This window comes from Staphylococcus sp. HMSC36A10, assembly GCF_001838845.1.
In the GTDB taxonomy this organism is placed as follows: Bacteria; Bacillota; Bacilli; order Staphylococcales; family Staphylococcaceae; genus Staphylococcus; species Staphylococcus aureus.
In genome coordinates this window covers 1-51,972 of the sequence record NZ_KV839127.1, presented here as the reverse complement: position 1 = coordinate 51,972, position 51,972 = coordinate 1, and the positions used below count along the sequence as shown (strand labels likewise).

Annotated in this window: 45 protein-coding genes and 1 other annotated feature; of the genes, 40 read left to right on the top strand and 5 right to left on the bottom strand. The window is 33.7% G+C overall.

The genetic code is table 11. The annotated features are described in order from the left end of the window. Positions 1-524 precede the first annotated feature (524 nt). On the bottom strand, positions 525-1,907 hold the full coding sequence (locus tag HMPREF3247_RS11990) for a MocR-like pyridoxine biosynthesis transcription factor PdxR (RefSeq protein ID WP_000799248.1): 1,383 nt from the start codon (positions 1,905-1,907) through the stop codon (positions 525-527). Between the two features lie 103 nt (positions 1,908-2,010). On the opposite strand from HMPREF3247_RS11990, the gene pdxS reads away from it, so the two are divergent. Continuing rightward, positions 2,011-2,898 carry a pyridoxal 5'-phosphate synthase lyase subunit PdxS gene (gene pdxS / locus HMPREF3247_RS11985; protein WP_000034728.1) on the top strand — a complete coding sequence of 296 codons (888 nt, stop codon included), beginning with the start codon at positions 2,011-2,013 and terminating at the stop codon, positions 2,896-2,898. A gap of 3 nt (positions 2,899-2,901) precedes the next feature. Further along, complete coding sequence (gene pdxT, locus HMPREF3247_RS11980) at positions 2,902-3,462, top strand: pyridoxal 5'-phosphate synthase glutaminase subunit PdxT (RefSeq protein ID WP_000690439.1); 561 nt, start codon at positions 2,902-2,904, stop codon at positions 3,460-3,462. A 205-nt stretch (positions 3,463-3,667) separates the two neighbouring features. Here the strand turns inward: pdxT and HMPREF3247_RS11975 are convergent, their stop codons facing one another. After that, positions 3,668-4,882, bottom strand: a complete 1,215-nt coding sequence (locus HMPREF3247_RS11975) for a NupC/NupG family nucleoside CNT transporter (RefSeq protein ID WP_000547794.1) — start codon at positions 4,880-4,882, stop codon at positions 3,668-3,670. A gap of 157 nt (positions 4,883-5,039) precedes the next feature. Between HMPREF3247_RS11975 and HMPREF3247_RS11970 the strand changes: the two genes are divergently transcribed. From HMPREF3247_RS11970 to tuf, 28 genes are all read left to right on the top strand, one after another. Then, entirely contained in the window at positions 5,040-5,501 is a 462-nt protein-coding gene (locus HMPREF3247_RS11970; RefSeq protein ID WP_000551762.1) for a CtsR family transcriptional regulator, read from the top strand. An 18-nt stretch (positions 5,502-5,519) separates the two neighbouring features. Then, positions 5,520-6,086, top strand: coding sequence for a UvrB/UvrC motif-containing protein (locus HMPREF3247_RS11965; RefSeq protein WP_000882069.1), 567 nt, complete (start codon positions 5,520-5,522; stop codon positions 6,084-6,086). Further along, positions 6,076-7,083, top strand: coding sequence for a protein arginine kinase (locus HMPREF3247_RS11960; RefSeq protein WP_000149503.1), 1,008 nt, complete (start codon positions 6,076-6,078; stop codon positions 7,081-7,083). Before HMPREF3247_RS11965 ends, HMPREF3247_RS11960 begins: the two co-directional genes overlap by 11 nt. Positions 7,084-7,096: 13 nt before the next feature. After that, the gene (locus HMPREF3247_RS11955; protein WP_000897132.1) at positions 7,097-9,553 is read left to right on the top strand and encodes an ATP-dependent Clp protease ATP-binding subunit; all 2,457 of its coding nucleotides are present in this window, start codon (positions 7,097-7,099) and stop codon (positions 9,551-9,553) included. A 483-nt stretch (positions 9,554-10,036) separates the two neighbouring features. Beyond that, the gene (gene radA, locus HMPREF3247_RS11945; RefSeq protein ID WP_001085219.1) at positions 10,037-11,401 is read left to right on the top strand and encodes a DNA repair protein RadA; all 1,365 of its coding nucleotides are present in this window, start codon (positions 10,037-10,039) and stop codon (positions 11,399-11,401) included. 24 nt (positions 11,402-11,425) lie between these two features. After that, positions 11,426-12,499, top strand: coding sequence for a PIN/TRAM domain-containing protein (locus tag HMPREF3247_RS11940; RefSeq protein ID WP_070866246.1), 1,074 nt, complete (start codon positions 11,426-11,428; stop codon positions 12,497-12,499). Positions 12,500-13,055: 556 nt separating this feature from the next. After that, positions 13,056-14,510, top strand: a complete 1,455-nt coding sequence (gene gltX / locus HMPREF3247_RS11935) for a glutamate--tRNA ligase (protein WP_001283792.1) — start codon at positions 13,056-13,058, stop codon at positions 14,508-14,510. A gap of 422 nt (positions 14,511-14,932) precedes the next feature. Continuing rightward, positions 14,933-15,580: a serine O-acetyltransferase gene (gene cysE / locus HMPREF3247_RS11930; RefSeq protein ID WP_001805237.1), complete on the top strand. Its 648-nt coding sequence runs from the start codon at positions 14,933-14,935 to the stop codon at positions 15,578-15,580. Beyond that, entirely contained in the window at positions 15,564-16,964 is a 1,401-nt protein-coding gene (gene cysS, locus HMPREF3247_RS11925; RefSeq protein ID WP_000631973.1) for a cysteine--tRNA ligase, read from the top strand. Before cysE ends, cysS begins: the two co-directional genes overlap by 17 nt. Continuing rightward, positions 16,957-17,361 (top strand): Mini-ribonuclease 3, encoded by a 405-nt coding sequence (locus HMPREF3247_RS11920; protein ID WP_000370182.1) that lies wholly within the window; start codon positions 16,957-16,959, stop codon positions 17,359-17,361. The genes cysS and HMPREF3247_RS11920 overlap by 8 nt, the downstream gene beginning before the upstream one ends. Before the next feature lie 7 nt (positions 17,362-17,368). Next, on the top strand, positions 17,369-18,115 hold the full coding sequence (gene rlmB, locus HMPREF3247_RS11915; protein WP_000390332.1) for a 23S rRNA (guanosine(2251)-2'-O)-methyltransferase RlmB: 747 nt from the start codon (positions 17,369-17,371) through the stop codon (positions 18,113-18,115). Next, positions 18,115-18,639, top strand: coding sequence for an NYN domain-containing protein (locus HMPREF3247_RS11910; protein ID WP_000664738.1), 525 nt, complete (start codon positions 18,115-18,117; stop codon positions 18,637-18,639). Before rlmB ends, HMPREF3247_RS11910 begins: the two co-directional genes overlap by 1 nt. 80 nt (positions 18,640-18,719) lie before the next feature. After that, a complete protein-coding gene (locus HMPREF3247_RS11905; RefSeq protein ID WP_000872876.1) occupies positions 18,720-19,289 on the top strand; it encodes a sigma-70 family RNA polymerase sigma factor in 570 nt (189 codons plus the stop codon). 114 nt (positions 19,290-19,403) lie between these two features. Next, complete coding sequence (gene rpmG / locus HMPREF3247_RS14580) at positions 19,404-19,547, top strand: 50S ribosomal protein L33 (protein WP_001788193.1); 144 nt, start codon at positions 19,404-19,406, stop codon at positions 19,545-19,547. Positions 19,548-19,602: 55 nt separating this feature from the next. Continuing rightward, positions 19,603-19,785, top strand: a complete 183-nt coding sequence (gene secE / locus HMPREF3247_RS11900) for a preprotein translocase subunit SecE (RefSeq protein ID WP_001074473.1) — start codon at positions 19,603-19,605, stop codon at positions 19,783-19,785. A 12-nt stretch (positions 19,786-19,797) separates the two neighbouring features. Next, positions 19,798-20,346 (top strand): transcription termination/antitermination protein NusG, encoded by a 549-nt coding sequence (gene nusG / locus HMPREF3247_RS11895; protein ID WP_001288302.1) that lies wholly within the window; start codon positions 19,798-19,800, stop codon positions 20,344-20,346. A gap of 180 nt (positions 20,347-20,526) precedes the next feature. Beyond that, positions 20,527-20,949: a 50S ribosomal protein L11 gene (rplK, locus tag HMPREF3247_RS11890; RefSeq protein WP_001085792.1), complete on the top strand. Its 423-nt coding sequence runs from the start codon at positions 20,527-20,529 to the stop codon at positions 20,947-20,949. Between the two features lie 207 nt (positions 20,950-21,156). Continuing rightward, positions 21,157-21,849, top strand: coding sequence for a 50S ribosomal protein L1 (gene rplA, locus HMPREF3247_RS11885; protein WP_001074619.1), 693 nt, complete (start codon positions 21,157-21,159; stop codon positions 21,847-21,849). Between the two features lie 87 nt (positions 21,850-21,936). Beyond that, positions 21,937-22,083: a sequence feature (ribosomal protein L10 leader region), on the top strand. Positions 22,084-22,120: 37 nt separating this feature from the next. Then, entirely contained in the window at positions 22,121-22,621 is a 501-nt protein-coding gene (gene rplJ / locus HMPREF3247_RS11880; RefSeq protein ID WP_001273087.1) for a 50S ribosomal protein L10, read from the top strand. 42 nt (positions 22,622-22,663) lie between these two features. After that, positions 22,664-23,032 (top strand): 50S ribosomal protein L7/L12, encoded by a 369-nt coding sequence (gene rplL / locus HMPREF3247_RS11875; protein WP_001273586.1) that lies wholly within the window; start codon positions 22,664-22,666, stop codon positions 23,030-23,032. Positions 23,033-23,206: 174 nt separating this feature from the next. Continuing rightward, complete coding sequence (locus HMPREF3247_RS11870) at positions 23,207-23,815, top strand: class I SAM-dependent methyltransferase (protein ID WP_000020302.1); 609 nt, start codon at positions 23,207-23,209, stop codon at positions 23,813-23,815. Positions 23,816-24,029: 214 nt separating this feature from the next. Beyond that, a complete protein-coding gene (rpoB, locus tag HMPREF3247_RS11865) occupies positions 24,030-27,581 on the top strand; it encodes a DNA-directed RNA polymerase subunit beta (RefSeq protein WP_000918667.1) in 3,552 nt (1,183 codons plus the stop codon). Positions 27,582-27,744: 163 nt separating this feature from the next. Then, positions 27,745-31,341: a DNA-directed RNA polymerase subunit beta' gene (gene rpoC / locus HMPREF3247_RS11860; RefSeq protein WP_001788197.1), complete on the top strand. Its 3,597-nt coding sequence runs from the start codon at positions 27,745-27,747 to the stop codon at positions 31,339-31,341. A gap of 136 nt (positions 31,342-31,477) precedes the next feature. Next, complete coding sequence (locus HMPREF3247_RS11855; protein WP_000031892.1) at positions 31,478-31,732, top strand: ribosomal L7Ae/L30e/S12e/Gadd45 family protein; 255 nt, start codon at positions 31,478-31,480, stop codon at positions 31,730-31,732. Positions 31,733-31,829: 97 nt separating this feature from the next. After that, positions 31,830-32,243: a 30S ribosomal protein S12 gene (gene rpsL, locus HMPREF3247_RS11850; RefSeq protein ID WP_001142337.1), complete on the top strand. Its 414-nt coding sequence runs from the start codon at positions 31,830-31,832 to the stop codon at positions 32,241-32,243. A 65-nt stretch (positions 32,244-32,308) separates the two neighbouring features. After that, positions 32,309-32,779 carry a 30S ribosomal protein S7 gene (gene rpsG / locus HMPREF3247_RS11845; protein WP_001137495.1) on the top strand — a complete coding sequence of 157 codons (471 nt, stop codon included), beginning with the start codon at positions 32,309-32,311 and terminating at the stop codon, positions 32,777-32,779. A gap of 122 nt (positions 32,780-32,901) precedes the next feature. Further along, entirely contained in the window at positions 32,902-34,983 is a 2,082-nt protein-coding gene (gene fusA / locus HMPREF3247_RS11840) for an elongation factor G (protein ID WP_000090315.1), read from the top strand. 216 nt (positions 34,984-35,199) lie between these two features. Then, positions 35,200-36,384 carry an elongation factor Tu gene (tuf, locus tag HMPREF3247_RS11835; protein ID WP_001040568.1) on the top strand — a complete coding sequence of 395 codons (1,185 nt, stop codon included), beginning with the start codon at positions 35,200-35,202 and terminating at the stop codon, positions 36,382-36,384. Between the two features lie 281 nt (positions 36,385-36,665). Here tuf and HMPREF3247_RS11830 read toward each other — a convergent pair whose 3' ends face one another. Continuing rightward, positions 36,666-37,841, bottom strand: a complete 1,176-nt coding sequence (locus HMPREF3247_RS11830; RefSeq protein WP_000887920.1) for a M20 family metallopeptidase — start codon at positions 37,839-37,841, stop codon at positions 36,666-36,668. Between the two features lie 170 nt (positions 37,842-38,011). Here HMPREF3247_RS11830 and HMPREF3247_RS11825 point away from each other — a divergent pair, with 170 nt between their 5' ends. From HMPREF3247_RS11825 to HMPREF3247_RS11800, 6 genes are all read left to right on the top strand, one after another. Beyond that, the gene (locus HMPREF3247_RS11825) at positions 38,012-39,199 is read left to right on the top strand and encodes a glycine C-acetyltransferase (protein WP_000250823.1); all 1,188 of its coding nucleotides are present in this window, start codon (positions 38,012-38,014) and stop codon (positions 39,197-39,199) included. A 265-nt stretch (positions 39,200-39,464) separates the two neighbouring features. Further along, positions 39,465-40,343 carry a glyoxalase III HchA gene (hchA, locus tag HMPREF3247_RS11820; RefSeq protein ID WP_000076397.1) on the top strand — a complete coding sequence of 293 codons (879 nt, stop codon included), beginning with the start codon at positions 39,465-39,467 and terminating at the stop codon, positions 40,341-40,343. Between the two features lie 158 nt (positions 40,344-40,501). Next, complete coding sequence (locus HMPREF3247_RS11815) at positions 40,502-42,139, top strand: ribulokinase (protein ID WP_000122342.1); 1,638 nt, start codon at positions 40,502-40,504, stop codon at positions 42,137-42,139. Between the two features lie 213 nt (positions 42,140-42,352). Next, positions 42,353-43,318 (top strand): NAD-dependent epimerase/dehydratase family protein, encoded by a 966-nt coding sequence (locus tag HMPREF3247_RS11810; protein WP_000723297.1) that lies wholly within the window; start codon positions 42,353-42,355, stop codon positions 43,316-43,318. Between the two features lie 335 nt (positions 43,319-43,653). Continuing rightward, positions 43,654-44,730 (top strand): branched-chain amino acid aminotransferase, encoded by a 1,077-nt coding sequence (locus HMPREF3247_RS11805; RefSeq protein ID WP_064129968.1) that lies wholly within the window; start codon positions 43,654-43,656, stop codon positions 44,728-44,730. 249 nt (positions 44,731-44,979) lie between these two features. Then, entirely contained in the window at positions 44,980-45,663 is a 684-nt protein-coding gene (locus HMPREF3247_RS11800; RefSeq protein WP_000454780.1) for an HAD family hydrolase, read from the top strand. Positions 45,664-45,778: 115 nt separating this feature from the next. Here HMPREF3247_RS11800 and HMPREF3247_RS11795 read toward each other — a convergent pair whose 3' ends face one another. Beyond that, on the bottom strand, positions 45,779-46,441 hold the full coding sequence (locus tag HMPREF3247_RS11795) for a deoxynucleoside kinase (RefSeq protein WP_001067261.1): 663 nt from the start codon (positions 46,439-46,441) through the stop codon (positions 45,779-45,781). Then, positions 46,434-47,051 (bottom strand): deoxynucleoside kinase, encoded by a 618-nt coding sequence (locus tag HMPREF3247_RS11790; RefSeq protein WP_001039519.1) that lies wholly within the window; start codon positions 47,049-47,051, stop codon positions 46,434-46,436. Before HMPREF3247_RS11790 ends, HMPREF3247_RS11795 begins: the two co-directional genes overlap by 8 nt. A gap of 66 nt (positions 47,052-47,117) precedes the next feature. On the opposite strand from HMPREF3247_RS11790, the gene tadA reads away from it, so the two are divergent. The 4 genes from tadA to sdrC form a co-directional block, all read left to right on the top strand. Beyond that, complete coding sequence (tadA, locus tag HMPREF3247_RS11785) at positions 47,118-47,588, top strand: tRNA adenosine(34) deaminase TadA (protein ID WP_000180281.1); 471 nt, start codon at positions 47,118-47,120, stop codon at positions 47,586-47,588. Positions 47,589-47,734: 146 nt separating this feature from the next. After that, positions 47,735-48,604 (top strand): Cof-type HAD-IIB family hydrolase, encoded by an 870-nt coding sequence (locus tag HMPREF3247_RS11780; protein WP_000593366.1) that lies wholly within the window; start codon positions 47,735-47,737, stop codon positions 48,602-48,604. Between the two features lie 20 nt (positions 48,605-48,624). Next, the gene (locus tag HMPREF3247_RS11775) at positions 48,625-49,191 is read left to right on the top strand and encodes an NADPH-dependent FMN reductase (RefSeq protein WP_000677260.1); all 567 of its coding nucleotides are present in this window, start codon (positions 48,625-48,627) and stop codon (positions 49,189-49,191) included. 431 nt (positions 49,192-49,622) lie between these two features. After that, positions 49,623-51,972: MSCRAMM family adhesin SdrC (gene sdrC, locus HMPREF3247_RS11770; protein ID WP_070866245.1), on the top strand; the 2,350-nt coding region annotated here is incomplete at its 3' end.

Sequence of the window (51,972 nt, the reverse complement as noted above, 5' to 3'; positions counted from 1 at the left end):
CTCTTTTTTTATGTCTAAAACGTCAAAATAAAAGTTAACACAAAGAAAATGGCTTGACGAAGTGAAAACGTTTGAATCTGACGAAACGAGAAAAGAGCGCAACGAGTTTAGTAGAGCTAAATGAGTAAGCGAGAGCCGAAGGAGAGGAAAGAAGCAAGCGATTGTCACAAGTCAAGAAAGGTTCTTAGCGACGATGGTAGCCAACTTACGTTCCGCTAGAGTAGAACGTTGCCAGGCAAAAAATGGATGCGATGAGCCGCATTGAATTTTAGAAATGATAATTTAATAATGTACACTTTCGATTGTCTAAGTATGTATAACTTTAATTTTGTGTTTATATAAATTTAAAATGATATCATCGAAAACAAAATATTGTATAAATAGAGAAGAGCAGTAAGACGGTATCTAATTGAAAATGATCTTACTGCTCTTTTATATACTTTATTGAAATACAAAATGGAAATTAATTATTATACAATAGACAAGCTATTGCATAAGTAACACTAACTTTTATCAAAGAAGTGTTACTTTATAATTAATGATTTTATTAGAGCGTCTACATGCGGTTTTAAAGCATCATCGTCTATACCGCCAAAGCCTAATATAAATTTAGGGGTTTTCTTATAGTCTTGATCATCATCAAAATTATAAACTTGTAATTTTAACTTTACTTTGTTTGCTCTATCAAGACACTCTTGTAATGTTAATCCATTTTTTACTGTAATTGTAAAATGCATACCCGTTTCAGCACCTTGAATATCAAGCTGCTCTTTGTAAGGTTTCAATCTTTTTAAAATATAGGTTAGTTTTCTACGATAAATTCGTCTCATTTTATTTAAATGCCTTTCAAAACCACCGGAAGATATAAACGTTGCAATAAGGTTTTGCATATGAACAGGTACAGTGTTGCCTTCAATGTGATTTTGAGAATGATATTTTTTCATTATAGAATAGGGTAACACCATATATGCAACTCGACAGCTAGGAAAAATAGACTTTGAAAATGTACTGATATAAATCACTTTTTCTCCTCTTGAATATAGACCTTGAATTGCTGGAATGGGTTTGCCGAAATATCTAAACTCGGAATCATAATCATCTTCTATAATAAATCGTTCTTCTTTTTCTTGAGCCCATTGTATTAATTGAGTTCGCTTTTTTAAGTCCATCACATATCCAGTTGGAAATTGATGGGAAGGCGTTATATATACTATATTTTTTTGTGATTTAATAACTTCATCTACGTTTATTCCATTATCTTCAACTTCAATTTGTTCATATTCAACTTGTTTTTTATCTAAAATATTTTTGATTGGTGGATAACTAGGTTTTTCGATAATAAATGTTGAAGTATAAAGTAAATCGACTAATTGATTTACTAATTGTTCGGTAGATGAGCCAATTATAATTTGATTAGGATCACAAATTACACCACGATTAGTAAATAAATAAAATGCCAGTTGAAATCTTAAATGTAATTCTCCTTGAAAATGTCCTCTACGTAATTGATTTAAATGATTTGTATCATAAAGATCTTTGGAATACTTTCTGAAAAGTTCTATAGGGAAATGTTTCGTATCTATTTCATCCAAATTAAAAGCATAATCATAAGCTTCATCACTCGCTTTTGGTTTATATGAATCATCATCAAAAAGAGAGGGGATAGGTTGATTGTTTAAAATTGTTAAAGATTCAATTTCGGACACAAAATATCCAGAGCGAGGTCTTGAATAAATGTAACCTTCGTCTAATAGAAGTTGATATGCATGCTCTACGGTTGTTTGGCTGATAGATAAATGTTTGCTTAATTGTCTTTTAGAATAAAATTTATCGCCTTCTTTAAATTGACCTTCAATTATTTGTTTTTTTAATTTTTCATAAAGTTGATGGTATAAAGTGTTTTTCAATTTTATAACTGACCTCCTAAATTTATCTTATTTTGTACCTTTTTAAATATCAGTTTATACATTACAATGTATTTAATCAACTTGAAAAGGGGTTTTATGTATAATGAGTAAAATTATTGGATCAGACAGAGTCAAAAGAGGTATGGCTGAAATGCAAAAAGGCGGCGTTATTATGGATGTCGTTAATGCTGAGCAAGCAAGAATTGCAGAAGAAGCAGGCGCGGTAGCAGTTATGGCATTAGAACGAGTACCTTCTGATATTAGAGCTGCTGGTGGCGTTGCACGTATGGCAAACCCTAAAATTGTAGAAGAAGTAATGAATGCTGTTTCTATTCCAGTCATGGCTAAAGCACGTATTGGTCATATCACTGAAGCAAGAGTATTAGAGGCGATGGGTGTTGACTATATTGATGAATCAGAAGTGTTAACACCAGCAGATGAGGAATATCACTTAAGAAAAGATCAATTTACAGTACCATTTGTATGTGGATGTCGTAATTTAGGTGAAGCTGCGCGTAGAATTGGTGAAGGTGCTGCTATGTTACGTACTAAAGGTGAACCAGGTACAGGTAATATTGTTGAAGCTGTAAGACATATGAGACAAGTTAATTCAGAAGTTAGTCGATTGACTGTAATGAATGATGATGAGATTATGACTTTTGCGAAAGATATCGGTGCGCCTTATGAAATTTTAAAACAAATTAAAGACAATGGTCGTTTACCGGTAGTTAACTTTGCAGCTGGTGGCGTTGCGACTCCTCAAGATGCTGCTTTAATGATGGAATTAGGTGCCGACGGTGTATTCGTTGGATCAGGTATTTTTAAATCAGAAGATCCAGAAAAATTTGCTAAAGCAATTGTTCAAGCAACAACACATTACCAAGACTATGAGCTAATTGGAAGATTAGCAAGTGAACTTGGCACTGCTATGAAAGGTTTAGATATCAATCAATTATCATTAGAAGAACGTATGCAAGAGCGTGGTTGGTAAGATATGAAAATAGGTGTATTAGCATTACAAGGTGCAGTACGTGAACATATTAGACATATTGAATTAAGTGGTCATGAAGGTATTGCAGTTAAAAAAGTTGAACAATTAGAAGAAATCGAGGGCTTAATATTACCTGGTGGCGAGTCTACAACGTTACGTCGATTAATGAATTTATATGGATTTAAAGAGGCTTTACAAAATTCAACTTTACCTATGTTTGGTACATGCGCAGGATTAATAGTTCTAGCGCAAGATATAGTTGGTGAAGAAGGATACCTTAACAAGTTGAATATTACTGTACAACGAAACTCATTCGGTAGACAAGTTGACAGCTTTGAAACAGAATTAGATATTAAAGGTATCGCTACAGATATTGAAGGTGTCTTTATAAGAGCGCCACATATTGAAAAAGTAGGCCAAGGCGTAGATATCCTATGTAAGGTTAATGAGAAAATTGTAGCCGTCCAGCAAGGTAAATATTTAGGCGTATCATTCCATCCTGAATTAACAGATGACTATAGAGTAACTGATTACTTTATTAATCATATTGTAAAAAAAGCATAGCTTAATGTATGCTAAATCAACGAATTATTGATATTTATAGATTTGTTGAGAAGACAATATCTCCTTCAAACTTAGCTTTGGAGGAGCTATTTTTTTATGTCAAAATTAAAAATGATAAAAAATAAAGATATACATAAAAAAACCCTTCAAAGAGACTGAGAATAGTCAAAATTTTGAAGGGGTTAATTCGATGTTGATGTATTTGTTAAATAAAGAATCCAGCGATTGCAGCTGAAATGAAAGATACTAGTGTTGCACCGAATAATAGTTTCAAACCAAAGCGGGCAACTGTATCTCCTTTTTTGTCATTAAGTGATTTAATCGCACCTGAAATAATACCAATAGAGCTAAAGTTAGCAAATGATACTAAGAATACAGATGTAACACCTTTTGCGTGTTCAGATAAATCACTAAGTTTACCAAGTGCTTGCATTGCTACAAATTCGTTAGATAATAGTTTTGTCGCCATAACTGAACCGGCTTGAACTGCATCTTGCCATGGCACACCGACTAAGAATGCAAATGGTGCAAAGACAAAACCAATTAATGTTTGGAAATCCCAAGAAATAGCGCCACCTGAAACTGTACTAAAGATATTGCTTACAATTCCATTTAATAGAGCGATAATAGCAATGTATCCGATTAACATTGCGCCTACAATGACAGCTACTTTAAATCCATCTAAAATATATTCTCCTAGCATTTCGAAGAATGATTGTTGTCTTTCTTCAGTTTCTTCAACTAATAATTTGTCATCTTCTTCATTAACTTTATAAGGGTTAATAATTGAAGCGATGATGAAACCACCAAATAAGTTTAAGACAACAGCCGTTACAACATATTTAGGTTCAATTAAGGTAAAGTATGCACCGATAATTGAAGCAGAAACAGTCGACATTGCTGAAGCTGTTAATGTGTATAAACGTTGCTTAGGTATGTATGGTAATTGTTTTTTAATTGAAATAAATACTTCAGATTGTCCCAAAATTGCTGCAGCAACTGCATTGTATGATTCTAAACGTCCCATACCATTAATTTTAGAAATTAAGAATCCTAAAACATTAATGATTAAAGGTAAAATCTTTGTGTATTGAAGGATACCGATAATCGCTGAAATAAATACGATAGGTAATAATACACTGAAGAAGAATGGTGGTTGCTTAGGATCGATATATTGAATACCACCGAATACAAAGTTAACACCATCTGCTGCTTTTAATAATAAGTAGTTAAAACCGTTTGAAATACCACCAATAACCTTGATTCCCATTGTAGTTTTAAGCAAGATAAATGCAAAGATAAGCTGAATTGCAAGTAAAATTCCTACATATTTCCAGCGAATATTTTTCCTGTCTGAGCTAAATAGAAACGCAAGTGCTAAAAAGAAGATAATTCCGATAATCCCAATTAGAATATGCATATATTTCTCATTCCTTTAGTTTTTTCTACAATCTATCATACAATAAAATGGAAGGGCTAACATCATAAATTTTTGAAAATATAAAAACAAATTAATTGAAAAAGGTCAAAATAGGTCATATAATATAGTCAAAGAAGGTCAAAAAGAGGTGATATACATGCACAATATGTCTGACATCATAGAACAATACATCAAACGTTTATTTGAAGAGTCGAATGAAGATGTCGTTGAAATTCAGAGAGCGAATATCGCACAGCGTTTTGATTGTGTACCATCACAATTAAATTATGTAATCAAAACACGATTCACTAATGAACATGGTTATGAAATCGAAAGTAAACGTGGTGGTGGTGGTTACATCCGAATCACTAAAATTGAAAATAAAGATGCAACAGGTTATATTAATCATTTGCTTCAGCTGATTGGACCTTCTATTTCTCAACAACAAGCTTATTATATTATTGATGGGCTTTTAGATAAAATGTTAATAAATGAACGTGAAGCTAAAATGATTCAAGCAGTTATTGATAGAGAAACGCTATCAATGGATATGGTTTCTAGAGATATTATTAGAGCAAATATTTTAAAACGTTTGTTACCAGTTATAAATTATTACTAAATGAAATGAGGTGTTGAAGTGCTTTGTGAAAATTGTCAACTTAATGAAGCGGAATTAAAAGTTAAAGTTACAAGTAAAAATAAAACAGAAGAAAAAATGGTGTGTCAAACTTGTGCTGAGGGGCACCATCCGTGGAATCAAGCTAATGAACAACCTGAATATCAAGAACATCAAGATAATTTCGAAGAAGCATTTGTTGTTAAGCAAATTTTACAACATTTAGCTACGAAACATGGCATTAATTTTCAAGAAGTAGCGTTTAAAGAAGAAAAACGTTGCCCATCATGTCATATGACTTTGAAAGATATTGCACATGTTGGTAAATTTGGGTGTGCTAATTGTTATGCAACATTTAAAGATGACATCATTGATATCGTCCGCAGAGTTCAAGGTGGACAATTTGAGCACGTTGGAAAGACACCACATTCTTCACATAAAAAGATAGCTTTAAAGCGAAAAATCGAAGAAAAGAATGAATATTTGAAAAAACTTATTGAAATCCAAGATTTTGAGGAAGCAGCCATTGTTAGAGATGAAATTAAAGCACTAAAAGCTGAGAGTGAGGTGCAACATGATGACGCATAATATTCATGATAATATCAGCCAATGGATGAAAAGTAATGAAGAAACACCAATTGTTATGTCTTCTAGAATTCGGTTAGCGCGTAATTTAGAAAATCATGTGCATCCACTAATGTATGCTACTGAAAATGATGGATTTAGAGTTATAAATGAGGTACAAGATGCCTTGCCAAATTTTGAATTAATGCGTCTTGATCAAATGGATCAACAAAGTAAAATGAAAATGGTTGCAAAGCATTTGATTAGTCCTGAACTAATAAAACAACCAGCAGCCGCAGTATTAGTGAATGATGATGAATCTTTAAGTGTCATGATAAATGAAGAGGACCATATTCGTATTCAAGCTATGGGAACTGACACGACATTACAGGCTTTATATAATCAAGCTTCATCAATTGATGATGAATTAGATCGAAGCCTTGATATAAGTTATGATGAACAACTTGGTTATTTAACTACATGTCCTACCAATATAGGTACTGGTATGAGAGCAAGCGTGATGCTACATTTACCAGGTCTATCTATTATGAAAAGAATGACACGGATTGCTCAAACCATTAATCGTTTTGGATATACAATCAGAGGTATTTACGGTGAAGGTTCGCAAGTTTATGGACATACTTATCAAGTATCCAACCAACTTACACTTGGTAAATCTGAGTTAGAAATCATAGAAACATTAACAGAAGTTGTTAATCAAATCATTCATGAAGAAAAACAAATACGACAAAAGTTAGACACTTATAATCAATTAGAAACACAAGACCGTGTTTTTCGCTCGCTAGGTATTTTACAAAACTGTAGAATGATAACTATGGAAGAGGCTTCTTATAGATTAAGCGAAGTTAAACTTGGTATAGATTTAAATTACATTGAATTACAAAACTTTAAATTTAATGAATTGATGGTAGCTATACAGTCACCATTTTTATTAGATGAAGAAGATGACAAATCTGTAAAAGAAAAACGAGCAGATATACTAAGAGAACATATAAAGTAGGAGGTCATTATTTATGTTATTTGGTAGATTAACTGAGCGTGCACAGCGCGTATTAGCACATGCACAAGAAGAAGCAATTCGTTTAAATCATTCAAATATAGGAACAGAACACCTATTATTGGGATTAATGAAAGAACCTGAAGGAATTGCTGCAAAAGTATTAGAAAGTTTTAATATCACTGAAGATAAAGTAATTGAAGAAGTTGAAAAATTAATCGGACATGGTCAAGATCATGTTGGTACATTGCATTATACACCTAGAGCTAAAAAAGTTATTGAATTATCGATGGATGAAGCTAGAAAATTACATCACAATTTTGTTGGAACGGAACATATTTTATTAGGCTTGATTCGTGAAAATGAAGGTGTTGCAGCAAGAGTTTTTGCAAATCTAGATTTAAATATTACTAAAGCACGTGCACAAGTTGTGAAAGCTTTAGGAAACCCTGAAATGAGTAATAAAAATGCACAAGCTAGTAAGTCAAATAATACTCCAACTTTAGATAGTTTAGCTCGTGACTTAACAGTCATTGCCAAAGACGGTACATTAGATCCTGTTATAGGACGTGATAAAGAAATTACACGTGTAATTGAAGTATTAAGTAGACGTACGAAAAACAATCCTGTACTTATTGGAGAGCCAGGTGTTGGTAAAACTGCTATTGCTGAAGGTTTAGCGCAAGCCATAGTGAATAATGAGGTACCAGAGACATTAAAAGATAAGCGTGTTATGTCTTTAGATATGGGAACAGTAGTTGCAGGTACTAAATATCGTGGTGAATTTGAAGAGCGTCTGAAAAAGGTTATGGAAGAAATCCAACAAGCAGGTAATGTCATCCTATTTATTGATGAGTTGCATACTTTAGTTGGTGCTGGTGGTGCTGAAGGTGCTATCGATGCTTCGAATATTTTGAAACCGGCATTAGCACGTGGTGAATTACAATGTATTGGTGCTACTACATTAGATGAATATCGCAAAAATATTGAAAAAGACGCGGCTTTAGAACGTCGTTTCCAACCTGTACAAGTTGATGAACCTTCAGTAGTAGATACAGTTGCTATTTTAAAAGGATTAAGAGATCGTTACGAAGCACACCATCGTATTAATATTTCAGACGAAGCTATTGAAGCAGCTGTTAAATTAAGTAACAGATACGTTTCAGATCGTTTCTTACCAGATAAAGCAATTGATTTAATTGATGAAGCAAGTTCTAAAGTAAGACTTAAGAGTCATACGACACCTAATAATTTAAAAGAAATTGAACAAGAAATTGAAAAAGTTAAAAATGAAAAAGATGCTGCAGTACATGCTCAAGAGTTTGAAAATGCTGCTAACCTGCGTGATAAACAAACAAAACTTGAAAAGCAATATGAAGAAGCTAAAAATGAATGGAAGAATGCACAAAATGGCATGTCAACTTCATTGTCAGAAGAAGATATTGCTGAAGTTATTGCAGGATGGACAGGTATCCCATTAACTAAAATCAATGAAACAGAATCTGAAAAACTTCTTAGTCTAGAAGATACATTACATGAGAGAGTTATTGGGCAAAAAGATGCTGTTAATTCAATCAGTAAAGCGGTTAGACGTGCCCGTGCAGGGTTAAAAGATCCTAAACGACCAATTGGTAGCTTTATCTTCCTTGGACCAACTGGTGTTGGTAAAACTGAATTAGCTAGAGCTTTAGCTGAATCAATGTTTGGCGATGATGATGCGATGATCCGTGTAGACATGAGTGAATTTATGGAAAAACACGCAGTGAGCCGATTAGTTGGTGCTCCTCCAGGATATGTTGGTCATGATGATGGTGGACAATTAACTGAAAAAGTTAGACGTAAACCATATTCTGTAATTTTATTTGATGAAATTGAAAAAGCTCATCCAGATGTATTTAATATTCTATTACAAGTTTTAGATGATGGACATTTGACAGATACAAAAGGACGTACAGTTGATTTCAGAAATACAATTATCATAATGACATCAAACGTTGGGGCACAAGAATTACAAGATCAACGATTTGCTGGATTCGGTGGTTCAAGTGATGGACAAGATTATGAAACAATTCGAAAAACGATGTTAAAAGAATTAAAAAATTCATTCCGTCCAGAATTTTTAAACCGTGTAGATGATATCATTGTATTCCATAAACTAACAAAAGAAGAATTAAAAGAAATTGTAACAATGATGGTTAATAAATTAACAAATCGATTATCTGAACAAAACATAAATATTATTGTTACTGATAAAGCGAAAGACAAAATCGCAGAAGAAGGATATGATCCAGAATATGGTGCAAGACCATTAATTAGAGCGATACAAAAAACTATCGAAGATAATTTAAGTGAATTAATATTAGATGGTAATCAAATTGAAGGTAAGAAAGTTACAGTAGATCATGATGGTAAAGAGTTTAAATATGACATTGCTGAACAAACTTCAGAAACTAAAACACCATCGCAAGCATAATTATAAAACAGTCCAAAACAAATTAAAGTTTTGGGCTGTTTTTTTAGTAGCATTGAACTATAGAAATTCGTGAAAGTATCCATCAACGAAACAATCTATAAAACAATCATCAAAGGATAGTTAAGAATTATATGTAACAAGTTAATGAGCCTACAGCGATAGCATAAAGGTATGAATTTTTATAAAGGTTTTTTGTTTGAAGATACTAGCAACTTACGTCAAAATAAAATAGGTCTATATAATATTGTGATAAATCTAGAGAAAAGAGTTTACTAAGAAATTATTAAGATTTTATCTTTGAAAGATACCGACTATCAACATGATGTAAGTTTATTTTATAATATTCATAAAAAATAAATCTGGTAAAACAGTTTGCGTTAGTAGTCATGTTAAAATACAAACAAATGTAACTCACATTTAATTTGTCATAATGGGAATGTGCGTTTAAAATAGATTTGTTCAAAGGAAAGTGGAGGTGCAATTTTGGCCAAGAAAAAAGTGATTTTTGAATGTATGGCTTGTGGTTATCAATCTCCTAAATGGATGGGGAAATGTCCTAATTGTGGCGCTTGGAATCAAATGGAGGAAATTGTTGAAAAAGCAGCCAATCCTAAACATGGAGTTAAAACCAAGGAATTAGCAGGTAAAGTACAAAAATTAAATAGTATTAAACATGAAACAACGCCGAGAGTGTTAACAGATTCAGCAGAATTCAACCGTGTATTAGGTGGAGGTATTGTGAGCGGATCGTTAGTACTTATTGGTGGGGATCCAGGTATTGGTAAGTCAACGTTACTTTTACAAATTTGTGCATCGTTATCTCAAAAGAAAAAAGTACTATATATTACTGGAGAAGAATCGCTTAGTCAGACTAAATTACGTGCAGAGCGATTAGATGAAGATTCAAGTGAATTGCAAGTATTAGCTGAAACAGATCTTGAAGTTATTTATCAAACAGTAAAAGAAGAACAACCTGATTTATTAGTAGTGGATTCGATTCAAACAATATATCATCCTGAAATCAGCTCTGCGCCAGGTTCTGTTTCACAAGTTCGTGAAAGTACACAAAGTTTAATGAATATTGCTAAACAAATGAACATTGCAACTTTTATAGTGGGTCATGTAACGAAAGAAGGTCAAATTGCTGGCCCAAGATTGCTAGAACACATGGTTGATACTGTGCTTTATTTTGAAGGCGATGAACACCACGCATATCGAATTTTGCGAGCTGTTAAAAACCGTTTTGGTTCAACGAATGAAATGGGAATCTTCGAAATGAAGCAAAGTGGATTAAAAGGTGTAAATAATCCATCTGAAATGTTTTTAGAAGAACGTTCAACAAATGTTCCAGGTTCAACAATTGTTGCAACCATGGAGGGAACCAGACCACTTTTAATAGAAGTTCAAGCGCTGGTAACTCCAACGACTTTTAACAATCCGAGACGAATGGCAACAGGGATTGATCATAATCGATTAAGTTTGTTGATGGCTGTTTTGGAAAAGAAAGAAAATTATCTATTACAACAACAAGATGCTTATATCAAAGTAGCTGGCGGTGTAAAGTTAACGGAGCCAGCAGTTGATTTAAGTGTAATTGTAGCAACTGCATCTAGCTTTAAAGATAAAGCTGTCGACGGATTAGATTGCTATATTGGAGAAGTTGGTTTAACGGGTGAGGTACGTCGTGTATCTCGGATAGAACAACGCGTGCAAGAGGCTGCAAAACTAGGTTTCAAACGTGTAATTATTCCTAAAAATAATATAGGCGGATGGACATATCCTGAAGGTATACAAGTAATAGGTGTAACTACTGTACATGAAGCATTGTCATTTGCTCTTCATTCATAAAATATCAAGAAAGGAGGACATTGTGTGAATATCGTTAAACTAATGGTTATTATTATTTACTTAATTATTGGGAGCGCATTAGGAATAATTATTATTCCTGAAATTGCAAATGATCTTGGATTACAAAACTCCAGCTTTTTAAAAAATCACTATGTAGATGGCATTATCGGTAGTATTTTTATGTTCTTAATTTTTGGTGTATTTATTAGACGAGTTACTAACGCTATAAAAGGTTTAGAACATTTTATTATGCGTAGAAGTGCTGTTGAAATACTATTCGCAACAATAGGTTTAATAATCGGATTACTTATTTCTGTTATGGTGTCGTTTATATTAGAATCAATTGGTAACTCTATTTTTAATCATTTCATTCCTGTCATAATTACGATATTACTATGTTATTTCGGTTTCCAATTTGGCCTTAAAAAACGAGATGAAATGTTAATGTTTTTACCTGAGAATATAGTGCGTTCCATGTCACAACATACTAAAAGTGCTACGCCAAAAATTATCGACACAAGCGCAATTATTGATGGTCGTATTTTAGAAGTCATTCGTTGCGGTTTTATCGATGGCAATATTTTAATTCCACAAGGTGTTATTAATGAATTACAAATTGTTGCAGATTCAAATGACAGTGTTAAACGTGAAAAGGGTAAAAGAGGCTTAGATATTTTAAATGAATTGTATGATTTAGACTATCCTACAAAGGTTATACATCCAACTAAAACACATAGTGATATTGATACGATGTTATTAAAACTAGCAAAACAATATCATGCAAGTATTATAACGACAGATTTCAACCTAAATAAAGTTTGTCATGTACATGGTATTAAAGCATTAAATGTTAATGATTTATCAGAAGCAATCAAACCTAATGTACATCAAGGTGATCAACTGCATATTTTACTGACAAAAATGGGTAAGGAGCCTGGTCAGGCAGTAGGATATCTAGATGATGGTACGATGGTGGTTGTTGATAATGCTAAAAATCTTATTGGCAGTCATGTCAATTTAGAAGTAGTCAGCTTATTGCAAACATCTTCAGGAAGAATTGTTTTTGCTAAAAAAATCGAAGATACAGTATCATTATAAAAACTGTAGTTGACGAAAACAAAATAGATATTAAAAGGTATATGAAATGGCGAAGTTTGTAATTTGAAGTATAACTATAAATAAATGCAAAACATATCAGTTATCAAAAAATGCAAATAGTGCTAATATATCATTGAAACAAGTTCATTAAGTGTTAAATTTTAGATATTAATAAAGTTATTCTTATAGCAATCAAGACATACAAAATTAGAATCAATTTTAACGTATTTGAATAGTTAATTTGAAGTTTAATTTCACAGTACATAATATTCATTTTTAAGTCGTTGAAATGTTTATGTAGTGCAGTCTTGATTCTTAGGGATAGCTTTTTTAAAGTGTTGAAAAAACAACTGCTTTCTATTTAAAATTTAAGCATATTACCCAGGGAATTATGTTATGATTAAACAATGAAATTATTTTAAGGTCATGTTAAAAAGCATTGTTTCGTTTTAACAATAAGACGAGTTAGACATTTGTTATGACGGTCGAAGATAGCAAATGAACAATTTATATGAACTAACTTGAAAATCTGATATTTAATTTAGGAGTGAAAAAAATGAGCGATCGTATAAGAGTAAGATATGCACCAAGTCCAACTGGTTATCTTCATATTGGTAATGCAAGAACAGCATTATTCAATTACTTGTATGCTAAACATTACAACGGAGATTTTGTGATTCGAATTGAAGATACTGATAAAAAACGTAATTTAGAAGATGGAGAAACATCACAATTTGATAATCTTAAATGGTTAGGATTAGATTGGGATGAGTCTGTAGATAAAGACAATGGCTACGGACCATATCGTCAATCTGAACGTCAACATATCTACCAACCATTAATAGATCAGTTACTAGCAGAAGATAAAGCATATAAATGCTATATGACAGAAGAAGAATTAGAAGCTGAACGTGAAGCACAAATCGCTCGTGGTGAAATGCCTCGCTATGGTGGACAACATGCGCATTTGACTGAAGAACAACGTCAACAATTTGAAGCAGAAGGACGCCAACCATCAATTCGTTTCCGAGTACCTCAAAACCAAACGTATTCATTTGATGATATGGTAAAAGGAAATATTTCATTTGATTCAAATGGTATTGGTGACTGGGTTATCGTAAAAAAAGATGGCATTCCAACGTACAATTTTGCAGTAGCTATAGATGATCATTACATGCAAATTTCAGATGTAATTCGTGGTGATGATCATATTTCAAACACGCCTAAACAAATTATGATTTATGAAGCATTTGGCTGGGAGCCACCTCGTTTTGGTCATATGTCATTAATTGTTAATGAAGAACGTAAAAAGTTAAGTAAACGTGATGGGCAAATTTTACAATTTATTGAGCAATATCGTGACTTAGGTTATTTACCTGAAGCGTTATTTAATTTTATTGCGTTATTAGGTTGGTCTCCTGAAGGTGAAGAAGAAATCTTTTCTAAAGAAGAATTTATCAAAATCTTTGATGAAAAGCGTTTGTCAAAATCACCAGCATTTTTCGATAAGCAAAAATTAGCATGGGTTAATAACCAATATATGAAACAAAAAGATACTGAAACAGTATTCCAATTAGCATTACCTCATTTAATTAAAGCAAATTTGATTCCTGAGGTGCCGTCAGAAGAGGATTTATCTTGGGGACGCAAATTAATTGCGCTTTATCAAAAAGAAATGAGTTATGCCGGTGAAATTGTACCTTTATCAGAAATGTTCTTTAAAGAAATGCCAGCTCTTGGTGAAGAAGAACAACAAGTGATTAATGGAGAGCAAGTACCAGAGTTAATGACGCACTTATTCAGTAAATTAGAAGCACTTGAACCATTTGAAGCGGCTGAAATTAAAAAGACAATTAAAGAAGTTCAAAAAGAAACAGGAATAAAAGGCAAGCAATTATTTATGCCTATTCGTGTTGCTGTAACAGGCCAAATGCATGGTCCTGAATTACCAAATACAATTGAAGTACTTGGTAAAGAAAAAGTGCTAAACCGTTTAAAACAATATAAGTAATGAAATAGACAAGATCAAGGTAGTATATACTTGAATTTTATAACGTAACCACATATGATAAAGTTGTATTAACAAATTACAACAATATGAATAAAGTATTTTATATAAAACGAAGGATTAGTAATTAAATTTATACGATGCAGAGAGTGTACGGTTGCTGTGAGTACAACGTAGAAATTAATGAATGCACCTTCGTAAAATGAATTAAATATATAATGAGAGTGATGAGCATTAAGTTGACTTAGTTTCCTTGATAATTTGGAAGCGCCCGCAATATTATTAATGTTATTCGCTAAATTCAGAGTGGAACCGTGCGGAAGCGCCTCTAACAATACAATTTGTATGTTAGTGGTGCTTTTTTGATATTTAATTTCGCAGGTACTTCAATTATGTATTTACGTAGTTCAATCATTGAGGAGGAAATGATCTTGTTAAAAAGAATGAGAGACGATATAAAAATGGTATTTGAGCAGGATCCAGCGGCACGTTCAACATTAGAAGTCATTACAACGTATGCAGGTTTACATGCAGTTTGGAGTCATTTGATTGCACATAAGTTATACAACCAAAAAAAATATGTTGCAGCACGCGCGATATCTCAAATTTCAAGATTTTTCACAGGTATAGAAATCCATCCAGGTGCTAAAATTGGAAAGCGTCTATTTATAGATCATGGTATGGGCGTTGTAATAGGAGAAACATGTACAATTGGTGATAATGTGACAATCTATCAAGGCGTGACACTTGGTGGGACAGGGAAAGAAAGAGGGAAAAGACACCCAGATATAGGAGACAATGTTTTAATAGCAGCCGGTGCGAAAGTTTTAGGAAATATTAAAATAAATTCAAATGTAAATATTGGTGCAAATTCAGTTGTTTTACAATCAGTTCCAAGTTATTCAACGGTTGTTGGTATACCAGGACATATTGTTAAGCAAGATGGTGTTCGAGTTGGAAAAACATTTGATCATCGCCATCTACCTGATCCAATTTATGAACAAATTAAGCATTTAGAACGACAACTTGAAAAGACTAGGAATGGAGAGATTCAAGATGATTACATTATATAATACGCTTACACGTCAAAAAGAAGTGTTCAAGCCTATAGAACCAGGGAAAGTAAAAATGTATGTATGTGGTCCTACTGTATATAACTACATTCATATTGGTAACGCAAGACCAGCAATTAATTATGACGTAGTGAGACGTTACTTTGAATACCAAGGATATAATGTAGAATATGTATCAAATTTTACAGACGTAGATGATAAATTAATTAAACGTTCTCAAGAATTAAATCAGTCTGTTCCCGAAATTGCAGAAAAATATATCGCTGCTTTTCATGAAGATGTTGGTGCGTTAAATGTTAGAAAAGCGACTTCAAATCCAAGGGTAATGGACCATATGGATGACATTATTCAATTTATTAAAGATTTGGTGGATCGAGGTTATGCATATGAAAGTGGTGGCGATGTTTACTTTAGAACACGTAAATTTGAAGGTTATGGTAAATTAAGTCATCAATCCATAGATGACTTAAAAGTGGGTGCTCGTATAGATGCAGGAGAGCATAAAGAAGATGCACTTGATTTTACATTGTGGAAAAAAGCGAAGCCTGGCGAGATTAGTTGGGATAGCCCATTTGGTGAAGGTAGACCAGGATGGCATATAGAATGTTCTGTAATGGCATTTCATGAGCTAGGACCTACAATTGATATACATGCGGGTGGTTCAGATTTACAATTTCCACATCATGAAAATGAAATAGCACAATCAGAAGCACATAATCATGCGCCATTTGCTAATTATTGGATGCATAATGGTTTCATTAATATTGATAATGAAAAAATGAGTAAATCACTAGGCAACTTTATTTTAGTTCACGATATTATTAAAGAAGTTGATCCAGATGTACTAAGATTCTTTATGATTAGCGTACATTATAGAAGCCCAATTAACTATAATCTAGAATTGGTAGAATCAGCACGTAGTGGACTAGAGCGTATTCGCAATAGTTATCAATTAATTGAAGAGCGCGCACAAATTGCTACTAATATTGAAAATCAACAGACATATATTGATCAAATTGATGCGATTTTAAATCGTTTTGAAACAGTTATGAATGATGATTTTAATACAGCTAATGCAATTACAGCTTGGTATGATTTAGCAAAACTTGCGAATAAATATGTACTAGAGAATACAACATCAACAGAAGTAATTGATAAATTTAAAGCAGTTTATCAAATTTTCAGCGATGTTTTAGGTGTACCGTTAAAATCTAAAAATGCAGATGAATTATTGGATGAAGATGTTGAAAAATTAATCGAAGAGCGTAATGAAGCAAGGAAAAACAAAGATTTTGCACGAGCAGATGAGATTCGAGACATGCTGAAATCACAAAACATTATATTAGAAGACACACCTCAAGGGGTTAGATTTAAACGTGGATAATCAACAAGATAATCACATTAAATTATTGAATCCATTGACCTTAGCATATATGGGAGACGCAGTCTTAGATCAATATGTACGTACCTATATCGTTTTAAAGCTTAAAAGTAAGCCTAATAAACTACATCAAATGTCTAAAAAATATGTATCTGCCAAAAGTCAGGCGCAAACGTTAGAATATTTAATGGAGCAAGAATGGTTTACAGACGAAGAAATGGATATTTTGAAGCGAGGGCGTAACGCGAAAAGTCATACTAAAGCTAAAAACACTGATGTTCAAACATATCGTAAAAGTTCAGCGATAGAAGCAGTGATAGGTTTTCTTTATTTAGAAAAAAGAGAAGAACGATTAGAGGCATTATTAAATAAAATAATAACAATAGTAAACGAAAGGTAGTGACGATGTGGAAGATACGGTTATTGTTGGTAGGCATGCTGTTAGAGAAGCGATTATTACTGGGCATCCGATAAATAAGATATTGATTCAAGAAGGTATTAAAAAGCAACAAATTAATGAAATTTTAAAAAATGCAAAAGATCAAAAAATCATTGTTCAAACTGTACCAAAATCTAAATTAGATTTTTTAGCAAATGCACCACATCAGGGTGTTGCAGCGCTTATTGCACCATATGAATATGCTGACTTCGATCAATTTTTAAAACAGCAAAAAGAAAAAGAAGGTTTATCGACAGTACTTATATTAGACGGCTTAGAAGACCCGCATAACTTGGGATCAATTTTAAGAACAGCCGATGCAACGGGAGTTGATGGTGTTATTATTCCTAAACGTCGTTCAGTTACACTAACGCAAACAGTTGCAAAAGCCTCAACAGGTGCAATTGAACATGTACCAGTTATTCGAGTGACAAATTTAGCTAAAACTATCGATGAACTAAAAGATAATGGCTTTTGGGTAGCTGGCACTGAAGCTAATAATGCAACAGATTATAGAAATCTAGAAGCGGACATGTCATTGGCTATTGTAATTGGTAGCGAAGGACAGGGTATGAGTCGCCTAGTAAGTGATAAATGCGATTTTTATATTAAGATTCCAATGGTTGGACATGTAAACAGTTTGAATGCTTCGGTTGCAGCAAGTTTAATGATGTACGAAGTATTTCGAAAAAGACATGATGTTGGAGAAATATAATGAAAGAACGTTACTTAATCATTGATGGATACAATATGATAGGACAATCACCAACGCTAAGCGCCATTGCAAAAGAGAATTTAGAAGAAGCTAGAATGCAATTAATAGATGCAATTGCAAATTATAATGCAGTTATTTCAGATGAAATTATTTGTGTTTTCGATGCTTATGACCAATCGGGTGTTGAAAGAGAATACATGTATCATGGCGTTAAAACGATTTTTACCAAGGAAAAAGAAACAGCTGATAGTTTCATAGAACGTTATGTTTATGAACTTTATGACAAGCATACTAAGCATATTACAGTTGTAACAAGTGATATGAGTGAGCAACATGCTATCTTTGGATCAGGTGCATATAGAATATCATCTCGCGAAATGTGGAGAGATTTAAAAGAAAATGAAATTGATGTGAGTAAATCATTAGATGATATAAGTGAAAACAAGCCAAGAACTCGAATTCCGTTATCTTCTGAAATCCTTGCAGAATTTGAAAAAATACGAAGAGGACATCATAAGAAATGACATTTCCGTCATCTTGAAATTTTGAATGTAACAATATTAAACTAACCTTAAATTTTAGATAGAAGGGGTTAGTTTAATATTTGAAATACGATTTGACAACTCAAGACAGTACAATCAAACGTAACAATGCAATAAATGATAAAGACTTCGAAAAGTTAGTAATGGATCTACAACCATTAATTATTCGACGCATCAAAACATTTGGATTTAATCATTATGATTTAGAAGACTTATATCAAGAAATACTTATACGGATGTATAGGTCGGTCCAAACATTTGATTTTAGTGGAGAGCAGCCTTTCACAAATTATGTTCAATGTTTAATTACGTCTGTAAAGTATGATTATTTGAGAAAATATTTAGCTACAAATAAAAGAATGGATAATTTGATTAATGAATATAGAGTTACGTATCCATGTGCAATAAAGCGTTATGATGTTGAAAACAATTATTTGAATAAATTAGCAATTAAAGAGTTGATTCGTCAGTTTAAGTATTTGAGTGCATTTGAAAAAGATGTCATGTATTTAATGTGTGAACAATATAAGCCGAGAGAAATTGCTCAACTGATGCATGTAAAAGAGAAAGTGATTTATAATGCCATACAACGATGTAAAAATAAAATAAAACGTTATTTCAAAATGATTTGAAAAGCGCCTTAGGACGTGAATTGAATTAGAACGTGTTACTTACTGATGGTTTGACATTTGTTATAAATTTTATGTATAGTATACTGGTATTATAATGAATAAAGGTGAATTATTGTGAGAAAAATACCTTTAAATTGTGAAGCTTGTGGCAATAGAAATTATAATGTTCCTAAGCAAGAAGGCTCGGCAACAAGATTAACCTTAAAGAAATATTGTCCAAAATGTAACGCGCACACAATTCATAAAGAATCGAAATAAATACATTCGAAATAATACTTTGATAATATGTTCAAAGGATTTGGAGGTTGAGCAGATGGCTAAAAAAGAAAGTTTCTTTAAAGGCGTTAAGTCTGAAATGGAAAAAACAAGTTGGCCGACGAAAGAAGAGCTATTTAAATATACTGTAATTGTAGTTTCTACTGTTATATTCTTCTTAGTCTTTTTCTATGCCTTAGATTTAGGAATTACAGCATTGAAAAATTTATTATTTGGTTAGAGGAGTGAAGACATGTCTGAAGAAGTTGGCGCAAAGCGTTGGTATGCAGTGCATACATATTCTGGATATGAAAATAAAGTTAAAAAGAATTTAGAAAAAAGAGTAGAATCTATGAATATGACTGAACAAATCTTTAGAGTAGTCATACCGGAAGAAGAAGAAACTCAAGTAAAAGATGGCAAAGCTAAAACGACTGTTAAAAAAACATTCCCTGGATATGTTTTAGTGGAATTAATCATGACAGATGAATCATGGTATGTGGTAAGAAATACACCAGGTGTTACTGGTTTTGTAGGTTCTGCAGGTGCAGGGTCTAAGCCAAATCCATTGTTACCAGAAGAAGTTCGCTTCATCTTAAAACAAATGGGTCTTAAAGAAAAGACTATCGATGTTGAACTCGAAGTTGGCGAGCAAGTTCGTATTAAATCAGGTCCATTTGCGAATCAAGTTGGTGAAGTTCAAGAAATTGAAACAGATAAGTTTAAGCTAACAGTATTAGTAGATATGTTTGGCCGAGAAACACCAGTAGAAGTTGAATTCGATCAAATAGAAAAGCTTTAATTAACAATTAAAGTTATTAAACTAACCAAAAGATAAAAAAGAGTATTGATTTTTTAATTAGAAAAGTGTTAAAATTATGTGGTCGCGCTTTTAGAGCGCCCATTTCGTCACGAAATGTTAAGAGTGGGAGGGCAAAACTGAGCCCTGTGACCACATCACGATATCAAGGAGGTGCACATCGTGGCTAAAAAAGTAGATAAAGTTGTTAAATTACAAATTCCTGCAGGTAAAGCGAATCCAGCACCACCAGTTGGTCCAGCATTAGGTCAAGCAGGTGTGAACATCATGGGATTCTGTAAAGAGTTCAATGCACGTACTCAAGATCAAGCAGGTTTAATTATTCCGGTAGAAATCAGTGTTTATGAAGATCGTTCATTTACATTTATTACAAAAACTCCACCGGCTCCAGTATTACTTAAAAAAGCAGCTGGTATTGAAAAAGGTTCAGGCGAACCAAACAAAACTAAAGTTGCTACAGTAACTAAAGATCAAGTACGCGAAATTGCTAACAGCAAAATGCAAGACTTAAACGCTGCTGACGAAGAAGCAGCTATGCGTATTATCGAAGGTACTGCACGTAGTATGGGTATCGTTGTAGAATAATTTTACGAATATTAAATTTGATTACATGATTTAAACGATGAAGCAGATAACAGAGATAATAATGATGAATTATAAATATAATCTGAATGACTAGATTAATGATTGATTTATTCATAAGATTAATTCTTCTGTTGTCTGCTCTTAACTTGCATATAGCAAGTAATGTGGGAGGAAATTCCGCTAAAACCACTAAAGGAGGAACTATAAATGGCTAAAAAAGGTAAAAAGTATCAAGAAGCAGCTAGTAAAGTTGACCGTACTCAGCACTACAGTGTTGAAGAAGCAATTAAATTAGCTAAAGAAACAAGCATTGCTAACTTTGACGCTTCTGTTGAAGTTGCATTCCGTTTAGGAATTGATACACGTAAAAATGACCAACAAATCCGTGGTGCAGTTGTATTACCAAACGGAACTGGTAAATCACAAAGTGTATTAGTATTCGCTAAAGGTGACAAAATTGCTGAAGCTGAAGCAGCAGGTGCTGACTATGTAGGTGAAGCAGAATACGTTCAAAAAATCCAACAAGGTTGGTTCGACTTCGATGTAGTAGTTGCTACACCAGACATGATGGGTGAAGTTGGTAAATTAGGTCGTGTATTAGGACCAAAAGGTTTAATGCCAAACCCTAAAACTGGAACTGTAACAATGGATGTTAAAAAAGCTGTTGAAGAAATCAAAGCTGGTAAAGTAGAATATCGTGCTGAAAAAGCTGGTATCGTACATGCATCAATTGGTAAAGTTTCATTTACTGATGAACAATTAATTGAAAACTTCAATACTTTACAAGATGTATTAGCTAAAGCTAAACCATCATCTGCTAAAGGTACATACTTCAAATCTGTTGCTGTAACTACAACAATGGGTCCTGGAGTTAAAATTGATACTGCAAGTTTCAAATAATAAATAATATAAACAATTACAGGCTGAAAGAAATATCTTTCAGTCTGTAAAAATATATTGACAATAAGTAATTTCCAAGTTATATTACTTATTGTGATTATTTTACCTAAGACAGTAGGAGTTATTTATAACTTAAAATTTATCCTGCCGAGGCTAAAATTGACTTGAACGTGATGATCTATGATCTTTCAAGCGCTTTTTGCCGTGGGTAGAAAGTGCTTTTTTTATTAATTTTAAAAAAAGCACCAAAAATTTAAATGGAGGTGTCTGAATGTCTGCTATCATTGAAGCTAAAAAACAACTAGTTGATGAAATTGCTGAGGTACTATCAAATTCAGTTTCAACAGTAATCGTTGACTACCGTGGATTAACAGTAGCTGAAGTTACTGACTTACGTTCACAATTACGTGAAGCTGGTGTTGAGTATAAAGTATACAAAAACACTATGGTACGTCGTGCAGCTGAAAAAGCTGGTATCGAAGGCTTAGATGAATTCTTAACAGGTCCTACTGCTATTGCAACTTCAAGTGAAGATGCTGTAGCTGCAGCGAAAGTAATTTCTGGATTTGCTAAAGATCATGAAGCATTAGAAATTAAATCAGGCGTTATGGAAGGCAATGTTATTACAGCAGAAGAAGTTAAAACTGTTGGTTCATTACCTTCACACGATGGTCTTGTATCTATGCTTTTATCAGTATTACAAGCTCCTGTACGCAACTTCGCTTATGCGGTTAAAGCTATTGGAGAACAAAAAGAAGAAAGCGCTGAATAATTTTTAGCGTAAAAAAATTAAAAATAATGGAGGAATTATAAAATGGCTAATCATGAACAAATCATTGAAGCGATTAAAGAAATGTCAGTATTAGAATTAAACGACTTAGTAAAAGCAATTGAAGAAGAATTTGGTGTAACTGCAGCTGCTCCAGTAGCAGTAGCAGGTGCAGCTGGTGGCGCTGACGCTGCAGCAGAAAAAACTGAATTTGACGTTGAGTTAACTTCAGCTGGTTCATCTAAAATCAAAGTTGTTAAAGCTGTTAAAGAAGCAACTGGTTTAGGATTAAAAGATGCTAAAGAATTAGTAGACGGAGCTCCTAAAGTAATCAAAGAAGCTTTACCTAAAGAAGAAGCTGAAAAACTTAAAGAACAATTAGAAGAAGTTGGAGCTACTGTAGAATTAAAATAATTCAAGTATCTTAAACTTAATAATCAAAGTTTTATAGCAAGTATTGCTATAATATAATGATTCTTTGAGAAGTTAAAACCCCGTTATTTTGATAACGGGGTTTTATTCATTTAAAGACTGAGTGAAATGTTATAATTATAATGACGAGTTACAAAGTGAAGATGAGGTGGAATAATGAGTCATTATTACGATGAAGATCCAAGTGTAATTAGCAATGAACAACGTATTCAATATCAATTAAACCATCATAAAATTGATTTAATAACTGATAATGGAGTGTTTTCGAAAGATAAAGTAGATTATGGTTCAGATGTTCTTGTTCAAACTTTTTTAAAAGCGCATCCACCTGGTCCAAGTAAGCGAATTGCCGATGTTGGTTGTGGTTACGGACCAATTGGTTTGATGATTGCTAAAGTATCACCACATCATTCAATTACAATGCTAGATGTTAATCACAGAGCGCTAGCCTTAGTTGAAAAAAACAAAAAAATAAATGGTATTGATAATGCGATCGTAAAGGAAAGTGATGCTTTGTCTGCTGTGGAAGACAAAAGTTTTGATTTTATTTTAACCAATCCACCAATAAGAGCAGGGAAAGAAACCGTGCATCGTATATTCGAGCAAGCATTACATAGATTAGACTCGAACGGTGAACTATTCGTTGTAATTCAGAAGAAGCAAGGTATGCCATCTGCAAAGAAAAGAATGAATGAACTTTTTGGAAATGTAGAAGTGGTAAATAAAGATAAAGGATATTACATTCTGAGAAGTATAAAAGCTTGAAATGAAATGGATATTCTGTTATAGTTATATAATGTAAAAATTTATGTTCAATAAGTGTGTACTTTTACGTTAAATAGATAAGTTAATTAAGAATAAATATAGAATCGAAAATGGTGTCATCATTAGTGTTGCCGTTTTCTTTTTGTCTTTTTATTAATATGCTTATGGTATTTAGCTAAAAGCGGATCACATAATTTTTGAGGGGTGAATCTGTTTGGCAGGTCAAGTTGTCCAATATGGAAGACATCGTAAACGTAGAAACTACGCGAGAATTTCAGAAGTATTAGAATTACCAAACTTAATAGAAATTCAAACTAAATCTTACGAGTGGTTCCTAAGAGAAGGTTTAATCGAAATGTTTAGAGACATTTCTCCAATTGAAGATTTTACTGGTAATTTGTCATTAGAGTTTGTGGATTACCGTTTAGGAGAACCAAAATATGATTTAGAAGAATCTAAAAACCGTGACGCTACTTATGCTGCACCTCTTCGTGTAAAAGTGCGTCTAATCATTAAAGAAACAGGAGAAGTTAAAGAACAAGAAGTCTTTATGGGTGATTTCCCATTAATGACTGATACAGGTACGTTCGTTATCAATGGTGCAGAACGTGTAATCGTATCTCAATTAGTTCGTTCACCATCCGTTTATTTCAATGAAAAAATCGACAAAAATGGTCGTGAAAACTATGATGCAACAATTATTCCAAACCGTGGTGCATGGTTAGAATATGAAACAGATGCTAAAGATGTTGTATACGTACGTATTGATAGAACACGTAAACTACCATTAACAGTATTGTTACGTGCATTAGGTTTCTCAAGCGACCAAGAAATTGTTGACCTTTTAGGTGACAATGAATATTTACGTAATACTTTAGAGAAAGACGGCACTGAAAACACTGAACAAGCGTTATTAGAAATCTATGAACGTTTACGTCCAGGTGAACCACCAACTGTTGAAAATGCTAAAAGTCTATTGTATTCACGTTTCTTTGATCCAAAACGCTATGACTTAGCAAGCGTGGGTCGTTATAAAACAAACAAAAAATTACATTTAAAACATCGTTTATTTAATCAAAAATTAGCTGAGCCAATTGTAAATACTGAAACTGGTGAAATTGTAGTTGAAGAAGGTACAGTGCTTGATCGTCGTAAAATCGACGAAATCATGGATGTACTTGAATCAAATGCAAACAGCGAAGTGTTTGAATTGCATGGTAGCGTTATAGACGAGCCAGTAGAAATTCAATCAATTAAAGTATATGTTCCTAACGATGATGAAGGTCGTACGACAACTGTAATTGGTAATGCTTTCCCTGACTCAGAAGTTAAATGCATTACACCAGCAGATATCATTGCTTCAATGAGTTACTTCTTTAACTTATTAAGCGGTATTGGATATACAGATGATATTGACCATTTAGGTAACCGTCGTTTACGTTCTGTAGGTGAATTACTACAAAACCAATTCCGTATCGGTTTATCAAGAATGGAAAGAGTTGTACGTGAAAGAATGTCAATTCAAGATACTGAGTCTATCACACCTCAACAATTAATTAATATTCGACCTGTTATTGCATCTATTAAAGAATTCTTTGGTAGCTCTCAATTATCACAATTCATGGACCAAGCAAATCCATTAGCTGAGTTAACGCATAAACGTCGTCTATCAGCATTAGGACCTGGTGGTTTAACACGTGAACGTGCTCAAATGGAAGTACGTGACGTTCACTACTCTCACTATGGCCGTATGTGTCCAATTGAAACACCTGAGGGACCAAACATTGGATTGATTAACTCATTATCAAGTTATGCACGTGTAAATGAATTCGGCTTTATTGAAACACCATATCGTAAAGTTGATTTAGATACACATGCTATCACTGATCAAATTGACTATTTAACAGCTGACGAAGAAGATAGCTATGTTGTAGCACAAGCAAACTCTAAATTAGATGAAAATGGTCGTTTCATGGATGATGAAGTTGTATGTCGTTTCCGTGGTAACAACACAGTTATGGCTAAAGAAAAAATGGATTATATGGATGTATCGCCGAAGCAAGTTGTTTCAGCAGCGACAGCATGTATTCCATTCTTAGAAAATGATGACTCAAACCGTGCATTGATGGGTGCGAACATGCAACGTCAAGCAGTGCCTTTGATGAATCCAGAAGCACCATTTGTTGGTACAGGTATGGAACACGTTGCAGCACGTGATTCTGGTGCAGCTATTACAGCTAAGCACAGAGGTCGTGTTGAACATGTTGAATCTAATGAAATTCTTGTACGTCGTCTAGTTGAAGAGAACGGCGTTGAGCATGAAGGTGAATTAGATCGCTATCCATTAGCTAAATTTAAACGTTCAAACTCAGGTACATGTTACAACCAACGTCCAATCGTTGCAGTTGGAGATGTTGTTGAGTATAACGAGATTTTAGCAGATGGACCATCTATGGAATTAGGAGAAATGGCATTAGGTAGAAACGTAGTAGTTGGTTTCATGACTTGGGACGGTTACAACTATGAGGATGCCGTTATCATGAGTGAAAGACTTGTGAAAGATGACGTGTATACTTCTATTCATATTGAAGAGTATGAATCAGAAGCACGTGATACTAAGTTAGGACCTGAAGAAATCACAAGAGATATTCCTAATGTTTCTGAAAGTGCACTTAAGAACTTAGACGATCGTGGTATCGTTTATATTGGTGCAGAAGTAAAAGATGGAGATATTTTAGTTGGTAAAGTAACGCCTAAAGGTGTAACTGAGTTAACTGCCGAAGAAAGATTGTTACATGCAATCTTTGGTGAAAAAGCACGTGAAGTTAGAGATACTTCATTACGTGTACCTCACGGCGCTGGCGGTATCGTTCTTGATGTAAAAGTATTCAATCGCGAAGAAGGCGACGATACATTATCACCTGGTGTAAACCAATTAGTACGTGTATACATCGTTCAAAAACGTAAAATTCATGTTGGTGATAAGATGTGTGGTCGACATGGTAACAAAGGTGTCATTTCTAAGATTGTTCCTGAAGAAGATATGCCTTACTTACCAGACGGACGTCCGATCGATATCATGTTAAACCCTCTTGGTGTACCATCTCGTATGAACATCGGACAAGTATTAGAGCTACACTTAGGTATGGCTGCTAAAAATCTTGGTATTCACGTTGCATCACCAGTATTTGACGGCGCAAACGATGACGATGTATGGTCAACAATTGAAGAAGCTGGTATGGCTCGTGATGGTAAAACTGTACTTTATGATGGACGTACAGGTGAACCATTCGATAACCGTATTTCAGTAGGTGTAATGTACATGTTGAAACTTGCGCACATGGTTGATGATAAATTACATGCGCGTTCAACAGGACCATATTCACTTGTTACACAACAACCACTTGGAGGTAAAGCGCAATTCGGTGGACAACGTTTCGGTGAGATGGAGGTATGGGCACTTGAAGCATATGGTGCTGCATACACATTACAAGAAATCTTAACTTACAAATCCGATGATACAGTAGGACGTGTGAAAACATACGAGGCTATTGTTAAAGGTGAAAACATCTCTAGACCAAGTGTTCCAGAATCATTCCGAGTATTGATGAAAGAATTACAAAGTTTAGGTTTAGATGTAAAAGTTATGGATGAGCAAGATAATGAAATCGAAATGACAGACGTTGATGACGATGATGTTGTAGAACGTAAAGTAGATTTACAACAAAATGATGCTCCTGAAACACAAAAAGAAGTTACTGATTAATACGCAATTTACAAAACAGGCAAAAAGATACTAAGCTGAATTTTATTGATGATTCAGTTTAGTACTTTAAGCCATTTTAAATAAATGCAAATCAATCAAATAGCACAGCTAATCTAAATTGAAGGAGGTAGGCTCCTTGATTGATGTAAATAATTTCCATTATATGAAAATAGGATTGGCTTCACCTGAAAAAATCCGTTCTTGGTCTTTTGGTGAAGTTAAAAAACCTGAAACAATCAACTACCGTACATTAAAACCTGAAAAAGATGGTCTATTCTGTGAAAGGATTTTCGGACCTACAAAAGACTGGGAATGTAGTTGTGGTAAATACAAACGTGTTCGCTACAAAGGCATGGTCTGTGACAGATGTGGAGTTGAAGTAACTAAATCTAAAGTACGTCGTGAAAGAATGGGTCACATTGAACTTGCTGCTCCAGTTTCTCACATTTGGTATTTCAAAGGTATACCAAGCCGTATGGGATTATTACTTGACATGTCACCAAGAGCATTAGAAGAAGTTATTTACTTTGCTTCTTATGTTGTTGTAGATCCAGGTCCAACTGGTTTAGAAAAGAAAACTTTATTATCTGAAGCTGAATTCAGAGATTATTATGATAAATACCCAGGTCAATTCGTTGCAAAAATGGGTGCAGAAGGTATTAAAGATTTACTTGAAGAGATTGATCTTGACGAAGAACTTAAATTGTTACGCGATGAGTTGGAATCAGCTACTGGTCAAAGACTTACTCGTGCAATTAAACGTTTAGAAGTTGTTGAATCATTCCGTAATTCAGGTAACAAACCTTCATGGATGATTTTAGATGTACTTCCAATCATCCCACCAGAAATTCGTCCAATGGTTCAATTAGATGGTGGACGATTTGCAACAAGTGACTTAAACGATTTATACCGTCGTGTAATTAATCGAAATAATCGTTTGAAACGTTTATTAGATTTAGGTGCACCTGGTATCATCGTTCAAAACGAAAAACGTATGTTACAAGAAGCCGTTGACGCTTTAATTGATAATGGTCGTCGTGGTCGTCCAGTTACTGGCCCAGGTAACCGTCCATTAAAATCTTTATCTCATATGTTAAAAGGTAAACAAGGTCGTTTCCGTCAAAACTTACTTGGTAAACGTGTTGACTATTCAGGACGTTCAGTTATTGCAGTAGGTCCAAGCTTGAAAATGTACCAATGTGGTTTACCAAAAGAAATGGCACTTGAACTATTTAAACCATTCGTAATGAAAGAATTAGTTCAACGTGAAATTGCAACTAACATTAAAAATGCGAAGAGTAAAATCGAACGCATGGATGATGAAGTTTGGGACGTATTGGAAGAAGTAATTAGAGAACATCCTGTATTACTTAACCGTGCACCAACACTTCATAGACTTGGTATTCAAGCATTTGAACCAACTTTAGTTGAAGGTCGTGCGATTCGTCTACATCCACTTGTAACAACAGCTTATAACGCTGACTTTGACGGTGACCAAATGGCGGTTCACGTTCCTTTATCAAAAGAGGCACAAGCTGAAGCAAGAATGTTGATGTTAGCAGCACAAAACATCTTGAACCCTAAAGATGGTAAACCTGTAGTTACACCATCACAAGATATGGTACTTGGTAACTATTACCTTACTTTAGAAAGAAAAGATGCAGTAAATACAGGCGCAATCTTTAATAATACAAATGAAGTATTAAAAGCATATGCAAATGGCTTTGTACATTTACACACTAGAATTGGTGTACATGCAAGTTCGTTCAATAATCCAACATTTACTGAAGAACAAAACAAAAAGATTCTTGCTACGTCAGTAGGTAAAATTATATTCAATGAAATCATTCCAGATTCATTTGCTTATATTAATGAACCTACGCAAGAAAACTTAGAAAGAAAGACACCAAACAGATATTTCATCGATCCTACAACTTTAGGTGAAGGTGGATTAAAAGAATACTTTGAAAATGAAGAATTAATTGAACCTTTCAACAAAAAATTCTTAGGTAATATTATTGCAGAAGTATTCAACAGATTTAGCATCACTGATACATCAATGATGTTAGACCGTATGAAAGACTTAGGATTCAAATTCTCATCTAAAGCTGGTATTACAGTAGGTGTTGCTGATATCGTAGTATTACCTGATAAGCAACAAATACTTGATGAGCATGAAAAATTAGTCGACAGAATTACAAAACAATTCAACCGTGGTTTAATCACTGAAGAAGAAAGATATAATGCAGTTGTTGAAATTTGGACAGATGCAAAAGATCAAATTCAAGGTGAATTGATGCAATCACTTGATAAAACTAACCCAATCTTCATGATGAGTGATTCAGGTGCCCGTGGTAACGCATCTAACTTTACACAGTTAGCAGGTATGCGTGGATTGATGGCCGCACCATCTGGTAAGATTATCGAATTACCAATCACATCTTCATTCCGTGAAGGTTTAACAGTACTTGAATACTTCATCTCAACTCACGGTGCACGTAAAGGTCTTGCCGATACAGCACTTAAAACAGCTGACTCAGGATATCTTACTCGTCGTCTTGTTGACGTGGCACAAGATGTTATTGTTCGTGAAGAAGACTGTGGTACTGATAGAGGTTTATTAGTTTCTGATATTAAAGAAGGTACAGAAATGATTGAACCATTTATCGAACGTATTGAAGGTCGTTATTCTAAAGAAACAATTCGTCATCCTGAAACTGATGAAATAATCATTCGTCCTGATGAATTAATTACACCTGAAATTGCTAAGAAAATTACAGATGCTGGTATTGAACAAATGTATATTCGCTCAGCATTTACTTGTAACGCACGACATGGTGTTTGTGAAAAATGTTACGGTAAAAACCTTGCTACTGGTGAAAAAGTTGAAGTTGGTGAAGCAGTTGGTACAATTGCAGCCCAATCTATCGGTGAACCAGGTACACAGCTTACAATGCGTACATTCCATACAGGTGGGGTAGCAGGTAGCGATATCACACAAGGTCTTCCTCGTATTCAAGAGATTTTCGAAGCACGTAACCCTAAAGGTCAAGCGGTAATTACGGAAATCGAAGGTGTCGTAGAAGATATTAAATTAGCAAAAGATAGACAACAAGAAATTGTTGTTAAAGGTGCTAATGAAACAAGATCATACCTTGCTTCAGGTACTTCAAGAATTATTGTAGAAATCGGTCAACCAGTTCAACGTGGTGAAGTATTAACTGAAGGTTCTATTGAACCTAAGAATTACTTATCTGTTGCTGGATTAAACGCGACTGAAAGCTACTTATTAAAAGAAGTACAAAAAGTTTACCGTATGCAAGGTGTAGAAATCGACGATAAACACGTTGAGGTTATGGTTCGACAAATGTTACGTAAAGTTAGAATTATCGAAGCAGGTGATACGAAGTTATTACCAGGTTCATTAGTTGATATTCATAACTTTACAGATGCAAATAGAGAAGCATTTAAACACCGTAAGCGTCCTGCAACAGCTAAACCAGTATTACTTGGTATTACTAAAGCATCACTTGAAACAGAAAGTTTCTTATCTGCAGCATCATTCCAAGAAACAACAAGAGTTCTTACAGATGCAGCAATTAAAGGTAAGCGTGATGACTTATTAGGTCTTAAAGAAAACGTAATTATTGGTAAGTTAATTCCAGCTGGTACTGGTATGAGACGTTATAGCGACGTAAAATACGAAAAAACAGCTAAACCAGTTGCAGAAGTTGAATCTCAAACTGAAGTAACGGAATAACAAGTATATAACAGAGGCTAATGCTTTAGCCTCTTGTTATTTTTATGTAAATTATTTGATTTAATGTTGACGAATTCTCTTGTTCAATGTTAATATATTAAAGGTTGATGCAAGCAGAACTTTGGAGGATAAATTATTGTCTAAGGAAAAAGTTGCACGCTTTAACAAACAACATTTTGTAGTTGGTCTTAAAGAAACGCTTAAAGCGTTAAAGAAAGATCAAGTTACATCTTTGATTATTGCTGAAGACGTTGAAGTATATTTAATGACTCGCGTGTTAAGCCAAATCAATCAGAAAAATATACCTGTATCTTTTTTCAAAAGCAAACATGCTTTGGGTAAACATGTAGGTATTAACGTCAATGCGACAATAGTAGCATTGATTAAATGAGAATTAGTAAGTGTTTTACTTACTAAATTTTATTTAACCTAAAAATGAACCACCTGGATGTGTGGGATTAAAAAGTGAAGAGAGGAGGACATATCACATGCCAACTATTAACCAATTAGTACGTAAACCAAGACAAAGCAAAATCAAAAAATCAGATTCTCCAGCTTTAAATAAAGGTTTCAACAGTAAAAAGAAAAAATTTACTGACTTAAACTCACCACAAAAACGTGGTGTATGTACTCGTGTAGGTACAATGACACCTAAAAAACCTAACTCAGCGTTACGTAAATATGCACGTGTGCGTTTATCAAACAACATCGAAATTAACGCATACATCCCTGGTATCGGCCATAACTTACAAGAACACAGTGTTGTACTTGTACGTGGTGGACGTGTAAAAGACTTACCAGGTGTGCGTTACCATATTGTACGTGGAGCACTTGATACTTCAGGTGTTGACGGACGTAGACAAGGTCGTTCATTATACGGAACTAAGAAACCTAAAAACTAAGAATTTAGTTTTTAATTAAATCTTAAACTTAAAATATTTAATATAAGGAAGGGAGGATTTACATTATGCCTCGTAAAGGATCAGTACCTAAAAGAGACGTATTACCAGATCCAATTCATAACTCTAAGTTAGTAACTAAATTAATTAACAAAATTATGTTAGATGGTAAACGTGGAACAGCACAAAGAATTCTTTATTCAGCATTCGACCTAGTTGAACAACGCAGTGGTCGTGATGCATTAGAAGTATTCGAAGAAGCAATCAACAACATTATGCCAGTATTAGAAGTTAAAGCTCGTCGTGTAGGTGGTTCTAACTATCAAGTACCAGTAGAAGTTCGTCCAGAGCGTCGTACTACTTTAGGTTTACGTTGGTTAGTTAACTATGCACGTCTTCGTGGTGAAAAAACGATGGAAGATCGTTTAGCTAACGAAATTTTAGATGCAGCAAATAATACAGGTGGTGCCGTTAAGAAACGTGAGGACACTCACAAAATGGCTGAAGCAAACAAAGCATTTGCTCACTACCGTTGGTAAGATAAAAGCTTTTACCCTGAGTGTGTTCTATATTAATGAATTTTCATTAAGCGTTCATGCTTAGGGCATCGCCATATCTATCGTATTTATTCAGTAATATAAACTGGAAGGAGAAAAAATACATGGCTAGAGAATTTTCATTAGAAAAAACTCGTAATATCGGTATCATGGCTCACATTGATGCTGGTAAAACGACTACGACTGAACGTATTCTTTATTACACTGGCCGTATCCACAAAATTGGTGAAACACACGAAGGTGCTTCACAAATGGACTGGATGGAGCAAGAACAAGACCGTGGTATTACTATCACATCTGCTGCAACAACAGCAGCTTGGGAAGGTCACCGTGTAAACATTATCGATACACCTGGACACGTAGACTTCACTGTAGAAGTTGAACGTTCATTACGTGTACTTGACGGAGCAGTTACAGTACTTGATGCACAATCAGGTGTTGAACCTCAAACTGAAACAGTTTGGCGTCAGGCTACAACTTATGGTGTTCCACGTATCGTATTTGTAAACAAAATGGACAAATTAGGTGCTAACTTCGAATACTCTGTAAGTACATTACATGATCGTTTACAAGCTAACGCTGCTCCAATCCAATTACCAATTGGTGCGGAAGACGAATTCGAAGCAATCATTGACTTAGTTGAAATGAAATGTTTCAAATATACAAATGATTTAGGTACTGAAATTGAAGAAATTGAAATTCCTGAAGACCACTTAGATAGAGCTGAAGAAGCTCGTGCTAGCTTAATCGAAGCAGTTGCAGAAACTAGCGACGAATTAATGGAAAAATATCTTGGTGACGAAGAAATTTCAGTTTCTGAATTAAAAGAAGCTATCCGCCAAGCTACTACTAACGTAGAATTCTACCCAGTACTTTGTGGTACAGCTTTCAAAAACAAAGGTGTTCAATTAATGCTTGACGCTGTAATTGATTACTTACCTTCACCACTAGACGTTAAACCAATTATTGGTCACCGTGCTAGCAACCCTGAAGAAGAAGTAATCGCGAAAGCAGACGATTCAGCTGAATTCGCTGCATTAGCGTTCAAAGTTATGACTGACCCTTATGTTGGTAAATTGACATTCTTCCGTGTGTATTCAGGTACAATGACATCTGGTTCATACGTTAAGAACTCTACTAAAGGTAAACGTGAACGTGTAGGTCGTTTATTACAAATGCACGCTAACTCACGTCAAGAAATCGATACTGTATACTCTGGAGATATCGCTGCTGCGGTAGGTCTTAAAGATACAGGTACTGGTGATACTTTATGTGGTGAGAAAAATGACATTATCTTGGAATCAATGGAATTCCCTGAGCCAGTTATTCACTTATCAGTAGAGCCAAAATCTAAAGCTGACCAAGATAAAATGACTCAAGCTTTAGTTAAATTACAAGAAGAAGACCCAACATTCCATGCACACACTGACGAAGAAACTGGACAAGTTATCATCGGTGGTATGGGTGAGCTTCACTTAGACATCTTAGTAGACCGTATGAAGAAAGAATTCAACGTTGAATGTAACGTAGGTGCTCCAATGGTTTCATATCGTGAAACATTCAAATCATCTGCACAAGTTCAAGGTAAATTCTCTCGTCAATCTGGTGGTCGAGGTCAATACGGTGATGTTCACATTGAATTCACACCAAACGAAACAGGCGCAGGTTTCGAATTCGAAAACGCTATCGTTGGTGGTGTAGTTCCTCGTGAATACATTCCATCAGTAGAAGCTGGTCTTAAAGATGCTATGGAAAATGGTGTCTTAGCAGGTTATCCTTTAATTGATGTTAAAGCTAAATTATATGATGGTTCATACCATGATGTCGATTCATCTGAAATGGCCTTCAAAATTGCTGCATCATTAGCACTTAAAGAAGCTGCTAAAAAATGTGATCCTGTAATCTTAGAACCAATGATGAAAGTAACTATTGAAATGCCTGAAGAGTACATGGGTGATATCATGGGTGACGTAACATCTCGTCGTGGACGTGTTGATGGTATGGAACCTCGTGGTAATGCACAAGTTGTTAATGCTTATGTACCACTTTCAGAAATGTTCGGTTATGCAACATCATTACGTTCAAACACTCAAGGTCGCGGTACTTACACTATGTACTTCGATCACTATGCTGAAGTTCCAAAATCAATCGCTGAAGATATTATCAAGAAAAATAAAGGTGAATAATATAACTTGTTTTGACTAGCTAGCCTAGGTTAAAATACAAGGTGAGCTTAAATGTAAGCTATCATCTTTATAGTTTGATTTTTTGGGGTGAATGCATTATAAAAGAATTGTAAAATTCTTTTTGCATCGCTATAAATAATTTCTCATGATGGTGAGAAACTATCATGAGAGATAAATTTAAATATTATTTTTAATTAGAATAGGAGAGATTTTATAATGGCAAAAGAAAAATTCGATCGTTCTAAAGAACATGCCAATATCGGTACTATCGGTCACGTTGACCATGGTAAAACAACATTAACAGCAGCAATCGCTACTGTATTAGCAAAAAATGGTGACTCAGTTGCACAATCATATGACATGATTGACAACGCTCCAGAAGAAAAAGAACGTGGTATCACAATCAATACTTCTCACATTGAGTACCAAACTGACAAACGTCACTACGCTCACGTTGACTGCCCAGGACACGCTGACTACGTTAAAAACATGATCACTGGTGCTGCTCAAATGGACGGCGGTATCTTAGTAGTATCTGCTGCTGACGGTCCAATGCCACAAACTCGTGAACACATTCTTTTATCACGTAACGTTGGTGTACCAGCATTAGTAGTATTCTTAAACAAAGTTGACATGGTTGACGATGAAGAATTATTAGAATTAGTAGAAATGGAAGTTCGTGACTTATTAAGCGAATATGACTTCCCAGGTGACGATGTACCTGTAATCGCTGGTTCAGCATTAAAAGCTTTAGAAGGCGATGCTCAATACGAAGAAAAAATCTTAGAATTAATGGAAGCTGTAGATACTTACATTCCAACTCCAGAACGTGATTCTGACAAACCATTCATGATGCCAGTTGAGGACGTATTCTCAATCACTGGTCGTGGTACTGTTGCTACAGGCCGTGTTGAACGTGGTCAAATCAAAGTTGGTGAAGAAGTTGAAATCATCGGTTTACATGACACATCTAAAACAACTGTTACAGGTGTTGAAATGTTCCGTAAATTATTAGACTACGCTGAAGCTGGTGACAACATTGGTGCATTATTACGTGGTGTTGCTCGTGAAGACGTACAACGTGGTCAAGTATTAGCTGCTCCTGGTTCAATTACACCACATACTGAATTCAAAGCAGAAGTATACGTATTATCAAAAGACGAAGGTGGACGTCACACTCCATTCTTCTCAAACTATCGTCCACAATTCTATTTCCGTACTACTGACGTAACTGGTGTTGTTCACTTACCAGAAGGTACTGAAATGGTAATGCCTGGTGATAACGTTGAAATGACAGTAGAATTAATCGCTCCAATCGCGATTGAAGACGGTACTCGTTTCTCAATCCGTGAAGGTGGACGTACTGTAGGATCAGGCGTTGTTACTGAAATCATTAAATAATTTCTAATTTCTTAGATTTTATATAAAAAGAAGATCCCTCAATCGAGGGGTCTTTTTTTAATGTGTAAATTTTGTAATGGCTATTCGATTTAGAAGAACAATAATTGATGAAAGACTGACTAATAAAACTTATAACTGATAATACTGTTTAAATAAAATTGTTGAGTCTTGGACATTGTAAAATGCTCCCTTCAAAGTTTTCATTTTTTCAATGTCTACTTTGAAGGGAGCATTTCATTAGTTTATGTCTCAGATTCATATCTTTCAATTAATTTAAATGCTTAATTTGTTTTAAATACTTGCTCTAATTCAATGATTTTTAAAAATACAGCTACAGCGTATTTTAATGATTTTTCATCAATATCAAATTTGGGATTATGGTGTGGCGCTGTAATACCTTTACTTTCATTACCACAACCAGTCAGAAAGAATGCACCTGGTCGTACTTTCAAATAATGTGAAAAATCTTCTCCAATCATCATTAAATCTGATTCATTAAAGCGTACATGTAAGTCATTTGTTGCTTCTTTAATAACTTGATATGCTTTCTCGTTATTATGGACAGGCAAATACCCTTTAATATAATTCAAATCATAGTTAATATCATTTGCTATTGCTAAACCTTGTAAAAGCTTATCCATTTTGTCCATTACATGATTCTGTATATCTGAATCGAAAGTTCTAACTGTACCTTTACAAAATGCTTGATCAGGAATAACGCTATCTGTGGTGCCTGCTTGAATCATTCCAAATGAAAGTACAGCTTGTTTAACTGGATCGATCGTACGTGAAATTATTTTTTGTGCACTTAAAATGAACTCTGCCATGATTACTATTGGGTCAATGGTTTCATGAGGTTTGGCACCATGACCGCCACGACCTTTAATTGTGACACTAAATTCATCTGGAGAGGCCATGATTGCCCCCGCACGTGAATGAATAGTTCCAGTAGGATAACCACTCCATAAATGTGTACCGTAAATTCTATCTACATTTTCCAGACATCCAGCATCTATCATTTCTTGAGAACCACCTGGCATGATTTCTTCACCGTACTGGAATATTAATACAACATTACCTTCTAATAAATGTTTATGTTCATCTAAAATCTCTGCTACAGTAAGTAAAATTGCTGTATGACCATCATGCCCACACGCATGCATACATCCTGGATTTTTAGACTTATAAGGCACATCGTTTAATTCCTCGACAGGTAACGCATCAAAGTCAGCTCTTAATGCAATGGTAGGTCCTGTGCCCAAGCCTTTAAATGTGGCTTTGATACCATTGCGGCCGATAGGAGTTTCAATATCACAAGATAACTGGCTTAATTGGTTAACAATATAATCATGTGTTTGAAATTCTTCAAAAGATAACTCAGGATATTGGTGTAAATAACGTCTGAGTTGAATTGTTTTATTTTCTTTATTATTTGCTAGTTGGAACCAATCTAACACCCTTATCACTACTTTCTAAAATAATGTTTATAGTATAACATTTTATGAAATTATCGTACTAAATGATTGCTTTGAGATATTTTATCTATGAATGATAAGGCTTTCAAGTTATCTAGAATTACTGTATGATAAAGGTATTACCAAACAATACTTAAGGGGGATTATATACTGTGGTTCAATCATTACATGAGTTTTTAGAGGAAAATATAAATTATCTAAAAGAAAATGGTTTGTATAATGAAATAGATACAATTGAAGGTGCAAACGGACCAGAAATCAAAATCAATGGGAAATCATACATTAACTTATCTTCAAATAATTATTTAGGACTAGCAACTAATGAAGATTTGAAATCAGCTGCAAAAGCAGCTATTGATACACATGGTGTAGGTGCAGGCGCTGTTCGTACAATCAATGGTACATTAGATTTACACGACGAATTAGAAGAAACACTAGCAAAATTTAAAGGAACAGAAGCTGCAATAGCTTATCAGTCAGGATTTAATTGTAATATGGCTGCTATTTCAGCTGTCATGAATAAAAATGATGCTATTTTATCAGATGAGCTTAATCATGCATCAATTATTGATGGATGTCGCTTATCTAAAGCTAAAATTATTCGAGTTAACCATTCAGACATGGATGATTTACGTGCGAAAGCAAAAGAAGCAGTTGAATCAGGTCAATACAATAAAGTGATGTATATCACTGATGGCGTTTTTAGTATGGATGGTGATGTGGCTAAATTACCTGAAATTGTAGAAATTGCAGAAGAATTTGGTTTATTAACTTATGTTGACGACGCTCATGGTTCAGGTGTTATGGGTAAAGGCGCTGGTACGGTTAAACATTTTGGTTTACAAGATAAAATCGATTTCCAAATAGGTACGCTTTCTAAAGCAATTGGTGTCGTTGGCGGCTATGTAGCAGGTACAAAAGAGTTAATAGATTGGTTAAAAGCACAATCACGACCATTCTTATTCTCTACATCATTAGCACCTGGGGATACCAAAGCAATAACTGAAGCAGTTAAAAAGTTAATGGATTCAACTGAATTACATGATAAATTATGGGACAATGCACAATATTTAAAAAATGGATTGTCAAAATTAGGATATGATACAGGTGAGTCAGAAACTCCAATTACACCAGTAATTATTGGTGATGAAAAAACAACTCAAGAATTTAGTAAGCGTTTAAAAGACGAAGGTGTCTATGTGAAATCTATCGTTTTCCCAACAGTACCAAGAGGTACAGGACGTGTAAGAAATATGCCTACAGCTGCACATACAAAAGACATGTTAGATGAAGCAATTGCGGCTTATGAAAAAGTAGGAAAAGAAATGAAGTTGATTTAATATTTATTTATTCCCACGGCAAATATTGTCGTGGGCTTTTTTTAATGTTTAGTTTATTAACAGTAAGTTCTTATAACAATGTTTAGTGCTCCCCAAAATTGAAGTTTGAATTTTAAAAGCATCTTGTAGAATTTAGTTGTATTTTTTACAAAGAAATTCATTTTGATTATTTTTGATAATGAGCATTTAAATAGTAATACATGTTTATAGTGTGTAGTATATGTCTATACTAGTAGTAACTATATAGAGAAAGTAGGAATAAACTATGTCACAAGATGTAAATGAATTAAGTAAGCAACCAACGCCAGATAAAGCAGAAGATAACGCATTTTTCCCATCACCATATTCCCTTAGTCAATATACAGCACCTAAAACAGATTTTGATGGTGTTGAACACAAAGGTGCCTATAAAGATGGTAAATGGAAAGTATTGATGATTGCTGCTGAAGAGAGATATGTATTATTGGAAAATGGAAAAATGTTCTCTACGGGTAATCATCCTGTTGAAATGTTATTACCTTTACATCATTTAATGGAAGCAGGTTTTGACGTTGATGTTGCGACATTATCTGGTTATCCAGCTAAATTAGAATTATGGGCTATGCCAACTGAAGACGAGGCAGTTATAAGCACTTATAATAAATTGAAAGAAAAATTAAAACAGCCTAAAAAATTAGCAGATGTGATTAAAAATGAATTAGGACCGGATTCAGACTATTTATCTGTCTTTATCCCAGGCGGACATGCTGCAGTTGTTGGTATTTCTGAAAGTGAGGACGTTCAACAAACATTAGATTGGGCATTAGACAATGACCGCTTTATAGTTACATTATGTCATGGACCAGCAGCACTACTTTCAGCAGGGCTTAACAGAGAAAAATCTCCATTAGAAGGATACTCTGTTTGTGTCTTCCCTGACTCATTAGATGAAGGTGCAAATATTGAAATAGGTTATTTACCTGGACGCTTGAAATGGTTAGTTGCTGATTTACTAACTAAACAAGGATTAAAAGTAGTTAACGACGATATGACAGGAAGAACGTTAAAAGATCGTAAATTATTAACAGGTGACAGTCCTTTAGCTTCAAATGAGTTAGGAAAATTAGCAGTTAATGAAATGTTAAATGCAATACAAAATAAATAATTAAATATTAATTAGAGGAGCCTCATATGTAAATGTATGAGGACTCTTTTTTTTGGCAAAATTTAAGTGATACTTGTAAAATAAAACCTATTATGAGTATGATTTAAGAAAACGCTTGCAAAACTAATAACCGCAACTAGCGATATGGAGGAAACATGATGTCTTATAGCATTGGAATTGATTATGGAACAGCTTCAGGCCGTGTGTTTTTAATTAATACAACTAACGGTCAAGTAGTATCAAAATTTGTGAAACCATATACACATGGTGTCATTGAGAGTGAATTAAATGGTTTGAAAATACCACATACATATGCACTTCAAAATAGTAATGATTATTTAGAAATTATGGAAGAAGGAATATCATATATAGTACGTGAATCAAAAATAGATCCAGACAATATAGTAGGTATTGGTATAGACTTTACTTCATCTACTATTATTTTTACTGACGAAAACCTTAACCCGGTACATAACTTAAAACAATTTAAAAACAATCCACATGCGTATGTGAAACTTTGGAAACATCATGGTGCATATAAAGAGGCAGAGAAATTATATCAAACTGCTATTGAAAATAATAATAAGTGGTTAGGCCATTATGGATATAATGTTAGTAGTGAATGGATGATTCCCAAAATAATGGAGGTCATGAATCGAGCACCAGAAATTATGGAAAAAACGGCTTATATTATGGAAGCGGGCGATTGGATTGTAAATAAATTAACTAATAAAAATGTACGCTCGAATTGTGGATTAGGTTTCAAAGCATTTTGGGAAGAAGAAACAGGGTTTCATTATGATTTATTTGATAAAATAGACCCCAAATTATCAAAAGTAATTCAAGATAAAGTATCTGCACCGGTTGTTAATATTGGTGAAGTAGTAGGGAAACTGGACGATAAAATGGCACAGAAATTAGGATTATCAAAAGAGACTATGGTAAGTCCTTTTATTATTGATGCCCATGCTAGTTTATTAGGTATTGGGTCTGAAAAAGATAAAGAAATGACTATGGTGATGGGAACAAGCACATGCCATCTTATGTTAAATGAAAAGCAACATCAAGTGCCAGGTATATCAGGTTCTGTAAAAGGAGCAATTATTCCAGAATTATTTGCTTATGAAGCGGGGCAATCAGCAGTAGGTGATTTGTTTGAGTATGTCGCTAAGCAAGCACCAAAGTCATATGTAGATGAAGCAGCAAATAGAAATATGACTGTATTTGAATTAATGAATGAAAAGATAAAACATCAAATGCCAGGTGAAAGTGGGCTCATTGCTCTTGATTGGCATAATGGAAATCGAAGTGTATTAAGTGATAGCAATTTAACAGGTTGTATCTTTGGATTAACTTTACAAACTAAGCATGAGGATATTTATAGAGCATATTTAGAAGCTACAGCATTTGGTACTAAGATGATTATGCAACAGTATCAAGATTGGCATATGGAAGTAGAAAAGGTATTTGCATGTGGCGGTATACCTAAAAAGAATGCTGTTATGATGGATATCTATGCGAATGTACTGAATAAAAAACTAATTGTTATGGATAGTGAGTATGCACCAGCAATAGGCGCAGCAATATTAGGTGCAGTCAGTGGTGGCGCACATAATTCAATTAATGATGCAGTTGATGCTATGAAAGAGCCAATTTTATACGAAATTAATCCAGAAGCGGAAAAAGTACAAAGGTATGAAACATTATTTAAAGCTTATAAGGCTTTACATGATATCCATGGTTATAAAAAAGCTAATATAATGAAAGATATCCAAAGTTTAAGAGTTGAGGGATAAAAAATTTAATTTGACAGTAATTAGTAATATTCAACACTATAAATTACTAAAATCAATTAATACAACTAGAATTTTCATTTACAGAAATATCAGCAAAATGTACATGCCATATATACAAGAAAGCGCTTTTATATTATAATTATTATGAAAATGAATATTATGTCCGCTTGTGATGGACTATAGCTATATAGAAGAGACAAAGGAGATATTTCTATGAAAAAAATTATGATTACTGGTGCATTAGGACAAATTGGTACAGAATTAGTTGTTAAGTGCAGAGAAATTTATGGGACAGATAATGTTCTTGCTACAGATATTAGGGAACCTGAAGCAGACTCACCTGTACAAAATGGACCATTTGAAATTTTAGACGTAACAGATTGTGACCGTATGTTTGAGTTAGTTAGGGACTTTGAAGCGGATAGTCTAATGCATATGGCAGCATTATTATCAGCAACTGCTGAGAAAAATCCAATTCTAGCTTGGGATTTAAATATGGGTGGATTAATGAATGCATTAGAAGCTGCAAGAACTTATAATTTGCACTTTTTCACACCAAGTTCAATTGGTGCATTTGGAGACTCAACTCCTAAAGTTAATACGCCACAAGTAACGATTCAGCAACCTACGACAATGTATGGTGTAAATAAAGTAGCTGGAGAATTATTGTGTCAATACTATTTCAAACGTTTTGGTGTAGATACAAGAAGTGTTAGATTCCCAGGTTTAATCTCGCATGTTAAAGAGCCAGGTGGCGGTACTACAGACTATGCTGTTGAAATATACTTCAAAGCAGTAAGAGAAGGTCATTATACAAGCTTCATAGATAAAGGCACGTATATGGATATGATGTATATGGATGATGCAATTGAAGCAATTATTAAACTTATGGAAGCAGACGACGCTAAATTAGAAACTAGAAACGGTTATAATTTGAGCGCAATGAGTTTTGATCCAGAGATGGTAAAAGAAGCAATTCAAGAATACTATCCAAATTTTACATTAGATTATGATGTTGATCCTATTAGACAAGGTATCGCTAATAGTTGGCCGGATTCTATTGATACAAGCTGTTCACGTGGCGAATGGGGATTTGATCCTAAATATGATTTAGCGAGCATGACTAAATTAATGTTAGAAGCTATTGAACAAAAAGATACTGTTAAAAATAATAACTAATCATTTCCATTCACTTTAATACACGGAATGATATTTTAAATTACTCTTTATTTTAATAAACTAGTGCATGAATTCTAATATTATTCATTATATATATTGAATTCGCGAGCTTAGTTCATTTTAAAGTAAAGAGTTTTTTGTATGTAAAATATATTAGTAAAACACAGATTACTTGTCTCTGTGAAATTAATACGTTTATACTTAAAGATATAGTCTTTCTAGAAAATCTGTTAATTAATTTCGAATTTTTAGAAAATTTATTGAACAGCAAAATATGGATTGTTATAATTTAAGTTAAACAAATTCTTATACAATATTATTAGGAGGCAATCACCATGTCACAAGCAGTTAAAGTTGAACGACGAGAAACATTAAAACAAAAACCAAATACATCTCAACTAGGTTTTGGTAAATATTTTACTGATTATATGTTGAGTTATGATTATGATGCAGATAAAGGATGGCATGATTTGAAGATAGTACCTTATGGTCCTATTGAAATTTCACCTGCTGCACAAGGTGTTCATTATGGTCAATCGGTATTCGAAGGATTAAAAGCATATAAAAGAGATGGGGAAGTTGCACTTTTCCGTCCTGAAGAAAATTTTAAGCGTCTTAATAACTCGTTAGCACGATTAGAAATGCCTCAAGTAGACGGAGCAGAATTGTTAGAGGGGCTAAAACAATTAGTTGATATTGAAAGAGATTGGATTCCTGAAGGGGAAGGTCAATCATTATATATTCGTCCATTTGTTTTTGCAACAGAAGGGGCACTTGGCGTTGGTGCATCACATCAGTATAAATTATTAATTATTTTATCTCCTTCAGGTGCATATTATGGTGGTGAGACTTTAAAACCAACTAAAATCTATGTAGAAGATGAATATGTGCGTGCTGTTCGTGGCGGTGTAGGCTTTGCAAAAGTTGCAGGTAACTATGCGGCAAGTTTATTAGCACAAACAAATGCAAATAAATTAGGTTATGACCAAGTATTATGGCTTGATGGTGTTGAACAGAAATATATCGAAGAAGTTGGTAGCATGAATATTTTCTTCGTTGAAAATGGAAAAGTAATTACACCAGAGTTGAATGGCAGTATTTTACCTGGTATTACACGTAAATCTATTATCGAATTAGCTAAAAACTTAGGATATGAAGTCGAAGAGCGCCGCGTTTCAATCGATGAATTATTCGAATCATATGATAAAGGTGAGTTAACAGAAGTATTTGGTAGTGGTACTGCAGCAGTTATTTCACCTGTGGGTACATTGAGATACGAAGATCGTGAAATCGTTATTAATAATAATGAGACTGGTGAAATTACTCAAAAATTATACGACGTCTATACTGGTATTCAAAATGGTACTTTAGAAGATAAAAATGGTTGGAGAGTCGTTGTACCAAAATATTAATAAAAATTGAATATAATCATGAAAACAATATGTAAAAGTTAATCATGACTAAAATCCCTTTCAATGAAGCGAAGCATGGTAATAAATTAAGTTTACAATGTTTATTGTTAAGTATTGAAGGGGATTTCACTTATTATTATATTTAATTCAATATTTAAATAGAACAATACTACGAGTTCATTTTCAGGGGATAACGAATATCATAGAATCAGCATAATACGAAATAAATAAATAGGAGTATTGATATCAATGGAATGGATATTATTTGATAAAGATGGTACGTTAATTGAATTTGATAGAAGTTGGGAAAAAATAGGGGTACGATTTGTACAATCATTGCTTGAGACTTTCCCAGTACATAATAAAGAAGCTGCTTTAAGACAACTCGGTGTCATTAAAGAATCTATTGATCCAAAATCAGTGATGGGTTCAGGATCTTTACAACAAATTATCCAGGCATTTAATGATGTGACGGGACAAGATACAACCGACTGGTCCAAGTCAACAAGTCAAAAGCTGGTAGATGAACGTATTCCTGAAATTAATTGGGTAGAAGGTGTTAAAGAAGCACTTATCGATTTGAAAGCAAAAGGCTATCAACTTGGTATTGTTACGAGTGATACTAAAAAAGGTGTAGAACAATTTTTAGCACATACCAATGCTATCTCGTTGTTCGATTTGATCATTTCTACCGAAGCGGATGCCTATGAGAAGCCAAATCCTAAAGTATTATCGCCTTTATTTGAGCAATATAATGTAGATCCTCAGAAAGTAGCTATAGTAGGAGACACTGCTAATGATATGAAGACAGCAAGTAATGCAAATTTAGGTATGGCAATAGGTGTATTAACAGGTATTGCAACAAAAGAAGAATTACATGAAGCTGATATTATTTTAAATAGTGCGGCAGATATTTTAGAAGCTTTAAATTAAAAAGAAAGACATAGTGTATATGTGAATTAATGTATTCGATAGAATTGATAATGTAATCGATGATATCTATGGAATATACATTGAATATAAACATATACGCTATGTCTTTAGTCTTTTATCGTGTATCTACTTGTCGATATGTTTGAATAATTCGAGCAATTTTGTCTATCATAGGATTTAAAGATTCGGGGTCCTTATGGATATCATATTCATTAATATTGATACGTACAACTGGACATGCATTAAAGCTATTAATCCAATCGTCATAGCGTTTAAATAGCTTTTTCCAGTATTCAGGGTCTGTATTAATTTCCATTTCGCGACCACGTTCAATAATACGATCAATGACCTCATCATAGTTACATTCTAAATAAATCATTACATCAGGTTTAGGAAAATAAGGTGTCATGACCATGGCATTAAATAAGTCTGAATATGTTTTGAAATCTTCTTTACTCATTGTGCCTTCTTCTTCATGCATTTTTGCAAAAATATCAACATCTTCATAAATTGATCGATCTTGGACAAAGCCACCACCATATTCAAACATACGCTTTTGTTCTTTAAAACGTTCAGCTAAGAAGTAAATTTGCAAATGGAAACTCCATCGTTCAAAATCGCTGTAAAATTTATCTAAATATGGATTATGTTCGACATTTTCAAAAGACGTTTTAAAGTTTAATTTATCTGCAAGTGCTTGCGTTAGTGTTGATTTTCCAACACCAACTGTACCTGCAATGGTTATAATGGCATTTTGTGGAATACCGTAATTATTCATTGGTAATATCTCCTATCATAGGTAATATAATATGTAATATATCTTCGTAATCTTGTTCATTTTTAAGAAAATCAATAGAAGTTGTATCGATTAAAACTACATTTGAACCATTACTTTGTAAGGACTCATAATACTCACGATAATCTTTTTTTAACTTTAACAGATATTCATCTTCTATTTGATGCTCAAAACTACGGTTACGTTTAGCAATTCTAGATTTTAACACATCAAGGTCTGCATCTAAAAAGATAATCATATTCGGCATAATCATATCTTCAGTTAAAATATCATAAATTTTACTGAATTTCTGAAATTCAACAGAACTCAAAGTATTTTTAGCAAATATCTTATTTTTATGTATATGATAATCACTAACTACACCTTGATTTAGTTGTGTTACATCTTGAAATTGCTTATATCTATTGCATAAAAAGAACATTTCAGTTTGAAAACTCCATTTAGAGATATCTTCATAAAAGTCTGATAAAAATGGATTTTCTGTGATGATTTCTTTTTCTTCATAAAAATCTAAAGTTTGACTTAATTTGTGTGCAAGTGAAGATTTACCTACGCCAATAGGACCTTCAATTGCTATAAAAGGTTTGTTCATATTCACATCTCCAAATGTTAAAATAGACATTGAGTATTGTACCATAAGTGAGGTATCTGGACATAAATGACAAATGATATATATTTTATGACATTAGCGATTGAAGAAGCTAAAAAAGCAGCTCAACTAGGCGAAGTACCTATAGGTGCTATCATCACTAAAGATGATGAAGTTATCGCTAGAGCACATAATTTAAGAGAAACACTACAACAACCAACGGCGCATGCTGAACATATTGCAATTGAACGTGCAGCCAAAGTGTTAGGTAGTTGGCGTTTAGAAGGTTGCACATTATATGTAACCTTAGAACCATGTGTCATGTGCGCAGGAACAATTGTAATGAGTCGCATTCCAAGAGTCGTCTATGGCGCAGATGATCCTAAAGGTGGTTGTAGTGGCAGTTTAATGAATTTATTGCAACAATCTAATTTTAATCATCGTGCAATTGTTGATAAAGGTGTACTTAAAGAAGCATGTAGCACATTATTAACAACATTTTTTAAAAACTTAAGAGCCAATAAGAAATCCACCAATTAGACGATAGTACATACTAATTAAAATTTGTTAGAATTACATTATATGATAAATTAATGACAATATAAATGTTAATAGAAAAGTATGTGCGCTGAGTATATATTCTTATTTAAGAACAAGATTTTAAATTTACGAAACGAGGTAACATAATGATAAAACTAATAGCCACTGATATGGATGGCACGCTACTTAATGCAGCACATGAAATTTCTCAACCTAATATTGATGCGATTAAATACGCTCAAGAACAAGGGATAACGGTTGTTATCGCGACAGGTCGAGCATTTTATGAAGCACAAGCACCAGTTGCTGACACAGATTTAACAGTACCATATATTTGTTTGAATGGTGCTGAAGTACGTGATGAAACTTTCAATGTAATGAGCACTTCACACCTTAATAAATCGTTAGTACACAAAATTACAAATGTTTTAAAAGATGCAGGTATTTATTATCAAGTATACACGAGTCGTGCGATTTATACTGAAGATCCACAAAGAGATTTAGACATTTACATAGATATTGCTGAGCGTGCAGGTCAACATGCAAACGTTGAGCGTATTAAAAATGGTATTCAAAGACGCATAGATAATGGTACGTTGAAAGTTGTTGATAATTATGATGCTATTGAAAACATACCTGGTGAATTAATTATGAAAATATTAGCATTTGATGGAAATTTAGAAAAAATTGACAAAGCTAGTAAAATTTTAGCTGAATCTCCGAATTTAGCTATATCATCATCTTCGAGAGGAAATATAGAAATAACGCATTCAGATGCACAAAAAGGTATTGCGCTAGAAACAATTGCCGAAAGATTAGGGATTGAAATGAAAGAAGTCATGGCAATAGGTGACAATTTAAATGACTTATCAATGTTAGAGAAAGTTGGCTATCCAGTTGCGATGGAAAATGGTGCAGAAGAAGTTAAAAAAATAGCGAAATATGTCACAGATACGAATGAAAATAGTGGTGTTGGAAAAGCTATTATGAAATTATTACGTGAACAACAAGTTTAATAAAAAAAGAGGGGTCAAATATGAAAGGATTAATTATTATTGGCAGTGCACAAGTGAATTCACATACAAGTGCACTAGCAAGATACTTAACTGAGCATTTTAAAACACATGATATTGAAGCGGAAATATTCGATTTAGCAGAAAAGCCGTTAAATCAATTAGATTTTTCAGGAACAACACCGTCTATTGATGAAATCAAACAAAATATGAAAGATTTAAAAGAGAAAGCAATGGCGGCGGACTTTTTAATATTAGGAACGCCAAACTATCATGGTTCATATTCTGGAATATTGAAAAATGCATTAGATCATCTAAATATGGATTATTTTAAAATGAAACCTGTAGGCTTAATAGGAAATAGTGGTGGTATTGTTAGTTCAGAGCCATTGTCACATCTAAGAGTAATCGTCAGAAGTTTACTAGGCATTGCTGTACCAACTCAAATAGCAACACATGATTCTGATTTTGCTAAAAATGAAGATGGTTCATATTACTTAAATGATAGTGAATTCCAATTACGAGCAAGATTATTTGTCGATCAAATTGTATCATTTGCGCATAATAGTCCATATGAACATTTAAAATAATATTTAAAAACATGTAAATATACATTAAAAATAGGTATGTAGCTTAAGACATTTCATTGAGAATGCTTTTAAGTCACATGCCTATTTTTTGTTCCAATGCACCAATAGTAAGCCTTTGAGTTTACTGTTGTGAGCAATGTTATTAATTAAAATAAGATGTAATAGCGAATTGAAAACAAGCTTAGATTAAAAGTAAGGTTTAAAAATATAGATAAATAATTTAAAGCAATTGAAGAAAAAAAAGTATTAAAAATTGCAATTCTTAAACTGAAATTCATATTAATATTCACTACAAATAACATTGCAAAATAAAGAAAAATAATTAAAGTATTGCACTTTATTGAAAATTATATTACGATAGTAATGCAGAAATTTATATATGCAAAATATTATATTTATCAAATTTTGATATTTTAAAGGAGTATTATTAAATGAATAATAAAAAGACAGCAACAAATAGAAAAGGCATGATACCAAATCGATTAAACAAATTTTCGATAAGAAAGTATTCTGTAGGTACTGCTTCAATTTTAGTGGGGACAACATTGATTTTTGGGTTAAGTGGTCATGAAGCCAAAGCGGCAGAACACACGAATGGAGAATTAAATCAATCAAAAAATGAAACGACAGCTCCAAGTGAGAATAAAACAACTGAAAAAGTTGATAGTCGTCAACAAAATAATATTGAACAAAGTACAACAGTTAAAGAAACTAGTAGTAACATGCAATCACCACAAAACACTACAGCTAATCAATCTACTACACAAACTAGCAATGTAACAACAAATGATAAATCATCAACTACATATAGTAATGAAACTGATAAAAGTAATTTAACACAAGCAAAAGATGTTTCAACTACACCTAAAACAACGACTATTAAACCAAGAACATTAAACCGTATGGCTGTGAACACAGTAGCAGCACCACAACAAGGTACAAATGTTAATGATAAAGTACATTTTACAAATATTGATATTGCGATTGATAAAGTACATGTTAATCAGACTACTGGTAAAACTGAATTTTGGGCAACTTCAAGTGATGTTTTAAAATTAAAAGCAAATTACACAATCGATGATTCTGTTAAAGAGGGCGATACATTTACTTTTAAATATGGTCAATATTTCCGTCCAGGATCAGTAAGATTACCTTCACAAACTCAAAATTTATATAATGCCCAAGGTAATATTATTGCAAAAGGTATTTATGACAGTACAACAAACACAACAACGTATACTTTTACGAATTATGTAGATCAATATACAAATGTTAGCGGTAGCTTTGAACAAGTCGCATTTGCGAAACGTGAAAATGCAACAACTGATAAAACTGTTTATAAAATGGAAGTAAGTTTAGGTAATGATACATATAGCGAAGAAATCATTGTCGATTATGGTAATAAAAAAGCACAACCGCTTATTTCAAGTACAAACTATATTAACAATGAAGATTTATCGCGTAATATGACTGCATATGTAAATCAACCTAAAAATACATATACTAAACAAACGTTTGTTACTAATTTAACTGGATATAAATTTAATCCAAATGCAAAAAACTTCAAAATTTACGAAGTGACAGATCAAAATCAATTTGTGGATAGTTTCACCCCTGATACTTCAAAACTTAAAGATGTTACTGATCAATTCGATGTTATTTATAGTAATGATAATAAAACAGCTACAGTCGATTTAATGAAAGGCCAAACAAGCAGCAATAAACAATACATCATTCAACAAGTTGCTTATCCAGATAATAGTTCAACAGATAATGGAAAAATTGATTATACTTTAGACACTGACAAAACTAAATATAGTTGGTCAAATAGTTATTCAAATGTGAATGGCTCATCAACTGCTAATGGCGACCAAAAGAAATATAATCTAGGTGACTATGTATGGGAAGATACAAATAAAGATGGTAAACAAGATGCCAATGAAAAAGGGATTAAAGGTGTTTATGTCATTCTTAAAGATAGTAACGGTAAAGAATTAGATCGTACGACAACAGATGAAAATGGTAAATATCAGTTCACTGGTTTAAGCAATGGAACTTATAGTGTAGAGTTTTCAACACCAGCCGGTTATACACCGACAACTGCAAATGCAGGTACAGATGATGCTGTAGATTCTGATGGACTAACTACAACAGGTGTCATTAAAGACGCTGACAACATGACATTAGATAGTGGATTCTACAAAACACCAAAATATAGTTTAGGTGATTATGTTTGGTACGACAGTAATAAAGATGGTAAACAAGATTCGACTGAAAAAGGAATTAAAGGTGTTAAAGTTACTTTGCAAAACGAAAAAGGCGAAGTAATTGGTACAACTGAAACAGATGAAAATGGTAAATACCGCTTTGATAATTTAGATAGTGGTAAATACAAAGTTATCTTTGAAAAGCCTGCTGGTTTAACTCAAACAGTTACAAATACAACTGAAGATGATAAAGATGCAGATGGTGGCGAAGTTGACGTAACAATTACGGATCATGATGATTTCACACTTGATAATGGCTACTACGAAGAAGAAACATCAGATAGTGACTCAGATTCGGACAGCGATTCAGACTCAGATAGCGACTCAGATTCAGATAGTGACTCAGACTCAGATAGCGACTCAGATTCAGATAGTGACTCAGACTCAGATAGCGACTCAGACTCAGATAGCGACTCAGACAGCGACTCAGACTCAGATAGTGATTCAGATTCGGACAGCGACTCAGATTCAGACAGCGAATCAGATTCGGATAGCGACTCAGACTCAGATAGCG

Coding starts and splice junctions, on each gene's coding strand:
- pdxS (WP_000034728.1), top strand. CDS start 2,011: ATGAGTAAAATTATTGGATCAGACAGAGTCAAAAGAGGTATGGCTGAA.
- pdxT (WP_000690439.1), top strand. CDS start 2,902: ATGAAAATAGGTGTATTAGCATTACAAGGTGCAGTACGTGAACATATT.
- HMPREF3247_RS11975 (WP_000547794.1), bottom strand. CDS start 4,882: ATGCATATTCTAATTGGGATTATCGGAATTATCTTCTTTTTAGCACTT.
- HMPREF3247_RS11970 (WP_000551762.1), top strand. CDS start 5,040: ATGCACAATATGTCTGACATCATAGAACAATACATCAAACGTTTATTT.
- HMPREF3247_RS11960 (WP_000149503.1), top strand. CDS start 6,076: ATGACGCATAATATTCATGATAATATCAGCCAATGGATGAAAAGTAAT.
- HMPREF3247_RS11955 (WP_000897132.1), top strand. CDS start 7,097: ATGTTATTTGGTAGATTAACTGAGCGTGCACAGCGCGTATTAGCACAT.
- gltX (WP_001283792.1), top strand. CDS start 13,056: ATGAGCGATCGTATAAGAGTAAGATATGCACCAAGTCCAACTGGTTAT.
- cysE (WP_001805237.1), top strand. CDS start 14,933: ATGATCTTGTTAAAAAGAATGAGAGACGATATAAAAATGGTATTTGAG.
- cysS (WP_000631973.1), top strand. CDS start 15,564: ATGATTACATTATATAATACGCTTACACGTCAAAAAGAAGTGTTCAAG.
- HMPREF3247_RS11910 (WP_000664738.1), top strand. CDS start 18,115: ATGAAAGAACGTTACTTAATCATTGATGGATACAATATGATAGGACAA.
- secE (WP_001074473.1), top strand. CDS start 19,603: ATGGCTAAAAAAGAAAGTTTCTTTAAAGGCGTTAAGTCTGAAATGGAA.
- nusG (WP_001288302.1), top strand. CDS start 19,798: ATGTCTGAAGAAGTTGGCGCAAAGCGTTGGTATGCAGTGCATACATAT.
- rplA (WP_001074619.1), top strand. CDS start 21,157: ATGGCTAAAAAAGGTAAAAAGTATCAAGAAGCAGCTAGTAAAGTTGAC.
- rplJ (WP_001273087.1), top strand. CDS start 22,121: ATGTCTGCTATCATTGAAGCTAAAAAACAACTAGTTGATGAAATTGCT.
- rplL (WP_001273586.1), top strand. CDS start 22,664: ATGGCTAATCATGAACAAATCATTGAAGCGATTAAAGAAATGTCAGTA.
- HMPREF3247_RS11870 (WP_000020302.1), top strand. CDS start 23,207: ATGAGTCATTATTACGATGAAGATCCAAGTGTAATTAGCAATGAACAA.
- rpoC (WP_001788197.1), top strand. CDS start 27,745: ATGAAAATAGGATTGGCTTCACCTGAAAAAATCCGTTCTTGGTCTTTT.
- rpsL (WP_001142337.1), top strand. CDS start 31,830: ATGCCAACTATTAACCAATTAGTACGTAAACCAAGACAAAGCAAAATC.
- rpsG (WP_001137495.1), top strand. CDS start 32,309: ATGCCTCGTAAAGGATCAGTACCTAAAAGAGACGTATTACCAGATCCA.
- fusA (WP_000090315.1), top strand. CDS start 32,902: ATGGCTAGAGAATTTTCATTAGAAAAAACTCGTAATATCGGTATCATG.
- tuf (WP_001040568.1), top strand. CDS start 35,200: ATGGCAAAAGAAAAATTCGATCGTTCTAAAGAACATGCCAATATCGGT.
- hchA (WP_000076397.1), top strand. CDS start 39,465: ATGTCACAAGATGTAAATGAATTAAGTAAGCAACCAACGCCAGATAAA.
- HMPREF3247_RS11815 (WP_000122342.1), top strand. CDS start 40,502: ATGTCTTATAGCATTGGAATTGATTATGGAACAGCTTCAGGCCGTGTG.
- HMPREF3247_RS11810 (WP_000723297.1), top strand. CDS start 42,353: ATGAAAAAAATTATGATTACTGGTGCATTAGGACAAATTGGTACAGAA.
- HMPREF3247_RS11805 (WP_064129968.1), top strand. CDS start 43,654: ATGTCACAAGCAGTTAAAGTTGAACGACGAGAAACATTAAAACAAAAA.
- HMPREF3247_RS11800 (WP_000454780.1), top strand. CDS start 44,980: ATGGAATGGATATTATTTGATAAAGATGGTACGTTAATTGAATTTGAT.
- HMPREF3247_RS11795 (WP_001067261.1), bottom strand. CDS start 46,441: ATGAATAATTACGGTATTCCACAAAATGCCATTATAACCATTGCAGGT.
- HMPREF3247_RS11790 (WP_001039519.1), bottom strand. CDS start 47,051: ATGAACAAACCTTTTATAGCAATTGAAGGTCCTATTGGCGTAGGTAAA.
- tadA (WP_000180281.1), top strand. CDS start 47,118: ATGACAAATGATATATATTTTATGACATTAGCGATTGAAGAAGCTAAA.
- HMPREF3247_RS11780 (WP_000593366.1), top strand. CDS start 47,735: ATGATAAAACTAATAGCCACTGATATGGATGGCACGCTACTTAATGCA.
- HMPREF3247_RS11775 (WP_000677260.1), top strand. CDS start 48,625: ATGAAAGGATTAATTATTATTGGCAGTGCACAAGTGAATTCACATACA.